The sequence below is a fragment of the Paenibacillus sp. J31P13 genome, assembly GCF_056269295.1.
The window spans coordinates 1-57,671 of the sequence record NZ_JBWDNR010000012.1; the positions used below are offsets into that span (position 1 = coordinate 1).

General features: G+C 44.0%; 38 protein-coding genes (1 of these 38 running past the window's edge). 4 read left to right on the top strand and 34 right to left on the bottom strand.

Translation table 11 applies throughout. The annotated features are described in order from the left end of the window. Positions 1-367: 367 nt before the first annotated feature. The 4 genes from AC0YOD_RS25410 to AC0YOD_RS25425 all read right to left on the bottom strand — a co-directional run bounded on the left by AC0YOD_RS25410 (position 368) and on the right by AC0YOD_RS25425 (position 10,353). A complete protein-coding gene (locus AC0YOD_RS25410) occupies positions 368-6,655 on the bottom strand; it encodes a DUF4073 domain-containing protein (protein ID WP_475802140.1) in 6,288 nt (2,095 codons plus the stop codon). Between the two features lie 101 nt (positions 6,656-6,756). Beyond that, complete coding sequence (locus tag AC0YOD_RS25415) at positions 6,757-8,439, bottom strand: type 2 periplasmic-binding domain-containing protein (RefSeq protein WP_475802141.1); 1,683 nt, start codon at positions 8,437-8,439, stop codon at positions 6,757-6,759. A 95-nt stretch (positions 8,440-8,534) separates the two neighbouring features. After that, the gene (locus AC0YOD_RS25420) at positions 8,535-9,431 is read right to left on the bottom strand and encodes a carbohydrate ABC transporter permease (protein WP_475802142.1); all 897 of its coding nucleotides are present in this window, start codon (positions 9,429-9,431) and stop codon (positions 8,535-8,537) included. A 16-nt stretch (positions 9,432-9,447) separates the two neighbouring features. Beyond that, positions 9,448-10,353, bottom strand: coding sequence for an ABC transporter permease (locus AC0YOD_RS25425; RefSeq protein WP_475802143.1), 906 nt, complete (start codon positions 10,351-10,353; stop codon positions 9,448-9,450). A gap of 290 nt (positions 10,354-10,643) precedes the next feature. On the opposite strand from AC0YOD_RS25425, the gene AC0YOD_RS25430 reads away from it, so the two are divergent. Continuing rightward, positions 10,644-12,899, top strand: coding sequence for a helix-turn-helix domain-containing protein (locus tag AC0YOD_RS25430; RefSeq protein WP_475802144.1), 2,256 nt, complete (start codon positions 10,644-10,646; stop codon positions 12,897-12,899). A gap of 100 nt (positions 12,900-12,999) precedes the next feature. On the opposite strand, the gene AC0YOD_RS25435 is transcribed toward AC0YOD_RS25430, so the two are convergent. Beyond that, positions 13,000-13,848 (bottom strand): AraC family transcriptional regulator, encoded by an 849-nt coding sequence (locus AC0YOD_RS25435; protein ID WP_475802145.1) that lies wholly within the window; start codon positions 13,846-13,848, stop codon positions 13,000-13,002. A gap of 145 nt (positions 13,849-13,993) precedes the next feature. On the opposite strand from AC0YOD_RS25435, the gene AC0YOD_RS25440 reads away from it, so the two are divergent. Beyond that, positions 13,994-15,994 carry a beta-galactosidase gene (locus AC0YOD_RS25440; protein WP_475802146.1) on the top strand — a complete coding sequence of 667 codons (2,001 nt, stop codon included), beginning with the start codon at positions 13,994-13,996 and terminating at the stop codon, positions 15,992-15,994. A 145-nt stretch (positions 15,995-16,139) separates the two neighbouring features. On the opposite strand, the gene AC0YOD_RS25445 is transcribed toward AC0YOD_RS25440, so the two are convergent. From AC0YOD_RS25445 to AC0YOD_RS25580, 28 genes are all read right to left on the bottom strand, one after another. Next, complete coding sequence (locus AC0YOD_RS25445) at positions 16,140-16,289, bottom strand: hypothetical protein (protein ID WP_475802147.1); 150 nt, start codon at positions 16,287-16,289, stop codon at positions 16,140-16,142. A gap of 129 nt (positions 16,290-16,418) precedes the next feature. After that, entirely contained in the window at positions 16,419-16,934 is a 516-nt protein-coding gene (locus AC0YOD_RS25450; RefSeq protein WP_475802148.1) for a GNAT family N-acetyltransferase, read from the bottom strand. A 140-nt stretch (positions 16,935-17,074) separates the two neighbouring features. After that, entirely contained in the window at positions 17,075-18,721 is a 1,647-nt protein-coding gene (locus AC0YOD_RS25455; RefSeq protein ID WP_475802149.1) for a sulfatase family protein, read from the bottom strand. 224 nt (positions 18,722-18,945) lie between these two features. Beyond that, a complete protein-coding gene (locus AC0YOD_RS25460; RefSeq protein ID WP_475802150.1) occupies positions 18,946-19,116 on the bottom strand; it encodes a hypothetical protein in 171 nt (56 codons plus the stop codon). 308 nt (positions 19,117-19,424) lie between these two features. After that, positions 19,425-20,840 carry a sulfatase family protein gene (locus tag AC0YOD_RS25465; RefSeq protein ID WP_475802151.1) on the bottom strand — a complete coding sequence of 472 codons (1,416 nt, stop codon included), beginning with the start codon at positions 20,838-20,840 and terminating at the stop codon, positions 19,425-19,427. Positions 20,841-22,740: 1,900 nt separating this feature from the next. Continuing rightward, positions 22,741-24,075, bottom strand: coding sequence for a GNAT family N-acetyltransferase (locus AC0YOD_RS25470; protein ID WP_475802152.1), 1,335 nt, complete (start codon positions 24,073-24,075; stop codon positions 22,741-22,743). Between the two features lie 76 nt (positions 24,076-24,151). Next, entirely contained in the window at positions 24,152-25,900 is a 1,749-nt protein-coding gene (locus AC0YOD_RS25475) for an IlvD/Edd family dehydratase (protein WP_475802153.1), read from the bottom strand. Between the two features lie 32 nt (positions 25,901-25,932). Continuing rightward, a complete protein-coding gene (locus AC0YOD_RS25480) occupies positions 25,933-26,772 on the bottom strand; it encodes an amidohydrolase family protein (protein WP_475802154.1) in 840 nt (279 codons plus the stop codon). Between the two features lie 11 nt (positions 26,773-26,783). Beyond that, a complete protein-coding gene (locus tag AC0YOD_RS25485) occupies positions 26,784-27,689 on the bottom strand; it encodes a fumarylacetoacetate hydrolase family protein (protein WP_475802155.1) in 906 nt (301 codons plus the stop codon). Positions 27,690-27,818: 129 nt separating this feature from the next. Next, entirely contained in the window at positions 27,819-28,589 is a 771-nt protein-coding gene (locus AC0YOD_RS25490; RefSeq protein WP_475802219.1) for an SDR family NAD(P)-dependent oxidoreductase, read from the bottom strand. A gap of 24 nt (positions 28,590-28,613) precedes the next feature. Then, on the bottom strand, positions 28,614-29,492 hold the full coding sequence (locus tag AC0YOD_RS25495) for an SMP-30/gluconolactonase/LRE family protein (RefSeq protein WP_475802156.1): 879 nt from the start codon (positions 29,490-29,492) through the stop codon (positions 28,614-28,616). A 39-nt stretch (positions 29,493-29,531) separates the two neighbouring features. Then, complete coding sequence (locus tag AC0YOD_RS25500) at positions 29,532-30,293, bottom strand: SDR family NAD(P)-dependent oxidoreductase (RefSeq protein WP_475802157.1); 762 nt, start codon at positions 30,291-30,293, stop codon at positions 29,532-29,534. A gap of 24 nt (positions 30,294-30,317) precedes the next feature. Then, positions 30,318-30,986: an RraA family protein gene (locus AC0YOD_RS25505; RefSeq protein WP_475802158.1), complete on the bottom strand. Its 669-nt coding sequence runs from the start codon at positions 30,984-30,986 to the stop codon at positions 30,318-30,320. Positions 30,987-31,117: 131 nt separating this feature from the next. Continuing rightward, positions 31,118-33,160: a hypothetical protein gene (locus AC0YOD_RS25510; protein WP_475802159.1), complete on the bottom strand. Its 2,043-nt coding sequence runs from the start codon at positions 33,158-33,160 to the stop codon at positions 31,118-31,120. A 53-nt stretch (positions 33,161-33,213) separates the two neighbouring features. After that, on the bottom strand, positions 33,214-34,206 hold the full coding sequence (locus tag AC0YOD_RS25515) for a zinc-dependent alcohol dehydrogenase (protein WP_475802160.1): 993 nt from the start codon (positions 34,204-34,206) through the stop codon (positions 33,214-33,216). A gap of 353 nt (positions 34,207-34,559) precedes the next feature. Then, complete coding sequence (locus AC0YOD_RS25520; RefSeq protein ID WP_475802161.1) at positions 34,560-35,921, bottom strand: ABC transporter substrate-binding protein; 1,362 nt, start codon at positions 35,919-35,921, stop codon at positions 34,560-34,562. Between the two features lie 130 nt (positions 35,922-36,051). Continuing rightward, positions 36,052-36,996: a carbohydrate ABC transporter permease gene (locus tag AC0YOD_RS25525; protein WP_475802162.1), complete on the bottom strand. Its 945-nt coding sequence runs from the start codon at positions 36,994-36,996 to the stop codon at positions 36,052-36,054. A 17-nt stretch (positions 36,997-37,013) separates the two neighbouring features. After that, positions 37,014-37,892, bottom strand: a complete 879-nt coding sequence (locus AC0YOD_RS25530; RefSeq protein ID WP_475802163.1) for a carbohydrate ABC transporter permease — start codon at positions 37,890-37,892, stop codon at positions 37,014-37,016. 3 nt (positions 37,893-37,895) lie between these two features. Further along, positions 37,896-40,151: a DUF5696 domain-containing protein gene (locus AC0YOD_RS25535; RefSeq protein WP_475802164.1), complete on the bottom strand. Its 2,256-nt coding sequence runs from the start codon at positions 40,149-40,151 to the stop codon at positions 37,896-37,898. Then, complete coding sequence (locus AC0YOD_RS25540; RefSeq protein ID WP_475802165.1) at positions 40,148-42,298, bottom strand: YIP1 family protein; 2,151 nt, start codon at positions 42,296-42,298, stop codon at positions 40,148-40,150. Before AC0YOD_RS25540 ends, AC0YOD_RS25535 begins: the two co-directional genes overlap by 4 nt. A 28-nt stretch (positions 42,299-42,326) precedes the next feature. Then, positions 42,327-43,190: a carbohydrate ABC transporter permease gene (locus tag AC0YOD_RS25545; RefSeq protein ID WP_475802166.1), complete on the bottom strand. Its 864-nt coding sequence runs from the start codon at positions 43,188-43,190 to the stop codon at positions 42,327-42,329. A gap of 1 nt (position 43,191) precedes the next feature. Continuing rightward, on the bottom strand, positions 43,192-44,088 hold the full coding sequence (locus tag AC0YOD_RS25550; RefSeq protein WP_475802220.1) for a carbohydrate ABC transporter permease: 897 nt from the start codon (positions 44,086-44,088) through the stop codon (positions 43,192-43,194). Between the two features lie 67 nt (positions 44,089-44,155). Then, positions 44,156-47,149, bottom strand: coding sequence for an extracellular solute-binding protein (locus tag AC0YOD_RS25555; RefSeq protein WP_475802167.1), 2,994 nt, complete (start codon positions 47,147-47,149; stop codon positions 44,156-44,158). Positions 47,150-47,165: 16 nt separating this feature from the next. Continuing rightward, positions 47,166-48,284 (bottom strand): ABC transporter ATP-binding protein, encoded by a 1,119-nt coding sequence (locus AC0YOD_RS25560; protein WP_475802168.1) that lies wholly within the window; start codon positions 48,282-48,284, stop codon positions 47,166-47,168. A gap of 453 nt (positions 48,285-48,737) precedes the next feature. Then, complete coding sequence (locus AC0YOD_RS25565) at positions 48,738-50,153, bottom strand: ABC transporter substrate-binding protein (RefSeq protein ID WP_475802169.1); 1,416 nt, start codon at positions 50,151-50,153, stop codon at positions 48,738-48,740. A 156-nt stretch (positions 50,154-50,309) separates the two neighbouring features. After that, positions 50,310-52,001, bottom strand: a complete 1,692-nt coding sequence (locus AC0YOD_RS25570; protein ID WP_475802170.1) for a type 2 periplasmic-binding domain-containing protein — start codon at positions 51,999-52,001, stop codon at positions 50,310-50,312. Positions 52,002-52,106: 105 nt separating this feature from the next. After that, positions 52,107-53,714 carry a response regulator transcription factor gene (locus AC0YOD_RS25575; protein ID WP_475802171.1) on the bottom strand — a complete coding sequence of 536 codons (1,608 nt, stop codon included), beginning with the start codon at positions 53,712-53,714 and terminating at the stop codon, positions 52,107-52,109. Continuing rightward, on the bottom strand, positions 53,695-55,530 hold the full coding sequence (locus AC0YOD_RS25580) for a sensor histidine kinase (protein ID WP_475802172.1): 1,836 nt from the start codon (positions 55,528-55,530) through the stop codon (positions 53,695-53,697). Before AC0YOD_RS25580 ends, AC0YOD_RS25575 begins: the two co-directional genes overlap by 20 nt. A gap of 226 nt (positions 55,531-55,756) precedes the next feature. Here AC0YOD_RS25580 and AC0YOD_RS25585 point away from each other — a divergent pair, with 226 nt between their 5' ends. Further along, positions 55,757-56,626: an ABC transporter permease gene (locus AC0YOD_RS25585; RefSeq protein WP_475802173.1), complete on the top strand. Its 870-nt coding sequence runs from the start codon at positions 55,757-55,759 to the stop codon at positions 56,624-56,626. A gap of 15 nt (positions 56,627-56,641) precedes the next feature. Beyond that, entirely contained in the window at positions 56,642-57,514 is an 873-nt protein-coding gene (locus tag AC0YOD_RS25590; RefSeq protein ID WP_475802174.1) for a carbohydrate ABC transporter permease, read from the top strand. Between the two features lie 112 nt (positions 57,515-57,626). On the opposite strand, the gene bglX is transcribed toward AC0YOD_RS25590, so the two are convergent. Then, a protein-coding gene (gene bglX, locus AC0YOD_RS25595) for a beta-glucosidase BglX (protein ID WP_475802175.1) crosses the window boundary here: on the bottom strand, positions 57,627-57,671 show its 3' end. Its footprint extends 2,160 nt past the window's final position; the window shows 45 of its 2,205 coding nt (coding positions 2,161-2,205); the start codon falls outside the window, past its right edge; the stop codon is at positions 57,627-57,629.

The window sequence follows — 57,671 nt, forward strand, 5'->3', positions numbered from 1 at the left end:
TTTCTCTGAAAACACACTAATTTTGTGGATTAGAGCTAATTTCTAGCTCTATTCTTCTCATTTATCGTCGTATGAGCTCATATCCGCTACTTTTCTTGAAATTAGAGCTAGCTTCTAGCTCTATTTCTCTGGATAAACGCTAATTTTGTGGAATAGAGCTAATTTCTAGCTCTATTCTTCCCATCTATCGTCGTATGAGCTCATATCCGCTACTTTTCTTGAAATTAGAGCTAGTTTCTAGCTCTAATTCTCCGAAAACATACTGATTCTGTGGAATAGGGCTAATTTCTAGCTCTATTCTATAATAGTGGTTTGGATATGTGAGATTGGAGCTATTGAATCCTTCATAAAATGCTTCATAAAACGCTTAATTCGCTAGTAAATTATAAATCACTTGTGCAGCTTCAGCTCTAGTTGTAATACCTTGAGGATCGAATGCACCGCTTGGACGTCCTTTAACTAAGCCCAATTCTGCAGCAGCTTTTACTGGTTGAATCGCCCAGCTCGCTACTCTATTCTCATCTGTAAATGAAACGTTAGCTGCCTCTGATGCTAAGTAATCTTCTTGCTTAATTTGATAGGCTCTCATCATCATTACGACCATTTCCTCACGCGTGATTTGTTCATTAGGAGCAAAACTTGAGGAGCTCTTGCCTTTCACAATGCCCGCTTTCACTCCGATAGAGACAGCTTCAGCATACCAATCGCTTGACTTCACATCCGTGAAAGAAAGCGATTCTTTATCAGTGAGCTTAAGCGATCTGACCAGCATCGCTGTAAACTCCGCACGCGTCAGCTTACCATCAGGTGCGAATGCTGTGGCGCTCGTTCCGTTGATGATAAGCTTTGAGGCGAGCTGTTGGATAACTTGAAAAGCCCAATGATTAGCTGGCACATCAGTGAACGTTTTCACCACATTAAGCACGGCATACTGACTAAAGTGGCTAATTTGTGCAACCCATTCTCCGTTTTTGAATTCGCCACCAATATAAGCCAGCTCTCCATTATCTGAGATATAGTAGATGGCGGAATTCTCTGCATCTCCAAGAGCGTTTACTTTCAATCTTATCGTAATCGGCTGATCGAATTTATCCAGAACCTCTAACATCTTGTTAGCGCCAGTAATCGAAAGGGTGAAATCGAATATGCTGCCTGCAAGTTTAATCGTTGCATGTGAGGTCGATTCTCCTCTTTCCAGCGCTTGCTTCTCTTGCGTCTCTGACAATGGTGTGATTCTCAATGAAATGACGCTATTCTTTAGATCCTCCGAGTTAAGCAATCCAGTCAACTGTTTAATGATTTCGGATGGCAATACAAGCGAAGCGCCTTCGGCATTGATCTCCAATACATTCTGACCAAGACGTTGTACGGTCTCATATGGCAGCAATACTTCCTTTGCTGCAGCTGGAATGGAAATCGCAGCTTTACCATTAACGATAACGATTTGTTGCGGAGTTACCGTTACCACTTCGGCTGGATTCGTATTACCGTTGGTGCCTTCACTAGGATTGGTTGGGTCAGTGCCAGGTCCCGGTTTTGGATCTGTTCCTCCTGGTCCCGGATCTGGGTCTGTTCCTGTTCCCGGATCTGGCGTGATCTTCTGATCCGGCATATTAGCTTGAGCATACTCTCTTGCTAGCTTACTAATATGAGCGAGCTGCTCTTCACTCCATGTGCCGTTTTGCAACGCAGGCATCAGCTCTGCTTTAATCACATGATCCCAAGCTCCTGTTCCACCAAAAGAATCCCAAACGCCTTCTTTCAGCCCAATCCGCTGCAAAGTGCTCATATCTGCTGATCTCTGATTCAAATACTTCTTCAAGAAGCGATTGTAATCCACACCGATAAACTCATTACTCAATTGATTCCATACATATGCCGCAGCCTCAGGATGTGCGGAGGAAGCCAACATGACTGGATAGGATGGATCTTCAATCATTGCTTTGTATCCCGCAGCCTTTGGACCTTTCGGGAACATCAAGAACACCCAATTGGCGCTTGGTATTGAGAATTGTCCTGCAGGAATGGGAACATCGTTGACATCCACGATTACAGGAATTTTCATCGCTTGTCCCAAGAAACTGCCATCTCGCATTTCAATCGTCGCATCCTGAAGCTTATCTGCTGCCTTCAGCTTTTCGGCTGTTTCATTATAAGGCATCGCCAAGAACAAAATGTTACCTAGACTGAATTGTTCGATGTACCAATCATCGCTTGCATCAGTCGGTTTCGTGACAATTAAGCCCGCCTCATACCATTCGCTGTATAATTGGCTTGCTTCTTGGAAGCTAGCAGAATCCAAAGAAAATTCAGCTTCAATAGAGCCATTTAATGTGCCTTTTGCAGCACTGTTGGCATATATCATTTGCTTGAACAACTCATCGGTATCCGCAAACAAATACTTGCTTCCCGCGAAGGGTGATCCTTTAAGCTTATTTGCAATTTCCTTCAGCTTGTCCCAGTCCCAGTTATTGCTTTGCTGCAACGCCATCAAATCATCCGATACACCAATTGATGTTTGCAATGCTTTATTAGCAAATAACCCTGTGCTGTTCATCGTCGGCCCCGCATACAGACCATAGATATTATTATCAAATGATGACATTGCCATATAAGTTTTATTCCATTTGCGATCATTGAAGTCAAACTCGCTAAATTGACTTGCAGGCAATATGTTCTTATCCTTGATTAATCCAGATTTCGTCCATTCATCTGGAACAATCAAAATATCTGGCATGTTAGATACGATTTCCCCGGATTTTACTTTATTAATATTGTCAGTCAATTGCTCCATCGACCAGTTGATGTCAGGCATGAATTGAATCGTGACATTACTTTCTGCTTGGATTCGTTCTACCCTTCGGTTCCATAACGTCTTCTCGTAAAAGCGCGAGAAATAGGCTCCGATATTACCGCCCAGCATCGTTTCTAATTTTCCATTAGCATCTTTTGAATAGGCGAAGCCAATGTTTTTTAGCGGCTCTGGGATCGGGTTGTACGTATCTTTGATCCAGCCGATAGAAACCGTTTCCCCGTTCAAATCTCTTATTTCACGATCATTCGCATACACAGGATCTCCTGTAAGTCTAACATCAGCAGATTCCGTGCCAGTTGGTTCAGAGTTGTTGTTATTGAGAGTACCCAGCTCCCAGAAATAAAGGTCAGCCATACCACCGCCAAGTACAACAGTCATTTCATATTTCCCATTGCCTTTGCTTACTAGCGGAACCTCTACAATCTCGCCCGTCATACGGCTTACCTTTTTCAATTTCTGTGGATCAATGCCGCTGCTTAAATCAAATGTAAGCTTAACTTCTTGACGCGTCTCATAGCTTGATCCCTTTTGTTCTTCTCCCGGCAGTCCGTTACCGCTTGTCAATCCGTTTAGCAGCATGAAATATTTAGGTGCAGTAGATGTGAAAAACTGCGTCGTATCCACACCAGGCAGTGGATTGAAATACGAGACAAATAGATCGCCATCTAATCCATCATTATTCGTTCCAATATTGTTAACCTCAATATTTTCAATATATGCTTCATCCAAAGTTGCCGTCCATTCCTTATTGTCTGCCGGTCTGCTGTTCTTCACAGTTGTACCGTTTGCCATATGCTGACCGGGAACGATAAGCACATCGCTATTATTGATATGCACTAAATGCTCGCCAAGATTTTTACTTTGTCTAATCATTTCTTTAAATTGATCATAAATATGATAAGGCAATGGATTTCCATCTTCATCAAGTCTATAGTCGCTAAATAAATATCCTGGCGTATCCTTGATCCAACGGAAAATACTCATCCATTTCGCTCCGAATGTCCAGTTCGCGAATGCGCTAAGATAGACTTGTGATTCCGTCATCTCATACCAACCGTCACCCCTTCTCTCGTAAGCAGCTGCACCAGGCCCTGTTCTCCAAGCTTGAATATAGTTGCCAAAAGGAATAGGAGATAGGCCTGTTCCATCATAGCCTTCTGATGCAACGATCCGATAACGGTTCAAGTCATCATAGAAAGGAATAACCGTTCCGCCAACTTCTTGAGATTGTCTATTTTCCCTGAAGTAATACATATCATAGGTGATAAAATCTGGCTTGGACGTGCGAACATACTTGCGAAGCATGTCTTTATTGAATGTTGAAATGAGACTCATCTCTGGCGTCGGGGTATTGCCAACTTCGTTGTGATGGACGAGCACATTCGGATATTTCTCCTTAGAAAGATCGAACCAATCCTTCAAAATTTGAGTCAGCGTATCAGAGTAATCCTCCTCATCACCGAATCCGATATTTAGGAAATTGTCTACATTAGCCAGTTGCTCTGGCTTCAAATATCCGTTAGCCTTCTGCTCCTCGGTAGGTGCGCCAGTCTTGCCGCGATCATGCCTATATATGGTATCGCTGTCGAAGTAAGACGATGATAAGTGATTGGCATTGGGACCGAAAGCGACTCCCCACTTCAAATCAGGATTCTGCTCATGCAGATCACTATTATAGTTAGGAGCGTCATTGTATTGAACAGCTGTTAAGCCCAAATCGTTAATATCATTAGCTGATGGGTACTTCATCCATTTCCTAAGCTCATACGCATCATCAGTAGGTACCCAAGATTGGAATTGCAAGCCATTCTTCATGAAGAGCTGACTTCCGCGCGAGAGGACTGGTTCAGTGAGAACAGGATCAGCCTCGCCCTTCTCTTCGAGGTTCACATCATCAATATAGGCACTGCTGCCCTTTGCCGTACTGAAGTCAATATAAGCCATGGATGCATCCGCAGATGTTTCGAAATCATAATAGAATACGGACCAATTCGTATTTCGTATTTGTGTATGTTCGATATAGTTCATAATATTTTTCTTATCGCCTGGAATGCCATTTTTATAGCCGGAGATTCGGAACGAGAGCGTTTGTTTGTCGCCCCCAACCTTGGCAGCGAATTGTACGCGATATTTGGTACTTGGCTTCAAATCTGTTTTCTCGTAACCCATTGTTTCTGGCAGCGTATTATTCTTCCCTACAAATAGAGAGTGAGCGCCTGTATACTTCTCTGTATTTACGACCTCAAAATTAGTATTTTTGCTGAAAAACTGATTTTTTACTGAAGCATCCACAGAAATTATATCTGCTCCGCCTTCAAAGTGCCCATTCACGATTAAAAAATCTGATGGTAATTCAGGGTCTTTGGGAGGCTCAGGCTTCGTATCCGAAATTTGCTCCAATCTTAATTCATCGACTAATACTTGCGGCAAAGCATTATTAGCCCAGAAGTTAATTTTGGCTTGAGGATACGTAGGAACGAATGTTAATTCGTATTCCTTCCACTCGCTTGTTAATTTTGAGAATGCAACCGAAACGGATTTGCCATTTGTCGTATAATTCGGCGTATCATAGCTTTTCACAGACAATGATCCCGCAGTGGCAGTTGCACCCGGAGCTGCTTTCATCTTGACTCTTAAGCGATAGGTTGCCTCTGTCTTAAGACCATCGACTTTATAATTCAGATTAATCGGAAAAGAAGCGCCATCTCCAAAATGTAGACTTCCGTTTCCTGAGAATACCTGATCAGGCGTTGTTGTAATGAACGCTGTCGTGTAGCCGCCATTTATTTCGGTTCCTTTATTCACAAAGAAGGAGTTCATTGGTGCTGCATCATCATTGCTTGTCCATGATAAAATATTGCTGTTTTCAGGATTGTCGAAGTCTGCACCAATAAGAGGTACTTTCACAATCCATTTTCCGATAGCTGCATCATAATAATAAGCATCCGTATTGGACGTAAAGACAAGTGATGTTTCATATCCCGCAGGCAGCTTATCCGTTGCCTTCACTCGCACTTGAACAACACAATCTCCGAGTAGGTCAGGCTTCGCATATGGATTGTAGTCATTCCATCCCGTATTATTGATGTTGTATTCCATCGTCTGATCGATGCCCAGAATATAATTATTGGCATCATCTGCTGTTACATTAGGAGCAGTCGGAACGGGCTCCGAATCCATTACTTTTTCAAGCCTCAACTGATCAATTAAGACCTGAGTTTTATTAGCAGAACCCCAGAAGTTAATCTTGGCATGAGGAAAAGTCGGTACAAATGTTAACTTATATTGCACCCAATCATTTGTAACGTTGTTGAAAGGAACCGAAACGGAAGCTCCTGCAGCAGTGAAGTTAGCTGTATCATAGTTTTTGACAGAAAGAGATCCTCCATTTACTGCTACTCCGGGAACCCGCTTCATCATAACGGTGAGTTGATAAGTAGCCCCTACCTCTAAATCATCAACCTTATAGTTTAGATTTAGCGGCCCTGTTACTCCATCTCCTAGATAAAGACTACCGTCACCCTCATATACATTTTCGGTAACGCTAGTGGTATAGGCTGTAGTAAAACCTGTGCTAACTGGTGTCCCTTTATCTACGAAAAAGGTATGCATAGGCTCTGTTTCATCACTAGTCCCCCTTAACTTCACATGGAAAGGATCGGAACTGTTAAAGTCAGCTCCCGTTAACGGAACGTTCACATAATATTTATCTGTTACCGAGTCATATCGATATGAGAACGCTTCCACTTTATTGGAGAAGAGAAAAAGACTCCCCATAGCCTGAATCATTAACATAAACGTCAAAAGAATAGAAATTCTTTTTTTAATCGATGTCTTCAAGTCTATTCACCTCTTAAATAATTTTTTAAAAAGATGATTTCATTAGAATTACAGCCGCATAACATGGGAAAACCTGCATACGGCTGTATTTTCACTATATCTTATTTACCTGCAACTCGATCGTAAGAAGCTTGCATCGAAGAAACAAATTGATCCAGCTTAAGCTGCTTAAGCTTGTTCACATAAGCATCCCATCCAGCCTCAATACCGCCGTTAAGCAGCCATTTGGTTTGGGAATCCTTCACAAAGTTTCCGATATCCAAGCCCTCAGTCGTATTCGTCTTGATTTCATCCGGTGTGAAGTTCATAACCGGCAATGTGTTGTTTTGCTTCGCATTTAGATAAAATTGATTAATATTATCTGCTTTCTCTTTATCTGCAGCCGTAATAGGGATGATGGTTCCGAATGAATCAGACGAAATAAATTTAGGCGATTGATCGAATGGTGCATTTTGGTGCCATACATCCATGAAGGAAACGCCATCTGGAACATCCTTTGTATTGTAGTCATAGGTTCCGTCGCCTTTATCAATTAGGCCAATTCCTACAGGACCGTATTGGGATTCCAAGCTAGTCAATTGATTGTAGAACTCATCAACCCATCTCATCGTAATTTCGGGGTTTTTGTTTTTATGTGTTATAGCAAATCCATTACCGCGAACGTTAATGTTGTTGTTTCTCTTCATAACGATAGGCTCTTCACCGCTCGGACCTTTGAATGGGGTGATAGCTACATATTGATCAGCTGTTTCAGGCGATACGGCTTGTGTAGACCAACCGTAGAACGCTCCTACTATACCTTTTGGATCTTTCATTTTTGCATCAAACTGCTTCGGATCTTGGGTAAAGCCCTCTTGGTCGAATAATCCTTCTTTAAAGAATTTATGCAAATACGAAATGGCTTCTTTATATTCAGGCTTGTCCGCTGTAAAGATTAGTTTGCCATCATCGCCAACGACGAAATGATCCAACGCCGTTCCGCCGCTGTTATGCACATCAACACGGCCGAATGCGCCGAAGAATTGACCATATCCCGTAATGTGATTGAAGTTAAGGAACGTGTACGGAATTTCATCATCTTTATTGCCGTCTCCGTTTGCATCCTGCTCTTTGAAAGCCTTCAGAACCGTATAGAATTCATCCATCGTTGTAGGCACTTCAAGACCCAAATTGCTCAACCATTTTTTATTGATATAAAGAAGTCCAGGGTAGTTACGTTGAATTTGCTCAATAACCGTTCCCATCGTATATTTGTTTCCGTCGAATGCCGTGCTCATGCCAGACAGCATCGGCTGCTTATTCATCGCCTCTTTATAATTAGGCGCATATTTCTCAATCAAATCATTAAGAGGAATAACTGTACCTTGCGGGCCAAATTTATTGGCATCCTCAACTGTGAACGCTTCCGGTCCAAAGAAAGCGTCTGGCACTTCATCCGAAGCTAGCAAAATGTTTTTCTTCTCGGCATAACTGGACTGTTGATATAGTTCCCATTCAATATGAACATTTGTTTTCTCTTCCAGCTCCTTGAAGAATGGCATATCTGCAAAATTTCCTGTTGTCGCGCCTTGAATGCCCACCATCTTCAAAGTCACTTTTTCCTTTACGATCGGCAAGCCCTTCACATACATATTGCCAACCATTTCACTGCCCTCTGTTCCTTTTCCCGCATTCGTGTTCCCCTCGTTCTGAGTCCCCGAATTGTTTTTAGCTGAACAGCCTGCAAGCAATGCTAGAGAAATTGCTCCAGCCATTACCGTCTTAAACACTTTTTTCCCCTTCATTAAAAACACTCCCCTTTTTTCATTTCAGTCCATTCAAATGAATGTAACACCTATATGCTGAACAGGCTCCCCTGTTTAACATTGAACTCAGCTTCTTACCCTTTGATCGAGCCTACTAAGACACCCTTTACAAAATATCTTTGCAAAAACGGATACAGAATGAGCAATGGGAAAGCCGCTACGATGATAACGCCATATTGGATCAAAGACGCTATCTCCAGCTGCTTGCTGGCTTGCTCCACATTTTCCATCATATCCGGAGAAATCGTGTTGGCGAGCAGGATGTTTCGCAGTACTAATTGCAACGGATATAAGGCTTCATCCTTCAAATAAATCAAAGCGCTGAAGTATGTATTCCAGTAGCCGACTGCGTAAAACAATACCATGATGGCTATCAGCGCTGATGATAGCGGAAGGGCAATTCGAAAGAAGAATCTAAACTCATTGCAGCCATCAATTTGTGCCGCTTCTCGCAGCTCATCCGGAATGGACGTTTGAAAGAAGGTTCGCGCTATAATGAGATTCCATGGAATGACAGCAACAGGCAAAATTAATGACCAGAATGAATTATACAGACCTAAATTTTTCACTAATATAAAGGTTGGAATGAGGCCACCGCTAAAAAACATCGTGAAGACAACCATATACATCACTAGGTTTCTGCCAAGCAGCTCTCTTCTGGATAAGGCATAAGCACCCGGAATGGTTATTGCCACACTAATTACAGTACCAAGCACGGTATACATCAACGAGTTTCCATATCCAGTCAAAATCATTTTGTCATTAAAAATTCGGACATAGCCTTCAAAATTAATTCCTTTCGGAATGAGTGTAATCTGTCCAGAATTGACTAGTGTCGGATTACTGAATGAGGCTATGACTACGAAATAAAGCGGATACAAAACGATTAGAAGAATAACGGTCAGCAACGCGTAATTGCAAATATCAAATAAAATATCAGATCTGCTTCTAGCTTTTACATTCATATACATTCACCACCTTTATGATTTACCATAACGAAGTATTGGTTGCTTTTTTGGCTATCAGATTTACAGACATAAGAACAACCAAGCAGATGACTGCTTCGAACAAGCCTATAGCTGTTGCATAACTGAAATCTGCTTGTTGAATGCCCACCTTATATACATAAGTCGAAATGACTTCGGATGCGCTGCGATTAAGATTATTCTGCATTAAGAATACTTTCTCAAAGCCGAGTGATAGCAATCTTCCGGATTCTAAAATAAGCAGGATGACCGCTGTCGCCAATATACCGGGAATATCGATATACCAGACGCGCTGCCATTTAGAAGCGCCATCCACAACAGCCGATTCATGTAATTCTGGACTGATAGAAGCAAGCGCTGCAAGGTAAATGATGGTACCCCATCCAGCATGCTGCCAAATTTCAGAAATAATATAAATAGCTTTGAAAAACTCCGGTCTTGCCATAAAAAATACAGGGTCCATCCCTAGTGACTTGATTATGGTGTTAACCACACCGCTTCTAGGTGAAAGGAACAACGAAACCATACCCACGATAACGACCGTTGAAATAAAATGCGGAGCATAAATAACGGTCTGAACGAGCTTTTTAAATTTCATACGCAGCACTTGATTGATCATTAAAGCTAGAATAATCGGAACTGGAAACCCGAATATCAAGCTGAACAAATTAAGCAGCAGCGTGTTTTTAATTATCATAAGAATTTCCGTCGATCGAAAGAACCTCTCAAAGTGCTCAAATCCTACCCATGCGCTATCCCAAATTCCCTTTAGTGGATAGAATTCTTTAAATGCAATTTGAACGCCATACATGGGGAAGTATCGAAAGATAATAAAGTATGCGACCATCGGGAAAAGAAAGATGTACAGCTGATAATTCCTTGCTAATTGTTTCATTGTTCTTTTCAAAACCAACCCTCACTCCTCTTAAATAAAATCGTCTGTCTCTATCACACTCTGAGCATAAATTTTATAGGAGGGGCTGTATATGAACATAATTTTTATACATGTGCTAGATTTGAGCAGCCGCACGGATAACCCTCATATGATAGCGTTTTCATGCTCTAATATGCAGATTTTGAGCCAATGTGCAGGATTTGATCTCACCAAAAAATATGCGTATTTAAATTGATCTTCCATAAAATTTGAGCTATAGTTAACCTGCTATTCGGACATTACATTAAAAGAGAGGGAGTTCTATGTTAAAATCAAAGCTGTTTACTCGATACGTTACTTCCTACACGGTGCTTTTTTTTATTCCACTGCTCATCTTGGCATTCTACGCTTTCCATAATTTCAAAGATGTATTGAACAAGGAAATCAATCTTCATAACTCGCGCCTCTTAGAGCAATCCAAAAACGCTATCGATACTAGAGTAGAAGAAATGATCAAGCTATCTATTCAAATATCAAACAACCCTTACTTTTCCAAATCACATCTAGAAGAAGACAGTTTCATTAATGTCGTACAAGCAACAAAGCTGCTTGAAAATTTCAGCATTCCAAATAACTTCTACAGCAATTTCTTTATTTATTACTTTGATCGGGATATGATTTATTCTCCACAGGGCACCTCAAATCCACGATACTTCTCTACATCCATTTATAAATACGAAAACTGGGACTTGGAGCAATTGAAGAGACAAGTACAAGCCGAACATAAACGATTTGTCAGACCCGCTGAGCAAATTCGTATTAACAATAGCTCAGAACGATATTTGACATATGTTGCGCCTCTTCCCTATGCCAGTGAACAACCTAGCGGAGCAGTCTTTTATCTCATTCGTGAAAGCGCTGTCTATAATATGGTGAAAGAAACGCTCATATCTAATAAGAGCAGTATTCTGATTGTTGATAATGAGTTCAATCCCGTCACCATGCTTGGAGACTTAGCTATTGAATCCGTTGATCTGCAGCCATTTCGTCAACACAACAATCATTTTGCTATGAAAACAATGATTCAAAACAAGCCCTACTTCATGTCGAGTACGACATCTGATAAAACAGGCTGGACCTACATCAGCTTCATGCCTACCGATATCGTGACAGGCAAGCTCGCACAGCTCAAATTAACAACCATTACCTTGTTCTTATTTTTGTTTTTAATTGGGATACTATTGATTTACTTCTTTATGCACCTGAACTATAAACCATTGAATGAGCTTACGAAATTTGCTGCGAGAATTGCAGGAAGTACACCATCTACCCCAATTGGCGGGCTGGAGACGGTTCATTCTGCAGTGGACCATATGAGCAGACAAATTAATGTATTGGAGCAAAAGGTAGAATCGGCAGCCGATACGATGCGGTTCCGACTTCTTCAGCAATTGCTCAAAGGTTATTATGCCGACCAAGAGGAATTCAACATGCGAGGCGCAGAGTATGGACTAACGATTTCTGGTAATAGTTATGCGGTTCTCATCATCATGTTCGATTCTATAAAAGAATTGGACGATGATCAGGTCGCTTCTGCCTTGAAAGAAACCTTCTCGAATTCGTATCATTACTTCGTGCTTGAAAATGTGCAGGACGACCAAATCATTCTTATTCTGAACGATGAATATAATCAAACGGCTGCTTGTGAGGAGCTGTGCAAAGGCTTGCTTCAACATTTCAAAAATCATTACGGCATCCACTGCACGATCGGAATTGGGAACTGGCATGCTTCTATTTCCGATATTTCAAAATCATATCTGCAAGCTTGCTCAGCCATTGACTATTGGCCAATTCGAGGCAAACATACCATAATTGCTTATCAACAAATGGAAGAAAGCAAAAACTATATTTCACATTATCCTCATCAGCAAGTTGCATTGTTGAAAGCATACATATCAGAAAGAGATGCAGCTAAATTCTCCTCATTGTTGGATACGATTATCAAAAGTCTACAGGAAAAGAATATACCGCTTATAACGGTACGTTTGATTTTTTATAACATGGTCCAAGCCATTATCCATGCCATTTATAAAAGCAATTACGAACTCAATGAAGAAATCACAAAAAATTTAGATATTATCTCTATAGCAAGACAAGATTCTGTGGAGGACTTATCTGTACGCATTAAGGCGATTTGCTCTGAGCTGTTTGTCAGTGTGGATGATAAAGGTCCATCCGAAAATAAACAAAATGAAAAAATGAAACAATATATTGAGGAGCATTATTGTGATAGTAACTTCTCACTGCAAAGCATGTCCGATTATTTGAACATATCCGTCTCTTATTTGAGTCATTACTTCAAAGCGCAGTTCAATCGCAATATCTCAGACTATGTCAATGATCTTAGAATGACTAAGGTGAAGATCGATCTAATGAATACGGATAAGAGCGTACAGGAAATTGCGCAAAGCGTTGGGTATTTGAATCAATCCAGCTTTATCCGTAAATTTAAGCAAACAACAGGCATTACACCGGGGGCTTACAGGGAGCTTAGCAGAAAGGGGACGAAACAAGCTTGAAGTTAGATAAACCATATTAGCGTTAGTTTGAAAAAAGCCGCGCGAGTGATCGATTTAGACTCCTCCGATCATTCACGCGGCTTTTTATTTGAAGATGAGCTTAACCTCCATTTTTCCGATATTGATCAGGTGTCATTCCTGTAACCTGGCGGAAATGGCGGATGAAATAGCTGGTTTCCATACCAACTAGGCTTGCAACTTCTTTAACGGTAATGTTATCAATCTCTTTCATAAACTTAATAGCTTTGTCCAATCTGACCCTTTGCACGTATTGATGCATGCTGACCCCATACGTTTTGCGAAACAAACGATTCAAATACTGATGCGTATATCCCAAGGTAGAAGCTACGTTTGAAAGTGTAATATTCTCATTGTAATGCTCATTCAAGTAATTGGCTGCTTGGTCCGCTACTTCTCTGCCTGCATCCCTATCTTTCGAGACACTGTGCTTTACAATCATCTCGGCTCCTATTGAACGCATGCGGTACAAATCCGAGAACAAGCTGTACAACAAACGGACAGCCTCCCATTCCGCCCCTGTCTCGTTGGCATCGCCAATCTTCCATATTTCATCCAGTACGCGCCATACACCTTCCATATCCGGAGCATTCTCCAGCTTACGCTCTTCCATTCCGAAATGGTTCAGAAGCTCATCAACCCTATTGCCAAGGAAGGATATATAGCCTACCTCCCATGGTTCACTTGAAGTTGGGAAATATTCATGAGGCAAATCAGGCGGCAATAGGATATACTGCATCGGCCCAAAATCAAATTCCTCCTGATCCGGCAGTCGAACACGCCCTTGTCCATGACGTGCAAACAACAGTTGATAGGCTGAAAACCCTTCCCGTCGAGCCATCTGCTTCTGAGCATTAAACCCGGCAGTATGCACATATATAGGCATGAGCACATCAGGTGGTCGAAAAAAACGAATTATACGAATATCCATTGCTCTTCACGCCTCACTTTTTTTTAAAAATCCATCTTTATATTCAATTTGTTATATCTAAATTCAAAAAATCCGGTTTCGTATTACCTTTTAATATTGTAACATTGTATTAAAATAAAGCATACCCCAAAGGAGAACATTCAAAATGTTATATGGAGCCTGCTATTATCCTGAACATAGAGAAGCACATCGCTGGGAGGAGGATTTACTCCTGATGCAGCAAGCTGGAATCAATGCTCTTCGTATCGGCGAATTTTCCTGGAAGCTGCTTGAGCCGCGAGAAGGAAAATATGATTTCAGTTGGTTGGATGAATTTCTGCTGCTGGCTGGACGCTATGCGATTCAACTTGTGCTATGTCCTCCTATGCGTACAATCCCAGCTTGGCTTATGGAGAAAAACTCATCCATGATGATTGTAACGCAAGAAGGGCTTCAACTGGAATATGCAAGCCGATATTCTTTCTGCATTAACCATCCTCTGCTCCGCTCGAAGGCGCAGCAGCTAGCAATTGCATTGGCAGACCATTACGGAAACCACAAAGGTGTGATTGGCTGGCATCTCGATAACGAGATCGGTGATGAACCAGACTGTCACTGTCCGTTATGCACCGAGAAGTGGCGGCAGTGGCTGATAGATAAATATGATGATATGGAGAAGCTCAATTCGGCTTGGGGAACTGTATTTTGGGGTCATCAATATGACCATTTCGGACAAATTCCTACTCCTCGTATAACCAAAGCCGATTTCAACCCTGCATTTATTCAAGCATGGCGTCAATTTCGCAGTGATTGCAATGTCGAAGCGGTTCAATTGCTTGCTGAAGGGGTACGTTCACAACTGCATGATGCTGCACAATACATTACCACCAACAATCAAATGCTGTGGAATAGCCGAACGGATTATTATGAGATGGCTAAGCATCTTGATATTACTGGCACAAACTACTACCCGCCCTACGGGGAGCGCTGTCGCACTTTAGAGCTGGGCCTCGCTGTAAATCGCAGCCTCAAGAACGCATCCTTTCATGTGTATGAGCTGCGAAATGAAAGTCATGCCATATTAGGAGCTGATAACAATTCACCTGGTCCCGGTGAGCTTGAGCGTCTAACCATGCATACCATCGCTAATGGAGCAGACGGCGTGTTCTATTTTCCGTGGAAAAGGTTTCTCTTCGGCTGCGAGCAAAATCACGGCGCTATAACGGATTATGACGGCAAGCCGACTCGCATGTACGAGGAATGCCGCACTATTGGTGAACAGCTGCAGCGTGTAGCACCAGCGCTAGAAGGATCACGAGTTGCAAGTGATATTGCCGTTCTCTATGATTTCCCAAGCCGCTGGCATGTTGAAATCCCTTCCGATTGGACTGGGAATAACAAGCTGTACATTCAGCACATCAATAAGCTGTACCACAGTGTCCGCAAGCTTGGCTTCAACTGCGATGCTGTCGGAAGAAGCGGTGACCTTATGCAGTACAAGCTGATTCTCGTCCCTATGCTTCCCATCGTCGATGATGAGCTGGTCATGAAATTGCAACAATATACCGCAGCAGGAGGCGTTATCGTCTTTCATCCCCTTAGCGGCATTAAAAATTCGGATGCATGTTTCTACAAGGAACGGCTTCATTCCGGAATGATTCAGCTGCTTGGTTCAAAAACGTTGGAGACAGCTACTTCCGAATTGCAAAGCCCTGTTCACTTTCGTTGGCAGGAGCGCGTCTATCAATGCAATATGCTGCATGAGCTGATCCAGACTGATAACGCCCGAATTGTAGGAACCTTTGCAGACCAATGGTTCGAAGGCTATCCCGCTGTAACGCAGCATCCTTTCGGTAACGGTCAATGCTGGTTCATTGCAACATTCGCAGAAGAGGACTTTTACAAGGATTTCCTCCATCATATTTGTGATGAAATGGAGCTAACACCTTTGCTGGGCATAGCTCCACCGGAGCATGTAGAAGTCACGATGAGAAAACGCGCTGATGGGACCGCATTTATTTTTGTCTTGAATAGCTCAAATCAAAGGGCTGAAATAAATATCAACCGGCAGATGATGGACATATGGAACATGGAGCCTGTACATGATCGCATATCATTAAAGCCTCATGGCGTAAAAATACTGGTTGAAACGGAAGACTATAAATGATAACGTACAAAACGGAGCTTCGGTGAGAGTCTATGCTCCGTTTTATTGTACTTAAAAATAAGGGGCAGCCGCTGTCGGATGACAAGAACTTGATGTCATAAATGACAAGAACTTTATCCCATTTCCCACTTACCCGCTCATTTTCCTACATGGGATGCCAAAACAAAATAACCATCGCATTACATGCGATGGTTATTTTGTTTTGGTCGTTTTTGTCTTTCGGATATTTATATTGTAAGTCCTTGTCGATGTAAACGATCGTTACTGTATTGCCTACGTATTTCTCGAGTGGCATTCAAACCCCTCCGATGCGAACGTATGCACTCATTATAACCCGAGCACCCGTTCGTTATGCAAGAGGTAAATATACGCTAATTGATGCTGCCTATTACATTATCAATTGTTTTTTTACTTTGTATTATGCTCATTTTGTTCGCTCTACGGAATACAGAAAAAATTCCATATCTATATTCCTAAAATTCTTAGTTTCTTTATCAATAATATTCATACCGTTTCGAACAGCAACTTTTTGAGAGGCTATATTTGTGTCCCTAATAATAGAATAAACCCTATTTGCATTAAGAACTGAGAAAGCGTATTCCTTGCAAGCAATTGCCGCTTCTGTTGCGTAACCTTTGTGCCAATACGCTTTTTGAAACAAAAATCCTATTTCCAAAATTTCTTTTTCTCTCCAGCCTTGCATTGTCAAGCCACATTGACCAATCATTTCGTTTGTTTCTTTTAATACAACAGCCCAAAGTCCAAAACCATACTCTTCATATCTTTTAAGATGTCTGTTAAGCCAATTTTGTGCTTCTTCTAAGTTGAATGCACTTTCATAAGCAGCACGCATTACTTCCTCATCACACAATATTCCGCACAATGCATCATAATCAGACTGCACCATTTCTCTAATTATAAGACGTTTTGTTTCTATCAAAAATCTCCCACCTTTTTATTATAAAAATAACCTTTCAAAAATTCCTTTCTTCTCGTTGTTCTATGAGTAAAAATGACTCGCCAGGAATAAGAGCATGGAATTGCACAGCGGGCCAGGTAACGGGACGACGATCGTCATCGTCATTCTATCGCCTCAAGCCAGGCTTGCCCCTCTGATATAAAGACGGCCGTGATTTCTTCGCTATGCGCATAACCGATGCGAGAAGCTCTAGCTCGCACGGTCGTCATCCCTGCCGACAGACGCAAAGGCCCGATATAAAGACGCCATCGAATGTTGCTGCCCGCATCAGTCGTATAAACGATGGATGCCCCCTGAGTGGCACAATACAGTTGCAGAAGCAAAGGCCCCCGGTACGAGCCGCCTTGAGGTGCGGCTTCAATCCCGGGGCTGGACGGGCATATCGGGATGAAAAGCGGAGCGGCCGTCCGCGGCTGGCTTCCTTCCGGCCGCATTCTGCGCACCATCTCCTCCTCCGACATCTCCCCCTTATCATCGTAAGTCTGTCGCCAATCGTCAAGCGCCAGCCTCATCCGAATCAGTGTATCCCGGCAAGCCGGATCTTCAGCCAGATTTTTCATTTCGAAAGGATCGGACGAGGTGTCGTATAATTCCTCCGCTGGGCGATTACCCATCAGCAGTCTCATCCGCCCCTCAAGCCGTTGTTCGGCATGCAGACGCCATATCTCTTGAACGACCGGATGCCGGTTGTGGTAAGGAATCCATAGCAAATAAGGAAGCCCGGGATAATAATTGCGGATATATTTATAGCGATTGTCCCTGACGGCCCGAACCATATCGTAAGATTCGTCATACCTGTCGCGCGCCGCAAAGACATACTCTCTAGGCTCGGAACGCTCTCCCATAAAAGGTCTTCCATGCATATGAAGTGGAATGTCCACACCGGCAAGCGAGAGGACGGTAGGAGCCAGATCCACTAAACTGACAAGCCGGTCGGACACCGTTCCCGGCTCGATATGTCCCGGCCATCTTATGAGCAACGGTACTCGGATGCCAGCATCGTACGGCCAGCGCTTTGCCCGGGGAAGCCCCTCTCCATGATCGCTCCATAGAAATACGATCGTATTGCTGGCGAGCCCGTCTGCGTCCAACTGGCGCAGCAGATCGCCGACGATTTTGTCGGAGTCCGCAATGTTGTCATAATGTTGAGCAATCGCTTCGCGGGTCTTCCGGGTATCGGGCAAGTAAGGCGGAACCTTGACCTGCTCCGGGTCCGTCTCCAGCGGATGCCGCCGGCTCTCCGGCCACATTCCACTTTCATGCGTAAGCGTCGGATTAAATACCGCAAAGAACGGCTGCCCCGGATCCCTGCCCTGCCAATGGGCATTCTCGCCGAGTTCGTCCCAACACGAGAGCGGCGGCTCGAATTGGTAATCGGTCTTCTTGTTGTTTGTGCAATAATAACCGGCCGCGCGCAAATATTCAGGAAACAGCTTTACATAATGCGGAATACAGGCGTCATAGGGTGTCGGCAACTCAGGCGCGGCATCGTTTGTGTGCGTCGTCCGCATGTGATGGGCGCCGATCGACGTCTGATACATTCCGGTAATGACGGATGCCCGGCTCGGTGCGCATACCCCCGCAGTGGAGAAAGCATTGGGAAACCGTATCCCTTGAGCAGCAAGAAAATCGATATGCGGCGTACGGGCGAGGAAATCGCCGTAACAGCCGAACCTCGGGCTCGTATCCTCAAGGGAAATCCATAATATATTCGGTCTCGAATTCCCGTAATCGTTCAAATTAATCACCTCTTCATTAGGTTAAGCAACAAGAATTCAACCGCAGCATCGTTGAGCTAACCTTTGACCGATCCTGCAATTCCCTCGACAAATTGGCCCTGGAAGACAATGAATACCACGATAATAGGCAATACCGATATCGACGCGGCTGCCGTCAGGCCGACATAATCAACCGAAAACTCGCCGGTAAACGAGTACAAGCCGACGGACAAAGGCCATATCCTTAAATTCCATCACATAATATAGTTATGGTTCATTTTAATAACCTCCTCCTTCGCATATTTATATAAATCATCATTCGTCATTGTGGATAATAACCCTTTTCTTGGCAATAAAAACATCCTGCCCGTTAACGTAATGAAGCCGCCGATCGGGATGGCAGCTTCACCATAAATTAGTCCCACATCTCTGGAGATGGGTTTTAAATCAAGTTATTATCTTGCTGGTTCGTTTAACGAAGTGCAATCGTTAATTCTGACCGACTGCCTTTATTACACACTTCCCTGCCTCACGTCGGGAATGAGATAATGTTCTTGTCAATTTCGGTAATGGGATCAAGTTCTTGTCATTTGGTTTTGACAAGAACTTGATCCCATAAATAAAAAAGCCGCGATTTTCGCGGCCTTTAATGAGATAATGTTCTTGTCACCCGACAGCCGCTTAATCGTCTTGATGACTAAGCGACTGCCTCTTTCTTAATTGTCTATATTAATCAGCCTTTGTAGATGAACCGCTCGTCTCCTAGCTCCTCTTGCAAACGATGCAGCTCTTTGTCCAGTACAGCAACCACACGTTCATAATCAGGATCATTATACACATTGATCATCTCGTAAGGATCCTTTTTCAGATCAAACAGCTCCCACTCCGGAATCTTTGGATCATCTTCTGATCCGAGCGTTCCTAGAGCATCTGCATAATAGTAAATCAGCTTATATTGCTCCGTTCGAATGCCGTAATGGGCATATACTTTATGCTCCGACAAATGTGTCCAATATCTATAGTACATCGCTGTGCGCCAGCTATCCGGCTCTTCCCCGTGCAAAATGGAATGGAAGCTTGCCCCTTGCATCGATTCAGGAATAGCAATGCCCGCATAGTGTAGAAAGAGCGGTGCGAAATCGACATTGAGAACCATATGCTTGCTAACGCTGCCTGCTGCAATTTTGCGAGGATAACGAATGACAAATGGCATGCGAAGCGATTCCTCATACATGAACCGCTTATCATACCAGCCGTGGTCGCCAAGGAAAAAACCTTGATCTGATGTGTAGATCACGATGGTATCCTCAGTTAGTCCCTCTTCGTCCAAGTAATCAAGCATTCTGCCTACGTTGTCGTCTACAGATGCGATGCAGCGCAAATAATCTTTAATGTAACGCTGATATTTCCAACTTTTGAGCGCTGCGCCTTCCAAATGTGCAGGAGGGTCCATTTTGAAATCATTTTTGGTCAAATCTCGATCAATCCGCATTTCTGCGGCTGCCGCAGCGCTAGCCCGGTTGGAATAATCATCATTAAACGTTTCCGGCTCCGGTATGTCAATATCCTCATAAAGATGCGCATGCTTTGTGTCAGGAATCCATGGCCGATGCGGCGCTTTGTGGTGACACATCAGTAGAAATGGCTTCTCTTTATCACGATTTGCCATCCAATCAATCGACTTGTCTGTAACAATATCAGTAGCATATCCTGGCACCGTAATGTTTTGACCCATTTCAATCATAGACGGGTTGTAGTAATCGCCTTGACCAGGAAAAACACTCCAGAAGTCGAAACCGGTCGGGTCGCTGTTTCCCCCATGCCCCAAATGCCATTTGCCAATCATCGCGGTTTGATATCCATCCTGCTGAAGAAGCTTGGATACCGTTTGCTGTCTGCCATCCAATCGATCAGATAAGGTTTTCACACCATTCACATGGTTATACGTGCCGGTTAAGATCGCTGCCCGACTCGGCGTACAAATGGAATTCGTACAAAAACAATTATCCATTCGCATGCCATCAATCGCAATTCTATCGATATTCGGCGTTACATTGATCTTGCTATCGTAACAGCTCATAGCGTGAGCGGCATGATCGTCACTCATAATAAAAATGATATTAGGGCGTTTTTCCTTTTTGTCGGTCATCACGATACCTCTTCTCATAGTTTCAATTTGTTATACTAATATTCAAAATGTTATTCCCTATATATTCAATATAATTATAATAAAATTTCATTATTTTGACAACCTTAAAACCATTTAGTTCAAAATGTTATATATTTCATTGTACGATCATTTGGAGGAAGGAAGAAGCAAATAACCTCCATATACAGAATGTAAGGAGGTTATTTATTATAGATTTAAGTTTATAGCGAGCCGCTGTGCCCAGTAATGTATAAGCGATAACATCACCCTATTAGTCTTGAACTTATTTGCCTAGCGGACACTTGATCCGTTATTCATGGAAATGCATACTACTCGAGAATCTTTACGGACCTGAAATCCGTTATTTCCGCTGGCAAGTGTCTATATAGTGCTTATTTGTTCAATTAACGGATCTAATGTCCGTAATTTCGCAAAATCACTGTAAAACAAGCATATAACAGCTCCTGAGTCCGTTACGATTCCATTAGTTTTCCATTAGGGCTTTAGGAAATGGAGGCATCGCTCGGAATAACCTATACAGAAACTTCCCATCATCCACCAGCAAGACGGTAGTCGTTTTGATATCACTTTAAGCGCCAGTACCGTATAAGCCATAACATCACCCTATTAGTCTTGAACAAGCTTGGCTAGCGGACACTCGATCCGTTATTCATGGAAATGCATACTACTCGAGGACATTTACGGACCTGAAATCCGCTATTTCCGCTGACAAGGTGTCTATAAGGTGTTTATTGTGCAATTAACGGATCTAATGTCCGCTATTTCGCAAAATGAGAGTAAAACAATCATATAACGGCTCCTGAGTCCGTTACGTTTCCGTTAGTTTTCCATTAGGACTTTAAGATATGGATGCAGCACTCGGAATAACCTATACAGAAACTTCCCATCATCCACCAGCAAGACGGTAGTCGTTTTGACCTCACTTTAAGCGCCAGTACCGTATAAGCCATAACATCACCCTATTAGTCTTGAACAAGTTTGGCTAGCGGACACTCGATACGTTATTCATGAAATGCATACTACTCGAGGATATTTACGGACCTGAAATCCGCTATTTCCGCTGGCAAGTGTCTATATGGTGCTTATTTGTTCAATTAATGGATCTAATGTCCGTAATTTCGCAAAATCACTGTAAAACAAGCATATAACGGCTCCTGAGTCCGTTACGATTCCTTTAGTATTCCATTAGGACTTTAGGAAATGGAGGCATCGCTCGGAATAACCTATACAGAAACAACCCACACAGAAACTTACCATAATCTTTCAACTAGACGGTTGTCGTTTTGACCACACTTTCAGCGCCAGTACCGTATAAGCCATAACATCACCCTATTAGTCTTGAACTTGTTTGGCCAGCGGACACTCGATACGTTATTCATGAAATGCATACTACCCGAGGATATTTACGGACCTGAAATCCGCTATTCCCGCTGATTGGGTGTCTATAAGGTGTTTATTATGCATTTAACGGATCTAATGTCCGCTATTTCGCAAAATGAGAGTAAAACAATCATATAACGGCTCCTGAGTCCTTTACGATTCCGATAGTATTCCTTTTCGTTATAGAAGTCCGTTAAGATTACTTTAGTATTCCGTTAGTATCCCTTTACGATATGGAAGCAGCACTCGGAATAATCCATACTATATTCAACCCAGATGAGTAAGAGAGTGAGCAAGCAAGTATTTAAAGAAGTAATTAAACAAGTAAATGAGTGTGTTTGTAAACGAGTAAGTAAGCAAGTAAATAAATGAGTTAGTAAATGAGTTAGTAAATGAGCGAGTTACAGTGAATCAACGGAGCATCATTTGCGAAATTTACGAATTCGAGCTCCGTTGAGTAATGGGGCGCCAGCACAGCGCATCACTTGGAACAAAGCAACTATACAAAGTTCAACCCAGAAGGGTTGGGGAGCGGTACTGGGAACAAGCTGCTCAGCAAAGCCGAATACGGCGCTGTAGCTACTGGCAGTTCTGGTTCCACGTCGAATAAGAGTGAAACGAGCTGCTGAGGATCAAGCATGATTTGTTTATCGTCCACCAACAATACAGCAGCCCCACCACCTACAGCTTCCGCATCAGTAACGTTTTGTAGACCCATCCGTACAAAAGCAATCTCATCCTTTTCAGACAAATAAGCTGATAGCTGCTTCCAAAGCAAGGCTGGATCTACAATTTTGACGGTTCCTGAATACTTCAAATCCTCGTGAGGCACATGCTGGAGCTCTTGCAGCAAACGAGCTTCATGCCGTGGAACAAAAATTTGCAGCTCCGGCAGCTCCAAATCGAGTACGATAGACATCAACAATGCCATCACCGCTGAAGCATCACCGCCCCATTCCACCACAAAAGGTACGGCATTCGTTTCGAATTCACCTTTCAGTGCCAGTACTGCATAAGCGATGACCTCACCATTTGATTCAGCTACATACATGCTATGCTTCAGCTTATAAATACCAGCTAACGCCCCTACTCGCAGCAGTTCTGCAGTCTCATACAAGCTGCGTTGATAGCGGACTTCAGCTTGCTCGGACAGTAATTGAATCATCAGGCGGTCCTTCTCTTTTGCTTCACGCATTAGCAAGTTTGATGAATTCAATGTTTTCAATGTTTTCAATGGATTCGCTACATTAGATGTATTCAATCCACTCGATGAATTCGATACATTCAATGGATTCGACGGATCCGATAAATTCGCTACATTCGATACATTCAATCCACTCGATGCATTCGCTACATTCGATGAATTCAATCCACTCGTTAAATCCGATAAATCCACCTTATTCTGTTGTGCTATCAATGGAGTCAACCGATAACTGCGACCGTTGCCGAACGGCTTGCAGCCATTTCGCGTGTACAGGCTTCCTGTTCCCGATACGAACAAAAGTGAGCCTCCAGAAGCTTTGATATGTTGAAAAGCCTTGTGGAGCAGCATGCCGGCATGGCCTTTCCCCCTGCTTTCAGCGTCTGTACAAACGGAGCCTAGTGAGTAAAGTGGAACGGATGCTTTACCAATTGCAATCATGCTTGGTACGAGTCCCATGAAGGACAAAAGCCTCTCATCCTCATATAACCCAATTGAGCTTTCGTAATTCCCTGAGAAAATCGATGGAAAGCTGTCCCCCATCGAAGGCTGCCCCTCCACACGGAAAATACGATCAGCAAGCACACACGCTTCCTTCAACTCTTCCCGCTTCATAGAACGGATATCGCTCATCCACTTTTACCTCCTTCATTATAAATAAGAAAAACCGAACGCCGAGGCGTCCGGCTTATGGTCATAAAGCTAAGCCTTACTGATTTAGAAGCTCTTTACGCAGGTCAGGAGGCAGCAGAAAATCAAAATCGCAGCCTAAGTTTGCTTGCAGAACATGCTCGTGGAACAATAGTCCATAGCCTCTGTCATAGTGAGGCTTTGGCGCTACCCATGATTTACGGCGCTCAGCGAGCTCCTCTTCCGAGACGATCAGCTCAAGGCGGCGAGAAGCAATGTCCAGCTCAATCTCATCACCACTGCGGACAAGCGCGAGATTGCCTCCCACTGCAGCCTCAGGAGCAGCATGAACGATCAAGGCTCCGTAAGAGGTTCCGCTTATTCTCGCATCAGAGATGCGAACCATATCGCGAATACCTTTCACGAGAAGCTTTTGCGGTATCGGAATTTGACCAATTTCCGGCATCGCCGGTGCACCCTTTGGACCCGCATTTTTGAGCACGAGCACACTGTTTTCATCCACATCAAGCTCGGGATCATCAATGCGAGCGGCGAGATCAGCCGGGCTTTCAAACACAACCGCGCGTCCTCTATGCTTCTTCAAATGGGCAGAAACCGCAGTTTGTTTGATAAGAGCCCCATTAGGTGCAAGATTGCCGCGCAGAACAGCGATGCCGCCTTGACTGTCGAGCGGCTCATCCATTGTGCGAATAACATCTCGAATCAGTGTCTTCGCATCAGCCAAGTTTTCCTTCACCGTACGTCCAGTCACTGTCAAGCAATCACCATGCAGCAGCGGCTCCAATTCCTTCATTAATGCAGGAACGCCGCCTGCCTCGAAGTACTCTTCCATTTGATATTTACCAGAAGGACGAAGATTCAATATAAATGGCGTCTCCGAACTAATAGAATCGAACTTCTCTAGCGGAAGCTTCATGCCTAGACGTCCAGCAATCGCAACCAAATGAATGATCGCATTCGTAGACCCTCCGCTTGCCATCGTTACGCGGATCGCATTCTCAATCGCTTCTACCGTCATAATATCACGCGGACGAATATCTCGGCGTACAAGCTCAACGATCTGTTTGCCTGTACGCTCACACATGTGGCGGCGGCGACTGTCTGGTGCCGGAATTGCTGCGCAGCCCGGGAGTGCCATGCCAATTGCTTCCGCTATCGAAGCCATCGTGCTCGCTGTTCCCATAACCATACAGTGTCCGTCACTGCGGCAAATCGCATCCTCGGCTACGGAAAGCTCTTCATCTGTAATGTTGCCCGCTTTATGCTCTAGTGTGAAGCCGTAGCAGTCTGTACACGCACCAAGGCTTCTGCCTCCAAGACGGCCATTCAGCATCGGACCGCCAGTCAGCACGATGGCTGGAATGTTGGCGCTCGCTGCTGCCATTAATTGAGCAGGTACCGTTTTATCACAGCCGCCGAGCAGTACTACACCATCTATAGGATGTGCCTTCATCATTTCCTCAGTATCCATCGCCATCAAATTGCGAAGCAGCATCGTCGTTGGCTTCACATAAGGCTCGCCGATAGAGATAGTCGGAAACTCCATAGGAACGCCGCCTGCTTGCCAGACGCCACGTTTGACATAATCGACCAGCTCATTAAAATGAGAGTGGCATTTATTCAGTTCACTAAAGGTGTTGCAGATTCCGATAACCGGCTTGCGCAGATCCTCTTCCGTATAGCCCATCGATTTCGTAAATGAACGATGAATAAATCCCCATAAATCCTTCTCCTGAAAATAAGCCTCGCTCTTTAGCTTGCCAGCAGCCGGAGCCTCAGATCCGTTATCCCTATTATCCTTACTCATCAGAAACACTCCCTCATAGATGTTCGTTTCTATTATTTAAAGCCTAATAAACTAGGGGTATCCCGATGAATGATAGCTTCTATTATTTCCTCAGATACTCGCGGCAGCTTCGTTCCCTCTGTCAAATCATTGATGCGACGGAAAGAATCCAGTGTTTGCTGGGTCGTGAAAAAGGGATAGTCGGAGCCAAATAATATTTTGTCTTGTACCCCATATTCGATTGCCGACACCATAGCATTATAAAATTGCCAAGGACGGCTTCCCAGTGCCGATAAATCCATATACATATTGGGATGCTTGCGAACGAGAGATATGCACTCATCAACCCATGGATGCCCCATATGCGCTACGATCATTTTCAAGTTCGGAAAAGCCCGCGCTATAGGATCTAATAGAGCGGGCCTCGAAGCATCTAGATAACCTTCAGGCACAAATGAGGTGCCCTGATGCCACAGAATCGGAACATCCTGCTCGTCTGCCTTCGCATAAAGTGCAAAATGTTCCTTCGCATCCGGGTAAAAGTTTTGATAGATAGGTCCAAGCTTAAGTCCTTTCAGCTTCCATTCTCGGATTGCCGTTTCGAATTCCGTAACGCAATTCAAATCATTAGGATCTACGCTCGCGAAGCCAAATAATCGATCAGGATCAGTTGCGCAATATTCCGCCACGTACTCATTCGGAACGACGAGACCCGTTGCATGCGCGGCCATAGCGAGTACAATCGAGCCGGAAAACTCCTTCAGATTTTCTCTATGCTGATCAGGTGTTGCTGAAATCTTCATATCAGGACCCCAAGCCCGAGTAATCGCAGCTTGCGTAGGACCCTTAACCATGCCAGGCCCGAATAAATGCGTATGGCTGTCAAAGATCATCGTCGTTCCTCCTATTCGCTTACCATCTGATTCGTTATAGAGCCGAGCTTCTCAATAGAAACGGTTACAATATCTCCTGCTTTCAAATAAATTTGCTTCTCAGGCGGATAACCTAGCACAACACCTTCAGGCGTTCCTGTCAAAATAATATCGCCAGGTGATAGTGTCATGCACTCTGATACATAGCTGACAATTTCCGCACAGTCAAAGATCATGTCCGAAGTATTCGAATTTTGACGTATCTCACCATTAACAGAACAGTTAATATTCAAATCATTGGGATTGCCTACTTCATCGCTGGAAACAAGATAAGGTCCGATTGGTGAAAACTTATCACAGGATTTGCCGGCAAGCCATTGACTGGTACGCATTTGCAAGTCTCGTGCCGACAAGTCATTTGCCGTACAATAGCCAAATACATAATCCAATGCATCTTCTTTGCTTACATATTTCGCCGTCTTGCCAATGACGATACCGAGCTCCGCTTCGTAATCGACCTTCTGCGAGCTGCGCGGCAGCGGCACGTCATGTCTGTGTCCATTCAACGTATTGTTGAACTTATTGAATAATATCGGGTAAGTAGGAATCGGCATATTTGTTTCTTCCGCATGTCTTCGATAATTCAGGCCAATGCAAATGATTTTACCAGGATCAATCACACAAGGGCCGTAAGACAGCTCTTCCTCGTTCTTGATGTAAGCACTTAAGCTCTCATCCTCCAGCATCAGAAGCTTCTCAATGAATGCCTGCAAAGCCGATAATGCCGGCTCTCCACCATCAAGCACAGTACGTACGGTAAGAGGGGTCTCAGCTCCCTCTGTGATTCCTTTCGCAGCCGCCTCAACGTCGATAATGCCGCGCGCTGTTGCTACACCCAATCGATAAGAACCCTTTTCCGAAAACGTAATCAGTTTCATTGCTTAATCCTCCTCAAGCTTATTTTTCTGCATAGATTCCGTCTCCACAAACGGGCTGTAAAGCTTTCTTGCTCGAATTCGATCCCGTCCATCTATTTCTTTAATCCTATCTATATAAACGCTAAGTCATTAAGCATTTTTGCCGAATACAAGTCCGCCGTCTACATAGAGCGGTGATCCCAGCACGAAGCTTGAATCGTCCGAAGCGAGAAACAGCGCAGCTTTGGCTACATCCTCTGGACGACCCAGCTCACCGCTGAGCTGACGTCTTTTGATGGAAGCGATTGCTTCCTCTGGGTTAGGCGACTGCTTCAGATAGCCCTCGACGAATGGTGTCATAATCGTACCGGGCAGCAAGGCATTGACTCGTATGTCATACGGCGCGTAGTCTACCTGCATAGCCTTCGTAAGTGCAAGCACCGCGCCCTTCGATGCGGTATAAGAAGCCCGCTGCTTAACGCCAATCTCCGCTATACTAGAGGACATATTAATGATCGATCCTGATTTTTGCTCCATCATATAAGGGAGAATCGCTTTGCAAGCCATATATACGCCGCCAACATTGACGCGCATCACACGGTCCCACGCATCGGCTTCTACCTCATGCAGCGCGCCTACTCCGCTAATTCCAGCATTGTTAAAAAGCACATCGATACGCCCATGCTTCTCTGCCGCTAGAGCTGCCATCTTCTCAGCTTCAGCCTGCACCGTAATATCGCATTGGACAAACACTCCGTCTCCGCCGGCTTCAACAATGAGATTAACAGTCTCCTGACCACTAGCCTCATCGCGATCTGCCACGACGACATAAGCACCTTCCGCAGCGAACAGCAGGGCTGAGCTTCTTCCGATACCTGAGCCTGCACCAGTAATAATGACAACCTTATTCTGAAGTCGCATCTTGCAATCACCTCTTCCCATCCTTTATTCCCTCCCAAAGGTATTGGCTGGAAGACCCCTCACACCTGGCTTTATCCTAAAAAGTCCGCCAGCAGATGGATATTGTTCTAGCGCATCCGCGCTCATCCCCACTCTAGCCGTCGTCACGTATAATTCATCTAAAGCAGGACCTCCGAACGTACAGGAAGTCACCAGTGAAGCCGGAATATCAATCTCATCCAATTGCAGACCCGTTGCAGGATTCCAGCGAGTGATGCATCCGCCGCCCCAATGGGCAATCCACAGCATTCCTTCCTGATCAATCGTCATCCCATCAGGATAGCCCGCGTCCTTCGTGAACGAAATAACCGTTCTTCTGTTACTAATTTGACCAGTCTTAGCCGAATAGTCGAAGCAATCTACTCTTCTTGTCGGCGTATCAATATAGTACATACAGCCCCGTTTCTCATCCCAAGCCAAGCCGTTCGAGCAGCCTATGCCGCCAAGCGCCTTTTGAATGACGTCACCCTCTGAAGAAAGCACGTACAGGCCGCCCGCTTCTGGCTGTCCGTCCATGCTCATCGTTCCTGCCCATAACCTGCCGTACGAATCGCATTTGGCGTCATTGAGCCGGTTGCGAGTCAGCTCAGGCTCAATGGAAGCAAGCTGCTGCAGCAAACCTTCACCCATCTCATAGCGATAAATCCCGTCCTCCATCGTCAGTATTAAGCTTCCGTCCTTGGCTGGTACGACCGCGCTGACCATTTGGTCGAACTCATATCTTTCATCCTTCGACAGCGAGCGATTATAACAATGAAGAGCACTGCCAGAAATATCAACCCAATAAAGCAGCCCCGATTGACCATCCCAATGCGGTCCTTCACCTAGCGCCGCCTTCGCATCCACTATCAATTCAACCTTCATTTGCAATGTTCACCTCCGAGGATATTAGCCTAAATCCGCCTAAAGCTCGCTTCCGTTAGCCAAATGTCCACCGTCTACCTTTAATGTGGTTCCCGTTATATAGGAAGCCTCATCCGATGCCAGAAATAGAAAAGCATTCGCCACTTCCTCGATCGTCGCCGCACGTTTCATAGGCGTATGCTCAGAAAACGCGGGCAAATTCGATTCCTCCCTAAGCTTTCGATCAAGCGGCGTATCGACGAAGCCGGGAGCTACCACATTAACACGAATACCGTGGGGGGCAAGCTCGACGGCTATCGATTCACTCAGCAGAATAACGGCTGCTTTCGAGGCATTGTAATGAGCAAGCTCACTACTTGCCGAGATGCCGTTCTTCGAGCTCATATTGACGATTACCCCGCCTGTTCCTTGCGCAATCATCTTTTTGGCCGCAAGCTGGCTAAGCTGAAATACGGCACGGACATTAATTTCTAGCACCGCATCCCAATGTTCAAGTGAAATATTCAGAAATGGCTCACGAAAAGCAATGCCCGCATTGTTAGCGACGATATCAATGCCGCCGAAGCAACTGAATGCACGGCCTGCCGCTTCTTCCAGCAATTTGGAATCGCGAAGATCACAAACTTCCATTGCCACTTGATTACCGTAAGTTCCAAGCGTTGAACAAGCAGCCTCCAGCTCCTCGCGGCTGCGGTCAAGCAGCACGACCTGACAGCCTTCTTCTAGAAAGCGTTTGGCAATACCTAGGCCGATGCCTCTAGCTGCGCCGGTAACAAGTGCTCTCTTGCCCTGCAATCTCATAACCATCGCCTCCGATTGGCGTGCCTAAAGCACGCCGTATTTATCGTAAACCTCGCGAAGCGTACGGCCCTGAAGCAGTTCATCACGCGTATGATTCTCACGAGTAGCCTTGTCTAGCGCACGCTTGATTACCTCATCCACAATTGCTTTCGGAATAATGACGACACCATCACGATCACCGAACACAACATCACCTGGGTAAACCATAACGCCGCCGCATAGAACCGGAATATCGTAATCGATTACTAGACCCCGCCCCTGTGAGTCTACTGGCTTCGTTCCTGTTGCAAAAACGGGGAAGCCAAGCTCTAATATTTTTGCAGTATCGCGAATTAGACCGTCAACAATAGCTCCGCGTGCTCCGCGCACTTTAGATGCTGTCGAGAGCAATTCGCCCCATAAACCGTTTTGCTTCGATTCATTCGTACAGCCGATCACGACTTCATTCTCTTGCACACTATCAACAGCTTCTATTTCCTTGGCATAAGGATCTTCTGGAACATAGTGAACATCTACAGATAACACTGTTTTCGCGCGGCCGGCTACGATCCAATTCGGGTCGATCGGATTAATATTTTCACGCATCACTTGATTGCGATAGCCAAGCTCATCCAACGTATCGGATATAACCGCTGCATAGAGTTTTTCACTCATTAGGTCAAACAGTTCCTTGTCCCTCTGTTGATCTGTCATTTTATATTCCTCCATCTTATTGTTTATGATTTAGTAAGAACTGACTATAATAGATTGATAGGTTTATAAGTCCATTTCAGTCGATCTGATTCCTTCCAGTACCGTATTGACTCAGTCTCCTGAATAGTCGCTTATCTTCCAATGATAATATTGCCTTGACGGCAGCTAATTGTCTCGCTTTCAATCGGCAGAGCACTGCGGTCTACCTTCACTTCCACGTTGGATGTATGCAGCATATAACCCCCTTGGAATGCACCTTCAGCAACCTCCAAACGACCGCCTTCAAAGGTCGCGATAGTCGCAATATAGGTATTTCCTGCACCCCCGATTGAATAATGAGACATATCTTCTCCCACTGCTCGACTCGTAAAATCGGAGAAGCGCCAGTCGGCAGCGCCTTCGTTCCCGCTTTCTCTTTTGAAAAAAGCCTTCTCCGCATTTGTGCCGGCAATAATTGCTCCGCTTCCAATGTCTATGCGCTTGTTACCTGTTCCTTCTAATACCATTCCGGTATTATCCATTGATCCGCCCCTAAAGGTAAAAGAGGACCCCGACGTACGCAGCGGCTTCGAATCGGCGCTAATGCCGACCAAAATGCAATTTTGAAAATGAATGCCGCCCCTGCCTGCGAAACGGTTGCCGTCCAGACCCTCGAAGCGGCAGTCTTTGAATGTCAGTTTCGAGCTAACCTTCTCATGCGACAGCTTGCGTTCCGGCATCACTTTAAAGGAGCAATTCTCGATTACATTAGGTCGCTTTGAACGTGAGGAGACTTGAACAAATTTGACCATGGCATCCGCCGTACAGTTTTTCATCTGCACACCATCAGCATTTAGCCAAATCGCACCTGTATTATACGAATTTTCAACACCAGGCCGATAGAACACATGCACATCCTCAAGCGTCAAATCCGTCACCTTCCGATGAGCAATAAACCACGAGCCTACATGCTTCTTCACCGTTATTCGCTTCGCGCTCTCACCCCAAGTGGGTCCGCTGTTAGCGAAGGACATGAGACCGGAATTACCTACATAAGTAAGATCATGCTCATATTGACCATGCGTAACGTAGGCGCCTAGATCGTCACCATCAGCGTGACAGTTCTCAACGAAGCTATAAGCCGAGCCCGTGAAATCATTTAGATGTCTGCCGTTGCTCGTCAAGCAATCTCTTACATGTCCATACAAACAGTAGATTTGCTGTGTCAAGTAACCCGTTCCGCCAATGAGAACCTCAACCGGATTCGTTAGTCTGCATTTTTCTGTGACATAAAAGGTACAGTACCTACGCATGATGACTGGCCAAAAAGTACCGTAAGCATCAATGCCAGAAGCATCGCACTCTACTCCAAACTCATAAGCGAGCGGTTGTGATCCAGTCTCTAGCGTCGTTCCTGCACCGTAAAACTTCATATTTCGCACGGAAGCGTTAACAACAGGATTTACCTTGCGGTACGTAACCTGTCTTCCCGGTTCCAATGACCAACCGTTTTTATAATTAAATCGGACATGCCTGTCATCGATAATTTCCGTCACTTGGATTAGCTTATCAAGTTCTCTTTCACAACTCCCTGCAAGATTATCAGATTGCGCAATCCACCACTCCCCAATTTGGAAGGCGGATGAATCAGCTACCTCGAATCTCTCATCCATCTCAAGGAGCTCCTCAGTCAAAAGGAGTGTTTGCTCATCACCAGCCATCATGCCCCTAAATAGAAATAAAGCATGAAATGGATCCTGTTCTTCCGAACGTTCTATACCATCGGTACAGACAGTGAAATGGTTGAAGTCGAGCTCAATGTGGCTTCTGTTGTATTGATGCCTGCGAATAAAGTGCAGGTTCGAGTCTGCTTCAATGCGGTAGAATGATTCATCGTTTACCATCGCATCAATAGCATCATCTGCCATGCGGTCACTGCCGAATATGCCAAAATAACGATAATGGCCAACCCCGTTATGAACGAGCAGCCACCTTCCCGCGCCGCCATCCTTCGGTCTATGGACCGTTCCTCCGTTATCCTCCGCTTGACAGCTCTCTTCCCAGCGAACAAGCTTGCCTCCTGGATCTCCGGTTTCATAATACCCCTCGACATACACATGCAGCCCTGGCAGCCTTTGCTCAGGAGGAATGGAACATAGCGCTTCTACATTAGGAACACTGTGGGTACTTCTCAATTCCTTAACCTCCTGTTTAGTCGCTTCTCGTATTTCTGCGTTATTTTGCTGTACTATTCAAAAGAAACAACAACGCCAAGCATCTTGCTCGGTTCACGCTCATAGCGACCGTATAGACTAGGCAAATCTTGAAAAGCAACCTCGTCCGTAATAAGTGATTTCAAATCTATTCGCTTCTCTTGAAGCATTCTCAAGAAGTCCTGTACATTGCGACCCTCTGTCCACCGAACATAGCCGATTGGATAATCGAAGCCTCGCTGTTCATAGTCCGCGTCATATCGGCCTGGGCCACCTGCGCGAGAGATCGTAATGCTGGCCTCTTTGCCAAATAGCAAGTCACGGTTGAATTCCCCGCCAGTATCTCCTACGATGACTACTTTGCCACGATCCCGCAGCCAAGGAAGCGCAGTATCGATTAGATTATCCTTGCGTGTACTCGCGCAAATCAGTACCGCGTCTGCACCCTTACCATCTGTTGTTACATTCGTAATCGCATTCTTCAACTCTTCTTCATTCGCGCAAGCGTAGCTTATTCCAGCTGCAAGCAGCTTAGTTCTTCTCGACTCCATCGGCTCAAATCCAATTACCCGGAAATTGGATGCATGCGCGATGTCGGCAATAATCTGTCCTAGAATACCAACTCCTACTATAATGACGGATTCGCCAAAAGTAAGCTCAGCTTGACGCAGGGCATGAATAGCAATTGCTCCTATACCTGAGAAAGCAGCCTCCTGACTAGAGACACCGTCTGGAATAGGTGCGGTTAAATACTTAGGCGAAATCATAATATCTCTATGAGCTGGCGTTCCGTAACAAGCGACTCGGTCTCCCGGCTTCACATGAGTGACGCCTTCTCCTACCTCTAGCACGATACCTGCTGCACTATAACCAAGCGAAGCTTTTGGATTCGTTCTTATCATTAATAGCTCTGTACCAATACTAACTGCAGAATGGGTAACCTTGACTTTGACATAGTGATCTTTCACTTCAGGCTCCGGCATATCAACAATGACTGCGGAACCATTACTGCTCATCAAGACTCGCATAGGAACCTCCTGATTTATCTCTAATTTATATTGGCGTTTCAAACCCACTATAATCTTTTGCTGATGTATCATTGATGTATAAATTATATACTTCCTTTAATTCGAACGTCAACCTTAAAATGAGAAAATCCTCGTCCCATCCATGTAAAATACCACTTCACGTTGCAATTTTAACTAGAAATAGCGGAATAGATAGTCGTAACCATTTAGAAAAAGAGCCGATCAGCATATGCTGATCGGCATGCTTCTCTCGACTGTACGCTATACTTCATTCATTATTGTTAATGTACGATTGAAACCTTTTCGGAAAATGATACATCAACCTTGCCTATCAATAGGCAGAAGAAAGCGGCTTATTTTGCCGTTCCTGCTGCTTCAATCGCTTTAATCGACTGCTCTTCAATGGAAGCAAAAGCCGTATTCATGTCTACAAGTTTTTTCGCCAGATCAATACCTAGTCCGCCATAGATTGGTCTTACGATACCGTTAAATGGTGATTGGTAAGCTGGAGGTGCAATTTGGTTGAAGGTAAACGCGCTGAAGTTTTTGTCCTTCAGGTAGAAATCTTGACCAATTTGACTCTTAATGTCCGCATTATCTAGTACAGGGATTCGTCCAAGCTCACGAGCTTGCTGCAGTTGGTAATCATCAGATGTCAAAAACTTAATCGCACGCATAGCCGCTTCTTTATCTGTTGAAGTGTTTGCAATGCTTACATAGTAAGGGGTCGGCTGGGAACCAATATTCGGCATATCTTCAAAGGTAGGCAGAGATACCATATCCCAGTCAATTGCACTTAGACGCTCTTCTGGATAAATGTATGAAATATTAGAATTACCAACCAACATTGCAATTCCACCATCTAAGAATACCGGTGTATACGGCAAAGCTCCTGTAGCTGTCAGTACATCTTGGAAGACTTGATTGTCTGTTGCATCTTGGAACAATTGGTAGACATTTTTCCAACGCGGATCTGTGTTGATTGTCGGTTTGCCTGTATCAGCGTCTAGAACAGGAATAGAGTATTGATTGTACATAGCCAAATGAGTCGGTATAAATGACAAGCCTACAATTTTCTTCTCTCCGTCAACACGGTTAAGCTTTTTCGATTTTTCAATAATTTCTGTCCAAGTCATACCGTTCTCTGGGTAAGCTTCTCCGAATTTATCAAAAATTTCTTTGTTGTAATAAAGGATTAATGAATCCGTCCACAGCGGCAAGGAGTGAATAGCTCCTGAAGCATTGGAAGACTTGATGCCTGTAATCAAGCTGCTTTCAAAACGGTTCAAATCGATATTTTCTTCTTCGATCATCGGACCCATATCATATTCAAGTCCGTATTGTTCAAGCACATTGCTCTTTGAGCTGAAGAAAACATCGAATTTCTCACCGCTGGCAATAAGTGTTTCAAGCGTTGTTTCCGGACTCATCGGAATATATTTAAATTCTGAGTTCGGATATTTGGCTTTCAACGAATTACCGATCCACGCATCAAAGTTCTCTTGGGTAATACCCGCTTCATCTGTATAGAACGTGAGCTTCAAAGGATCCGTGTTCTCCGGTTCTTCTGTTGCTGGAGCATCAGTCTGCTCCGTAGTTGGAGGCGTACTTGGGCTGTTGCTCGGCTTTGAATTCCCCCCATTGTTGCTGCAAGCAGCAAGAAGTACGATTACCATTGTAAAAACGATGAGTTTGCTAAGCATTTTTTTAGACATTGAAAATACCCTCCCATAATACGAATGGCCTTGCAGAATCCCCGCCTAAAGTTTCTTAATCGTATGTGCATCCTGGTGTATTCAAAGCGACGAACGAACGCACCACCTCCTAAAATAAGTAAACGCCAGATTACTCAACCAGACCTGTACGCTCAACACTCTCAATGAACCAACGTTGTGCGAATAAATAGAGCAGGAGAGGCGGTAATATAATAAGAAAGGAAGTCGCCATCTTCATCGGCTCATCGAATATAGACGGCCCTGAAAGCTTCGCCTGTGCATCAAGTGCAGCCGCTAGCTGCCCCATACCCATTGATAAAGGTACATGCTCTGAACCGAATAGATACATGGAAGGTAAATAGTAGTCATTCCAAGTCCAAACAAAAGAGAACAAGAATACGACAAGGATTGCTGGCTTAGCCAGCGGCAGCATGACGCGAAGGAAGATACGGAATACGCCAGCACCGTCCATTCTTGCCGCTTCTTCAAGCTCCTTCGGCTGCGTGGAGAAGAACTGTCTGTAGATGATGACAAACAGAGCACCCTTCAAGCCATGACCAAATATCGCCGGTAAAATAATAGGGATGTACGTTTTCATCAGGCCCAGCTGGCTCGCTGCAATCAGATTCGGAAGAATCGTGACCTGAGGTGGAACGACAAAAGAAAGCAGCAAGCAAACGAATAATGTTCTCTTAAAAGGAAATTCAAGCTTAGCGAACGCATAGCCCGCAATGGCGCAAAAGAAGGTTTGCAGCAAAGCGACCGTCAAGGATAAACCAATGGAAATGGTCAATGCGCTAGGGTAGTTCAGAATATCCCATGCCTTCTGCAATACGCCTGTATAAATTTGCTGCGGAATCCAGACAACTGCCGGATCGAGCAAATCGCCTACATCCTTGACCATCGTCGAAATCATATACAGGATTGGCTTCAAGTAGATGTACGCCGTATCGATGAGAATTAAGTAAATGAATAGCTTGAATATCAAGCCCTTATCCATTTCTTTGCCTAATACAATGTTTTTCACTTTCCTCGGTGTAATCTTACTGCGAAAGGCAAACAGCCGTTTGTACATTCCCTCACCTTCCTTTCCTAGTATTTTTCAATCTTCGATGTCCGGCTAACCCAAGCAAATAAAGCAAATATGATGCCTAAGAACAAGAAGATGATCCCGAAATAAATCCAGGCAAGTGCGCTTGATTGCCCATAATTGGTCGTATTGACCTGACTTAAAATCGGATTCGTCGGGAACGTGAACAGATCCACGGTCGTGTAGATTACATTCAGCAAAATAAATGGCAGCATGGCAGGCAATGTGATTTTCCAAAAGGTTTCCCAAGGTGTAGCGCCGTCAATCCGTGCAGCCTCATAGACGGATGCGGATATCGTCTGCCTTCCGGCAAGAAAGAGTAAGATCTGAACACCTGAGTACCAGAGTATAAGAACAAAGGAACCCAAAACACTCTCTAACGGCCCTCCCCATGATTTCGGCAAATATTGTCCGATCAGGCTGCCGATATCATATTGCTCCAGAAAGTCAAGATTTCCTTTACCGCCAGTTATAAATTCGTTAATGACCTTTCCTGTAGAGAAGATTACAGGCAAGAAGAAGATCGCTCTAAAAAGCGTACGTCCGAAAAATTTCTGGTTCAGAATAATAGCAATAAGCAATGAAAAGACAATGATGATTGGAATCATCAGCAGCGCCTGCCGCAGAAATGGAATGAGCTGATTGTAGAGCAGGTCTGCATTTTCAAATAAAATAAACTTGTAATATTGAAGACCCACGAAGGTTGCCTCGACGCCCGTCGCCTTTATCTTCACATTGTGAAAGCTCATATATAAGGAATAAGCCAGCGGCAGCATGATAAATATCAGAAGACCAAGAGCCCAAGGGGCAATAAACAATGAGCCTTCCAGCTTACGGATCGTCGCAGCCTTCATTCTTCGCTTTGCTTTGAAAGCACTCATCGTCTACACCCCTCCTTCAATGACCAGATAGCTCAGCGAATCAACTGTTATTCCATTGTAGGAATAAGGCTCACTGCTGTAATTCACAATAATTTTTTTATTGTTCTCATACACCGTCATACGAACTTCATCGTTCAATATTTGGTGATCAACAATAAACTGCCCCTGCACATCGCCAAGCACTTTATTGAACTCCTTGTATTCCGCGATCGCTTTATCTTTCCATTCTGAGAAGTCCGTACTGTAATAATTGTAAAGTCCGTCTGAATATTTGTTTTTATCGGATGACTCCGCCGAGAAGATATAGGACGGAAACGCCCCTGACTCAATCGCCTTCAGCCATTCCCGAACAGGCTCATCACGATTATTGGAATAGTTAGTCGTATAGGGAATCAGCCCATGCAATGCAATAGCAGTGAACGGAACCGATTGGCTGGAGAACAAATCATAAGAGTAATCATCACTGATTTGAGCTGCACGATCTACATGAGCAATGCCGTAGAAATTGGAGCTGACACTTGCAACAGAGCCAAGAGACTCCTTGATCTCATTGAAAATGTTATTCTGAAGTGTGATGCTCTCTTCTCTACTCGCCTCATAGCGGCTATTGTAATCACTTAAGAGCATAGCCCCTAATCCTTCAACCTCTAGCCCATCGACACCAAGCTTCTTATATGCCTTCAGTGATTTTCCCATCGTTTTCTCCAAATACTTCAGACTCACATACGGCAGCCCCTCATTCACGATCGTTCCACCTAAATTACGAATGCCGTCTCGGCGGCTGCTGAATCCTCCATCCCCATTTGAGTTATAGGCGAGATTCGTACGAAGATAGACAGGAATATCAAGCGAATGAGCAAATTCAACAAAAGATTTCATGCCTTTATTTCCGCCGATTCTTTTATCAACAGGGGGCCAAGCGCCTAATGTGCTGTAGCCGTCCTTTTGCCAGCCTAAGTAGCTGACACTCATATTGTTGATTCCTTGATCATGAAGCTGCTGAATGATATCCTTCGCATCTGTTGTAGTCGTCTGCTTGATGTACTTATCCAGTACAAAGCCCTTATCAATGTCAGCGCCGATTAGAGCAACATTCATTGGCAGCTCATCCGAATCTATCTTCAGCTTGGACATACCCTCTTCGTCAATAAGATGCTGGCGGTAACGTTTCGCCATGCCTGTGTAGGTAGCCGCATCACCTTCCAGCAAATAATAGTCCGTAGACCTGTTGCCATGGAAGCGCTCCGTATCGCTGTAAGTAACGAAATAGCTGTCCGTATCTTTATTCGTCACCAGCTTGTAGGAGGATCGGAAATGCGTTTGAGAGGTAATCCAGTTATAGCTGCTGAATACACCAGAGGGCGATGCGAGAATCTCGCCAAAAGCAGCGCCTTCCGAGACAACCGCAAGAAGCCCTTTACTGCCCGTCTTAATGCCATAAACCGGCATAACAACCTGTTCCCTTGAATAATCCGGATCAATCGCAAACGAGAGATCATTCCCATAGATCCGCTCCTGAAACAAGTAGACACCATTGGATTGACTAGGCTTAAAATCAATCAAAGCGCCTGATCCGTCAGGAATGAACAGGTATCCATCCTTATCCGAGGACGTTTTGGCTCCAAAAAACGGATACAATCGGAGCGATAGTATACTGAATGCTCCCTCCTTCATCTCCGCTTCATCAATTGTCGTAGTCACTTTATCCCCATTGATTAGGACGTTCACAGGAATAGAAAATTGCAGCGCAGGGAAATTGAATACGAGCTTGAAACCGTTAGGCAGAATCTCAATATCCGATATTTGCCCGCCATCCTTTAGAAAGTTCGTTTCCTTTGGCTTCGGATTGTTGACGCTAAGGTCGATATATTGAATCATAATGGGTGAACGAAGATTTAATCGCCAGTTGCCGCTAATCGTTTCCTCTTTCCACACGGTTGGATCGGGATATGAATACCAGATTGCATCGCTCACCTTGCTCTTTACGATGAAATGACCAGACTTCTCGTCTAGCAATAACCGATAGGAATCGCTCTCTGCAGCCTCTTTAAACTGCTCCGCATCTGGTAATTCACTACCCCCTTTAGCCGGGGTCTTGGCTGTGCTTTGCGGCGCAGCTGGTTTCTCCGAATCTACTTGCAGTGTATTTACCTTCAAATGGGTTGCGACGTAAGATCCAAGTAAAATAATAATGATAGCTGCGGCCGCATGCGACCAGCGAAACCGATAGCGGATTCGAATTTTGAACCCCTTCGTCATCGCAGCCTCGCCTCCTGATAGATTTCTATGATGAACGATCTTAAATCACTTGAAAGACCAAACACGATCAAGACGAGAATGATGAGAATCGCGAACGCGAATAAGCTCCAAAATATGTTTCCGATCGTTTCCCATACCGAATAGTTTTGAAGAGCTTGAATACTCCAGAAGAACAACAGTACAATCCATACAACCATGCCATTCTGAAGGAAGGAGTAGATTGAAATCTCTGAAAAAGTTAGAATATTAGATAGCTGTGCCAGCGGCAAGCCTACCAAAATAATCGGCAGCAACGCATAGCTGCTTGCAATAAATACATCCTTGAACCGTCCCTCACCCCGATAAATCGAGCTGACCAAGTAGTTGCAAATAACCCATCCAAGCCATAATGCCATAAATTGAATAAAGAGAATGATGGGATTGAAGCGGTAAATATCTACCGTGTTAAAGGTAAAGCTGGTATAGCGATTAGAAATAGCCAATGCGCCAAAAACAAGACCAAGGATAATCACACCGCTGATATAGCTTCCTTTGTTCTCATAACGAATAGCTGTAAATCCGTCTAGCGGATGACGAATAATATAAAATAAATGCTTGAACTGTACGATAAAAGGGTTTTCACTCTGCTTGCGATTTCTCCTGTTCTTCCGCCATGAGAAACGTTTGGAGAGCTTGTTCGCAAGCCATAATCCAACTAAGATAATGATTCCTGCTGTCGCAAAATCAGAGAAGCGCGATTGGAACCATTGCAATCTGAGCTGCCAGAACGCTTGAGAATAGCCAGACTTGTAGCCGCCTTGCTCAAAATACGCCATAGCCAGCTTATAATCACCTTTCTTATAAGCCGCTTTCCCCAAACCTAGATAGGCTGGTGTGAAAGCATTATTCAGATGCAGCACCTTCGACCAAAGCTCTTCACTATCCTCATAACGTCCTTGCTGGGTTAAGTAATTTGCCTCATTCACGTATGTGCCAAATTCCGTCGGTACTAGCTTCTGAATTAGACCCTCCTGACCATCAAGAACATAAAGATTATTCTTGGAGTCAGAATCAATTGCAACCGCACTTTTCAACAACCCAAGTTGAGAAGCCGTGCTTTTAGAAGGTCCTCCCCAAAAGAACAATAGATTTCCATTCGCATCATATTGACTAATATATTGATAGACAGAATCAATCCCTGTCATATTGCCGCGTGAATCAATCGTCACGTCGGTAAGCTGCGATAATACGGGTTTACCCGCATCTTTTTTTTGCGCTGAAGGAAGCACCTCTCCATAATTATTCGATCGAGAAGAATAGCTGTCACTCCCGCTGAGCATGTTCATGCCCCGTATATTCAGCTTCTTAATTTGATTGGAAGTAACATCCTTGCCTGCTGTTGTCGTATAAATAAAACCATCTTTATCGACCGCGACGCTGCTGATAGTTCCTGGCACCTTCCTCAGCTCACGCTCATACATCTTTTTCGTGAAAAAAGTTTTCTTAAATGCATCAAGCGCTGAGAACGAAGCTCTATTTGCCCCATAGAAGCTTTGGAACTCTCCTTCTGGATCAAGCTGCAGCAGACCTTGATAACCGCCAACCGTCACAATGTACAAATAACCGCGTTTATCAACAATCAGTCTTACGGGATCAAACTTATACGTTTCTGGAATCATTCTGGACCCAGGACGCTTGAATTCTTTCACGAATTCGCCATCCTTATCCAGCTTCACAATTCGTTGATTGCCTGTATCCGCGATGTAGATTTCACCTGCATCGGTTACGAATAGCCCGCGAGGTCCCTTAAGCGGACTTTCCTTACTATTTAAATAACGAACGAATTTCCCGTCCCCCCGCAGCTCCACAATTCGATTATTGCCTGTATCTGCAATATACAAATGATCATTGCTGTCAATAAAGATATCCTGCGGTCCTTTTAGCGGCGACGGCTGATTAGCCCCAGCACCCTCTCCGCCCTCAATCGTCAAATTATTGCCAAGCACTGTCGAAGAATAATAAGCCGGTTGTGTCCAAATGAATTGCCCTCCGGCATCCTTGGAATTCGTACCATAGGGTACCCCTGCTGCTGCATTCTGCGGCATGATAAGCATAATCGACAGGAACATGAGCAGACCGGACAATAGGCGCAAATGCTTTCCCTTCAAAGTCTGTCCCCCCCTTCTGCGATCCATGTTATTTGATTCCCGAATGCGCCATTGTATCGATGACCTTGCGCTGGAACAGCATAAAAATAATAAGATTCGGCAGGAAAAGTACAACAGCAGCAGCAGCTGCGGCACCTTGCCTCGACACACTGTTTGCCAAGCCATTTGTCAACGTTGTTAGGAAAAACGGGAACGTCTTCATCGCCTCATCCTGCATGTACAGCGTGGACGTTTCTACATTGCCCCATGCCGCCTGAAATGCCAGTATGGCAACAGTCGCAACTGCCGGAACACAGATTGGCATAACGATTCGAGCAAAAATAGTTATTTCTCTAGCACCGTCTATTTTCGCCGCCTCAAGCAGCTCATCTGGGACCTGATCAATAAATTGCTTCATTAGAAAGACACTTACAGGTGCAGCCATGAGCGGCAGGATATGCCCCCAATACGTATTCATAATACCCAGCTCAACGGCGACCAAATAGCGCGGAATAGCAACTGTCTCCGGTGCAAACATAAGCGAAATGAGAATAATAGCAAAGAAAGCTTGATGTCCCGGAAATTTATGCTTGGAAATCGGATAAGCACAAAGCGCACTCATCAGCGTTATACCAATTACAGCAGCGATAGACATCATGATACTGTTAAACAAATAACGGGTAACCGGTATAATGGATGAGCTCGTTACGGTGAACAATTCGATAAAATTCTGCAGCGTTGGTTGATTCACAAGAACACGCGGCGGATAAACGAACAGCTCGTTAAACGGCTTCAAGGAATGATTGAAAATATAGACTAGCGGCAGCAGCATGAAAATGGCGAGCGCTGTGAGCAGCACAAACAGCAGCTTCTGAAAATGGTCTGTCCGATTTAGTCTTAGACGTCTGAACAATTTATTCACCCTCCTTCGGACCGAACAACCGCCAACCTAGTCTATTGGACAAGTACATGACGATAAGTAGAAATACCGATAAGGAAGCGGCATAGCCCATCTCAAATCGAACCTCTCCATAATCCTGAATGTGGGTAACAAGGAGAGTTCCCGCATATTGCGGCGTAGGATTTTGACCAGAAAGTTCAATTCCGATTTGTCCTGCTTTAAAGGTACCTACTATAGCCATAACAGCGCCGAATAGCATTTGCGGTTTCATTGAAGGAATCGTTACATACCATATTTCTTGCAGACGGCTCTTCATGCCATCAATACGTGCCGCTTCATATAGCTCCGGGTTAACGTTTTGAATACCTGCCAGCATCGCCAGGAATCCAACACCCATACTCGACCACATGGTTACAACGATCATGGAATTCATCAAGTAAGCTTTATCCGTCACCCACAGATGCGGTTCTTCAATAAAGCCGAGATTAAGTAGAATGCTGTTCAGATAACCGACGCGGTCACCTGTCAATAACGGCAGCCATACGATACTCATTGCAATACCAACGGTTAAAGAAGGTGTATAAATAGCTAGTGCATACCATGTTCTCATCATCTTCGGCAGCTGGGAGATCAGCCACGCTAGAACAAATGATGCGATGTAGCCGCCTGGTCCTACGATTAATGCAAATTTGATCGTATTGGGCAGCGCATACTGCAGGAAGATCAAATCTTGCGACAGCATATATTGAAAGTTCTGCCAGCCTATGAATCGCGGCGGCTCGATTGCGTTGTAATAGGTGAAGCTAAGAACAATAGCCAGCACGACAGGAATAAATATGAAGGCTGTGAAACATAGGAAGAAAGGTGCGATAAATAAATAGGACAATCTAAACTTCCACACACGATTCATAACATTTTTGATTTTCGAAGGAGGGCGTCCGACAGGCTCGAACATGCTGTCTTTCTCATTAACGGCTTCAATCTGTGACATACCTGTCGACTCCCTTCCACGGCTCATTTATTTGCGGTAAATCCAGCGAGCGAATGACCTTATTCTGATCATCAACAAATCCAAACTCGCGTGTCTTGCGTAGCATTTCCCGATCAACGTTAAGCATGCCCTGCTCCAATGATTCTCGGAAGTTCATCCCATCCACTACCGTACGATTCCAAGCATTGTTCAATTCTCTGACCAAGTAATAGGAACCAGGTAAATAAGGAAGCTCACGATACCATCTCCACTGCTCCAAAATGACCTTTAAATCCTCTTTCACCCATGGAAGACGGCTAAATGCATCAATATTGGCTGTATTCCAGCGGAACTGCGCCCCGTTAAAGGATTCCAAGTTGGAGCCATACTGCTCCTGTATATCCGAGGACAACCACCATTTCATAAACGCCCAAGATTCTTCCTTCTTATCAGACTTTTTGAAAATAACGCCTGCTGTCTGTCCGCCGGAAGCCCAGCGTTCTACTGTTCCATCGCTTTTCTCAATGCCAGGAAGCGGAGCAATCCCCCACCAGCCTGCAAGCTCTGGTGCTGCAACGACCAGCTGAATATAGTTGTTGAAGTCCGCTATTCCTATTGGCATATCGCCTTGACGGAAATGCTGGTAGAAGCTCGGAACCTCGCGCTCAAGACCATAAATATTGAATAAATCCGTCCATTGCTTGAATGCGTTGAATGACTCTGGCGAATTCAGATCGGAGGACAAGCCGTTTTCCTTGAAGAAGCTGCTGCCATTTTGATAGAAAAAGGTTGGAAAATCATTCGTCGGAACATAAAAGTTATAACCGCCCTGCTGCAGCGTAGGCAGCAGCTCATAAACCTGATTCCACGTATTAGGCACTTCAATGCCCAGCTTCTTCAGAATATCCTTGCGATAAAATAAAACCTTAAAGGACTGTGTTTCCGGGAGCCCGTAATAGCCTCCATTATAATAGTAAGGAATCGTTGAACCTGGCGCGTAAGTGCTTGCCAGCTGGTCAAAATCCGCAAACTGAGAGAGATCCACTAGTGCATTTCGCATCGCAAAATCTACCGGTTTATCTTGCGTCAGTCCAAGCGCTAGATCTGGCGACAAGCCTGCTGCATTACTTAAAATAAGCATCTGCTCATTGGGCAGCAGGTTCACATTTACCTTAATGCCATATTGCGGAGTAAACTGCTGATCCGCTAATTGCTGCAGCTCATTTACATAATCCCGTCCACGGTTGACCCATATTTGAAGCACATTATCATCAACTGCGCTTATTGCATTCTTCCTTTGGAAGGAATAGAAAAAGTTTTTGACGCTGCCTGTAATCGATTGAAAGAATTTCGCTTTCATTCTCGGGAATTTAGTCTGTATAGGTGCTACATAAATCTGATCCAGCTTCAAGGACGATATTGCAAGTGAAGTCCGAATACTTCCTATATTTTCATAAAGAGAGGATACACGGTCGATATGATACGGGATTTCATTCGGGTATTTTACAATGCGTGCAATATCGTCTGCCGCACTCTCAATCGTTTGCAGCACATTATCTCTGCGTCCATTTGCTTCTTTCATTTGTTCTGCCATCAACTGAAGCTCATCACGAATCACCTCAAGCTTCTTCGGAAGCTCTGCATAGTCTTGAACGATATTCCATGTACGGTTATTGTCGACAACCCCACCAGTCATGGAGCGAAGCTCCTCAGAAACCGACTTAAGTTCTGATAGAACTTTATCGCTGCTTACGATAACGGGCTGGAAGGGAGCTATCGTAGAGGTCATCGACAATACATGCTCACCCGCAGTCAGATAAATCTCATAAGGGTCGCCGTCCTGTTCACCCAAAACAACGCCCTGCCAGCTCGGTGAATATCGGAACGGATAGGCAAGAAGTTGTTGAAAAGGCACTTTGCCGTCAATGGCAATCATGCGGAATACCGTCATATTAGAGCTGTAGCCCTGATAGGCGCGCATACCGATTTTGTAATGACCATCCGCAGGCGCGGTAAACGTCCAGTTTATCGTTTGACCGCCGTCTTTCCAGCGCTCCCCGCCTACTGTATTAAAAGTATCTTTGCCGTCTGCATGAGGGACGGTTAATGGATCGCTATCGGAAGCAATTTGAATGCTAACATCATTCTTGCTTGTCATTTGCTCAGCTTGAATAATTTGAACTTCATCCGATTGCGGTTCATTCTTCTCTCCCGTGCTATATTGCTCATATGTAGGAAGCAGCTCCGGCGAGGAAAGAACGATAGCATCAATCGCTATAGAATCCGAACTGCTCAGGCGAAGCTTGTGCGTACCCGCTGTTAAATACCATTGAAGCGGCTCCGAGTACGCTCCTTGCGAATCTTGGAAAGGTACGGATAACCAATCCGTAAGCAATTTCGTTTGCGGGCGAATATCGTCGCCATTCTCATCTTGCTTAATTGGCATTTCATCAGCGAATAGTCGGCGAAAGGATACCGATCTTGCTTCGCGATAAGGATGATTTCCGTCCACCTCAACAGACAATACGGCAGAACGGCGTGTCGGAACAGCCGCATCCGGGGCATCATACGGATAATAATTCAAATTCATACTATAAAGTCCTGAGGCCGGCACTTGTAGCTCGTATTCGACCCAGTTTTCTTTCTCGCTTCTCCATACAAGCACACCACTTTTGCCAGCGTAGCTGTCAACGATTGCTTGTGAGTTTTCGGATAGAGCGGAGAAGGAATCGCCTTTAATCGTGATTTCCTCCGTTTTGGCTGCCTGAAATCCCTGACTACGCCATTCAGCCAAAACATCCCTATAGTAAGGCTCAAATCCGTCAGCATCATTTGGCTTCTTAGCGCTGTCGGTTGCGCTCAGGCTTGTAGTGCTAGAGCTGTCGTTCGCCGCCTTCGCTTCTTCGTTCCCTGCAGCGGTAACAAGACCGCTGACCATCACAAGCGACAGCATAACGCATATCATTTGCAGCCATTTCCTTGATTTACGGTAAATCTTCAAGTCCGACATCTCCTTCCTAATCAAGCCTTTGTCCGGTATCCACATCAAAGAAAAGAGAGCTGCTCATATCGAAGGCGAGTTGTATACGTTCATCATCCTCATAAAAATTTCGCGGTGCTGTACGTACAATCAAATTTGTCGGCTCACCTATATCCAAATAGAGAAAGCGATCTGCACCCATCAGTTCGCTTAGCTTGTATTTTCCTGTAGGGGCGTCCCCTAAGCGAGTTTCCGTAACGGTGCCTGTGACACTAATATTTTCAGGACGAATGCCAAGAACGATTTTTCGCCCCAGTTTCACTTCATTTCTCTTCAACCGATTTCCAATCTCTTCTGTCAACGTCAAGCTGATTCTCTTAGAATGAAATGCCAGCTGCCCTGCTGTTTCTTCTAATTTCCCTTCGATAAAATTGATCGGAGGAGAACCGATAAAGCTAGCCACGAACATATTCGCCGGATTATTGTAGATTTGCTCCGGAGTATCAACCTGCTGGATAAAGCCATCCTTCATGACAACGATCCGAGTCCCCATTGTCATAGCTTCGGTCTGATCATGCGTGACATATATCATCGTTACCCCAAGCTGCTTATGCAGCTTAATAATTTCTGTCCTCATTTGCACACGAAGCTTAGCATCAAGATTAGAGAGCGGCTCATCCATTAGAAACACTTGCGGATTGCGAACGATTGCGCGTCCAAGCGCTACACGCTGACGTTGGCCACCCGATAGATTTCTAGGCTTTCTTCCAAGAAATCGTTCAATTTCTAGAAGACGGGACACTTTCCTAACTCCGATATCAATTTCATGCTTCGGCGTTTTTCTAAGTCGGAGACCGAAAGCTATATTTTCAAATACAGACATATTCGGGTATAACGCATAGTTTTGAAAGACCATAGCGATATCACGTTCTTTCGGCGGAAGATCATTCACGAGTACGTCATCGATAAAGATGTCGCCCTTCGAAATATCCTCAAGCCCTGCAATCATCCTGAGTGTCGTTGACTTCCCGCAGCCTGACGGTCCGACAAATACCATAAACTCTTTATCCTCTATTTCTAGATTGAAGTCCGTTACAACAGGCTGGACGTCCTTCCCATACTGCTTATAAACATTCTGAAACGAAATTCGCGCCATGTGGAGCCTCCTATTTCGAATGAAATATGACATAAATGCTAAACGCATTCTGATTCCCCTCTGATTCCCTAAACCCTAAAAACAGGAAGTAAAAGCTGAAATCTGATTTACTTTTGATGTACTTTGAAATCATTATATATGCCTTTTTTATTTCATGTCAACAAATCTAACATAAAAATAATGATTTTTTTCCCATTTTCATTTCTGTAAGGGCTTACATTGATTTACATCTGATTCATTCTAATTAATTATTTACATAATTAATTAGTTCGTGATGCACAACTGATGTATTTATTATATACAGCTATTAAAAAGAACGTCAACCCTAAATCTGCTAAAATCTAAAATTATGAAGGTGATCTAACTTTCCTGACCTTAATTAACTAAAACATTTCACACACAAAAGGCCGGACAGCACACACTGTCCAGCCTTTTGCATTTATTTTTATTCGTTTAGTCTTTTCGCGCTAGCTGACTATGCGCCTCTTCATTTGAGATCAAGCCTGCTATCTTCTCATTTAATGTCTTCTCATCGATCATATCTGACCAATATTCCTTCAGCCATTTCGTCAGCATTCTAAGATCCTTCATTTTCAGTTCCAAATCCCGATGATGTGCGAAGGAAGGCAGCATTTCTCGGAACATGGCATACCTAGACGGCTGTTTAACACTCGCCGTTGATGAACGGGCTGCAGATTCCTTACGAGCAGGTATACTGACCGTTTTGTCACGAATCAAGTTTTGCGCCGTCTCTGAAGAGAGGAAATCTACAAATCGCTTTGCTGCTTCCTTATGTTTGGAATGCTTCACCAAAGATACCCCAATGGATAGCAGCAGTGTCTTTTGGGGATCACCTCTTCGCAAGCTTGGAAGCGGACAAATGTCATACTCCAGCGGTAAATGTGCAAGCTCATTCAGGTTAAAGTAGGTACACAGGATGACAGATACCTGTCCATCCGCAAACAGCTGAATCGTCTCATCATTTCCATGAGCCCAATAGTTAGGGAATATATCTCGTTTACTAATTAACTCGTTTAACTTCGCCAACCCGTCCTTCATTTGTGCTTCCCGATTCCATTTACCATTTCTGTCGTTAGCACGGCTTCCCATTCCTTGTAGAAGAAATACGGAATAACGATTCTCCGATGTTGGCAAGAAGTACATGCCGTGTCTGCCGCTGGATTTCGAGAGCTGCTCTGAAGCAGACATCAAGTCATTCCATGTCCATGAGCTGTCCGGCTCTGATATACGCGCCTCTGCAAAATGATGCTTATTGTAGCAAAGAACGACAGGCGAGAATGAAACTGGCCTAGCATACTGAAGAGACTCAAATTCAAAGGCTTCCTCTGCAATGGGATAAAGCTGACCATCCGAATCCAGAGGCTCCAAAATAGGCGCCAAGCCCATTTCTGTCCACTCCTGGAATTGCGGACTGTTAAACGCGACGACATCCAGCAAGCCGTTGGATACGAGCTCCTCAGCGGATTGTACATAGCTGCTGTAGTTTAAGGAAATACGTCGAATATGGATGCCGGGATTGCGTTTGCTGAACTCCGCTATGAGCTCATCGATAAGAAAATCGGTTGTCAACGTCATGGAACAACCAAAATTAAGGGTTATCGATTCCTTCGCCCGCGGGGTTACCATACTGCCGACACGGTCAATCTTCACAATCAGCTGCTCTTCAACCAACTGATCTAGACCTTTACGAATGGATTTATTACTAAGCTCAAACTGCTTAGCTAGAGCACTCTCAGAAGGCAGATAAGTGCCTTCCTGCTTTATGCCGGTAATAATATCTGTACGAAGCACATTCACGAAATGGTCAAGACGATCTTGAAACGACGGTCGATCTGATTTATAACTCATGTATAACTCTCCTATATTTTCAAACATAGACATCAGCTATATTTTCGAACATTTTAGTATAGATGTCAACTATCAAAAAAAACAACGCTAACGATGCCATTGGCATGTTTAGCGTTGCTCTTTCATTTCTATTGAAGATTCAATCCACAAAATGTTTTATTTCGAAACGGATTGGAACCACTCATTAACTTCTTTTGTTACTTGCTCTCCACCGTTTTTCTTCCAGTTTGCAGCGAAAGTATCAAAAGCATCAACTGGCAATTGACCGTAAATAATTTTATTGAAAGTTTCCATTTCAGATTGACGCAGAAGATTCCATTTCGAAATCATTGTTTCTGTCGCAGCACCTGTGAAGTAGTTTTGTTTGCGAATGTCTAGTTGTGACATTACAACTTTCGCAGCATACCAGTTTTCCGGTTTACGGAACTCAGCTTGTTGCTTCTCGTAAGGTGTTTCTGGAGTAGCGCCATCAGCAAGTTTCACCAACGTACTCATGAACAGATCTGGAATACGAGCGGGACCTGTAATGAATGGGAAGGCATTGAAGTAATCTTTAATTTTGTCTTTATTGCTTGTTGGTTGACCGTCAATAACGTCCCAGTCAAAGCCTTTAGCAAAGCCATATTCAAACTCGCTGCCTGCTGCAGGATCAGCTAGGTTGTCTAGCAGGTAGTTATAGTAAAGGAAAATAGCTTCTGGATGCTTAGCATCTTTGTTAATCATAATACTAGAGTTAACGCCTGAGTTTTGCCATTTTGTTCCAATGTGGCCATCAGGACCAGCAGGAATTGCATAAGCTTTATATTTTGCAGTAGGTACGTTTTTCAGTAGATCTGGAGCTGGCCAATCCGGTACCCAGTTAGCGCCTGGCAATACGCCTGCTTCACCGCGTGTCCAGATTTCAGCTGATTTACCTTCATCCCAAAGTGCGGAATCCGCATGAATATAACCTTTATCCATCCATTCATTCAGTTTCGCAAGTGCTTGTTTAGCTCCTGGATTAACGGAACCATATTCAAGGTTGCCATCAGCATCCTTATTCCATTGCTCTTGAACGGCACCGTATGCACCGAATAACCAGTCCAATCCGCCCATCCAAGTGTTAGTTGCTGATTTCAAAGAAATCGCAAGCGGGAATACCTTCTCAGGCTTCAAGCCATCTGGATTCTGATTTTTAAATTTATCCATAATATTTTCTAGATCAGCGATTGTTTTAGGAGCTTCCAGGTTCAGCTTCTCCATCCAATCTTCACGCAGCCATAGAAGCGTATCATCATTGTCCGTGTACTCAAGAATTGGCATATTGTATTTCTTGCCGTCTCTTGTGAACGGATACCATAATTCCGGATGAGCAGCAGAGTGGTCTTTCAAGATTTTGTTAGCATACTTATCAAACAACTCATCGATAGCAATAAATTGGCCTGAATCGATCAATTGATTCGTCAATACACGGTCATTTGGCACTTGTACGAAATCCGGCAGCTTCTCGCCTGAAGTGATAGCAAGCTGTAGATTTTGTAGTTTTTGAGCGTCATTAGCCGGGTACCAGTTGTCTTTATACTTAATACCGAGAGTTTCTAGCATCCAACGGTCATGAACGTTATTTTCTTTCGTTTCGCCTTGAAGATAATCTCTTGGCATAAGGATTGTACTAATTTCAATTGGCGGATCATATTTGCCTTTTTCAAAAGCGATATCTGCTTCGCTTTTTTCAGTCGCGCCGTTCGTTGGAGCATCTGTCGCTTTTGAAGCATTTTTGTTCCCAGCTCCATTATTACCGTTGCAAGCTGTGATCACCATGAGTGCTACGATCGCGAGCAGCAACCATGTTTTTTTGAAGTTACCCATCTTTGATCTCCCCTTAAAGTTGAATCTTACAGGTGTAACTTTACCAATTAATCAGGGAAGGTATCTATATGACTTTTTTAGTTTCGATAGGACTCTGTTATGTTGTTAATTACTATCCCTATATTCCTGCGGTGTTACACCAAACTGGCGTTTAAACACTTTTATAAAGTACGCAGGGTCCAAATAGCCTATTTCCATGCTAACTTCATATACCCTTTTACTGGATGTTTTCAGCACATGACATGCCCGCTCCATACGCAAACGGAACACGTAATCACTAATTCCTTCACCTGTTTCAATCTTATATATTTTAGATAAATGCGTTGGATGCAAGTTCACATGATCAGCCAGTACGCGCAGCGAAACATCGTGATGCAAATTTTTCTCCGCATACTCCTGCGTCTTCTTCACATACAGGGAACGTATATCTTTGATTTCATTGGATGTTCCTTCTTTCAGTTTGCTGAGCACACCGAGTGACCATTTGCGAAGCTTGCTGATGGAGGAGAACGCTTCTCCGCTTTGCAGCTGTTCCATATCCGTTCCCAGCAGCTTAGTGAGCGAATGACCATTACGATGCGAGAGATGCGTAAAGGAAGATGCGATTACAAACCCCGCCTCCATACAATGTTCCCATGATTCATTCCATTTATCTTCAAGCTCGGCGCATATGCTCATGAGCTTATCTTCCGCCGCGTCCCAGCGTCCTGCCTCGAGCAGGCTGCCTAATGCCGGCGGCATATAGAGCGTATCCAATGGTCCTTGGGAGCCGTTCTCATCTAAGTTGCCTACTCGCATAACAAATTCACGTTCGTCTCCAACGATTTGACGGAAATAATTGAACGCTTGTCTATATTGATCCAGAAGCGTTTGGGGGAACTGGAACCATTCCGTTATAACAATAGACAGAGATCCCCTAAGAAACTGCTTCACTTTATGCTGCAGCTGCAAAGCAAGCTTCTCCAAAACCACTTCCTTACCAATATGAGCTTTATCTGACTTTAACTGGAGAAGGAAAACAAGATATCCATACTCATCTTTGACACCCCAAACCTCCATAAACTCGCCGATAATCTCTTCAGCCATATTAATAATCGCATACTCCATAAGCTGCTGACCGTTATACTTATACTCTCCGAAATCATCCTCCATTCGGACAAGCAGCAGCGCACAATCCCCTTTTACGAATGGCAATCCGTAGTTTTCGAGCTTCCGACTCCATTCGTCATCTGACATTTGATGACCACGCAATGCGTCCTGAAGCAGTTGACCTCGCAGAAGCGGAAGGTTCTCCCGAAGGGTGTATTGGGTACGTTCCAATGAGCTAATGCTTTCATATTCAGCATTCAATTGTTCAATTGCAGCTTCGACCGCACCGTATAATTCTTGATCAGTCGGCGGCTTAAGCAAATAGCTTACTGCTTGATGCTGAACTGCTTTTTGAGCATACTCAAAATCTGAATGACCCGATAATATAATGAATTTTATTCTTTTATCATGGGAACGAACCCGTTCCAAAAGCTCCATTCCTGTCATTTCAGGCATCAAAATATCCGTTATAACAATATCTATTGGATTCATTGCTATGATTTGTAGTGCTTCATTTGCCGAATATGCTTTATGAACCTGCTCTATGCCGAGCTTCTCCCAAGATTTGTGCATGGCTAAGTTCTCTACCCAGTGTACCTCATCGTCAACTATGATCATTTGCATCGTGTGCATCTCCTTGTTTGGCGGGATATTTATAATGTGCTTCTATGGCTGCGATCTCCCAAACAATTTCAGTTCGAAAGCCTCCTAGAGGTGATTTCATAAAATTTATATAGGAATGGTTTCCAAACTGATGAATGATTCGCTGATTCGTATTCCAAAGGCCGCAGCCCATCTCCTCTTGCAGAGGCTCCTTCATTTTTGCATTTAATGCATCAAACACATCTGAATTCGTCTCCGGACCGTCATCATCAATATAAATTTTGCAAAATCCTTCTGACATTTCGCTGCTAATACGAATTTCACCTGACGAATATGATTTTGCTACCCCATGAATGACGGCATTCTCAACGATGGGCTGCAGCATCAAACGCGGAACACTCTGCTTCAACATTTCCTCGGAAATATCAATATGATAATCAATTCTGCCATTGCGAAGCTTTTGGATATCTAGGTAATTAACCAGTAAACGAACTTCTTCACCCAAAGTCGCGGTGTCCTTTTCCATTCGTGTCGTATAACGGTAGTAAGCGCTTAAATTATAAGCCATTGATACGACTGCTTGCTCGTCTTTCATTTGTGCCATATTAATAATATAACCAAGACAGTTATACAAAAAATGCGGATTAATTTGTGCTTGCAGCTGCTTTAACGTAGCTTCCCGCGAACGGAGACTTTCTTTGAGCACATTTTCAATTAAATCTTCAATTTGATGCGACATATCATTAAACCGGTAAAACAAAAATGCAAACTCATTATTATCATTGGAATGAAGCCTTACCGAATAGTCTCCGCGTTGCACACGCCGCAAGCCATCAATTAGTTTACGTATCGGACGTTGAACATTACGGTACAGCAAAATGGATGATGAAATACCAACAACAAATAACAGAAGCATCGACAGATAGAATAAATTGCGGCTGAATGATATCGGTCCCATCAAATGATCAAGCGGAACAGCATCAACCAAATGCCAATTCAAGTGAGGAGATCTAATTGAGCTTACTAAATAATTTTTGCCTGCCAATTTCACAACCTGCTGCGTTGTATCTTCTAAATTCTGTTTGTCTAAATAATGAATTAACTCATCTGCTAATACCTTATCCGCACTCCGATTCAGAATGGTCTCATCACCCTTATGATAGAAAATAGGCTCGCCTCTCCCACCCGCTTTATAGGAATCTAGCATATTTTGAATATTTTCATTGCCAAAGCTGGCTTCAATGACTAGATTGCTTCCTGTCAATGTTCCCTGCTGGGTTAATGCATCCGTATAAAACCAATAAAAAGCTTTTTGTCCTTGAGAGGATACGGGATCTCCATCACCATAAGTCCATTTCCCGCTCATATTCCTCTTTAGATACTCCTCGCTATATCCATTCGTATTATTGTAATTAGAAAGGACGTCCTTATTATGCTGTGAATGAACCGTATATCTAGCTGGCCATATATCCATGACACCTGATTGAAGCGCCATCTTCTCCTGCATAACAAATCTTGTCTGCATGCGGTCATATCGATCTTCCCAAATATTAAGTCCGTTGAATTTCTGTACATTAGGGTCTTTCGAGAAAGTCATCGTAAAATCCATCATCTGGTTAATACGAGAATCAATTTGAATGGACAAAAAACCCAACTGCTTCGTACTGGATGCCTGAAGCTCATTACTTACAACATCGAAAGCGATGTTATTGGAATAAGTGAAAATGAAGATAATGGGTATGAATAATATGACGATCAATCCATTTATCTTGGCAAATAAACTAAATCTGGAATTGATCCTTTTTTTCACAAAAGAAATGCCGCTATTCCGCTCCATTATGAATTCCTCCGTATGATGATTCCTAATAAAAACATATCAATCCCTAACATTGTCATATAGTCCAGTGGCAGAAGCGCCTGTTACTATATATATCAGAGATTCTCATTATACACTAAACAATTTTTGACGGGAGAGAGCTATGGACGAAAATACTGTACGGCAGGTGAGCCTTAAGAAACCGAACCACCGCAAAGGGAGTAAAAGCGGATATAAGCAACCCTGGATGTTGCATTTAATGGTGTTGCCCGCTGTCATTTTAGTAATTATTTTTTCTTATATACCAATGACTGGTATCATTATGGCATTTCAAGATTATAAATCCTCACTGGGGATAACGGGTTCCCCATTTGTAGGCTTAAAGCATTTTACGTATATGCTTAAAAATGACTATTTCCTGCAAATTACAATGAATACCCTGTTTTTTGCTTGTGGGAAAATTATTATGAACTTAACTATTCCAGTTATCTTCGCCATACTATTGAACGAAATTAGACAAATGGGCTTCAAACGATCCATTCAAACGCTCGTCTACCTTCCTCACTTCCTTTCTTGGGTGACGCTGTCAGGCATATTGATTGATTTACTCGCCCAAACTGGTTTCGTAAATCAAATTCTTACTTTCCTATTTGGAATTAAACCAATCTTCTTCCTAGGAGACGGCAGCTGGTTCCGATTTACGATTATCGCCAGTGATGTATGGAAAGAGTTTGGATTTAATACAATCGTTTTCCTTGCCGCACTATCCAGCATCAGCCCAGCTCTATATGAAGCTGCTGAAGTGGATGGCGCTGGACGATGGAAGCAAACGATGAATATTACTTTGCCTTCCATTATTCCGATGATCATTGTTGTAGGAACATTAGCACTCGGAAACGTCATGAGCGGAAGCTTTGACCAAGTGTTTAACTTATATAATCCATTGATCTATCAACAGGGTGATATCATTGATACCTTCGTATATCGTGAAGGTCTGCTTAGCGGGCAGTTCAGCTTTGCTACAGCAGTTGGTCTGTTCAAATCTGTAATCAGTATCACTTTGATTATCATTTCATATCGATTCGCTTATAAATTCGCAGGGTACCGAATCTTCTAGAAAGGGTGACCACTCATGTACCATAAAACGCTGCCTTATCGTATTTTCAATGTGTTTAACTATATCTTATTGGCCACTGTCGCACTTCTTTGTATGCTTCCCTTGTATCACTTGCTCATGGTATCCTTGAGCTCAGCCGCTCCGGCAAATGCGGGGTTGGTTACGTTATGGCCGATTGGCTTTACAGTTGAAGCCTATGCCAAAACGTTCGGCAATGCCAACTTCCTTTCGGCTCTAGAAGTATCTCTCATAAGGACTATTTTGGGAACAGCGCTTGCCATGTTGGTTAACACGGTTGCTGCTTATGCATTATCCAAAGAAACACGAATCTTCCGTCTTCGTAACGCCTACATTTGGTTTTTCGTTGTGACGATGCTCTTCAACGGCGGGTTAATTCCAAGCTATATTTTGATTCTGAAACTCGGACTGATGAATTCAATATGGGCACTTATCCTTCCAGGAATGGTTTCTGTCTATAACCTCATTCTTCTGCTTAACTTCTTCAGAAGCGTTCCGAAGGAGCTTGAGGAAGCTGCCTTTATTGATGGCGCAGGTCAATTACGAACATTCTTCAGCATTTATTTACCGGTTTCTATGCCTGCCATTGCGACGATTTCACTGTTTATTATGGTTGGACATTGGAACTCCTACTTTGACGGACTCATCTACATCAGAAATGCTGAGCGATTACCACTTGCAAGCTTCATGCAAACCATCATCATTCAGGCAGATATGACGAAGTTTGATCCAGCTATGGTAGCTAATCTATCTAAACGAACTATAATAGCTTCACAGATCTTTATCGGCGCATTGCCTATATTGATGGTCTATCCCTTCCTGCAAAAATTCTTTGTTAAAGGTATTGTTGTTGGAGCGGTTAAGGAATAGCAAATATGTTCGTAAAATAAGTTTCGCAAAAGAGAAACGCCTCAGAAGGCGTTTCTCTTTTGCGTTTATTTTGTTATGAGGTCAGAAGTTTCACCTTCTGACCTCATTGCTATTATTTTACTAACTTGAATGTGTGTGCTGTGTTTTGCTTGCTGTT

Excerpts from the sequence above, each read along its gene's own strand:
- AC0YOD_RS25440 (WP_475802146.1), top strand. The coding sequence starts at position 13,994 with ATGTTATATGGAGCCTGCTATTATCCTGAACATAGAGAAGCACATCGC.
- AC0YOD_RS25565 (WP_475802169.1), bottom strand. The coding sequence starts at position 50,153 with ATGAGTTATAAATCAGATCGACCGTCGTTTCAAGATCGTCTTGACCAT.
- AC0YOD_RS25580 (WP_475802172.1), bottom strand. The coding sequence starts at position 55,530 with ATGGAGCGGAATAGCGGCATTTCTTTTGTGAAAAAAAGGATCAATTCC.
- AC0YOD_RS25535 (WP_475802164.1), bottom strand. The coding sequence starts at position 40,151 with ATGACGAAGGGGTTCAAAATTCGAATCCGCTATCGGTTTCGCTGGTCG.
- AC0YOD_RS25560 (WP_475802168.1), bottom strand. The coding sequence starts at position 48,284 with ATGGCGCGAATTTCGTTTCAGAATGTTTATAAGCAGTATGGGAAGGAC.
- AC0YOD_RS25550 (WP_475802220.1), bottom strand. The coding sequence starts at position 44,088 with ATGAATCGTGTGTGGAAGTTTAGATTGTCCTATTTATTTATCGCACCT.
- AC0YOD_RS25590 (WP_475802174.1), top strand. The coding sequence starts at position 56,642 with ATGTACCATAAAACGCTGCCTTATCGTATTTTCAATGTGTTTAACTAT.
- AC0YOD_RS25530 (WP_475802163.1), bottom strand. The coding sequence starts at position 37,892 with ATGAGTGCTTTCAAAGCAAAGCGAAGAATGAAGGCTGCGACGATCCGT.
- AC0YOD_RS25505 (WP_475802158.1), bottom strand. The coding sequence starts at position 30,986 with ATGACAGATCAACAGAGGGACAAGGAACTGTTTGACCTAATGAGTGAA.
- AC0YOD_RS25420 (WP_475802142.1), bottom strand. The coding sequence starts at position 9,431 with ATGTATATGAATGTAAAAGCTAGAAGCAGATCTGATATTTTATTTGAT.
- AC0YOD_RS25495 (WP_475802156.1), bottom strand. The coding sequence starts at position 29,492 with ATGAAGGTTGAATTGATAGTGGATGCGAAGGCGGCGCTAGGTGAAGGA.
- AC0YOD_RS25520 (WP_475802161.1), bottom strand. The coding sequence starts at position 35,921 with ATGTCTAAAAAAATGCTTAGCAAACTCATCGTTTTTACAATGGTAATC.
- AC0YOD_RS25570 (WP_475802170.1), bottom strand. The coding sequence starts at position 52,001 with ATGGGTAACTTCAAAAAAACATGGTTGCTGCTCGCGATCGTAGCACTC.
- AC0YOD_RS25445 (WP_475802147.1), bottom strand. The coding sequence starts at position 16,289 with ATGCCACTCGAGAAATACGTAGGCAATACAGTAACGATCGTTTACATC.
- AC0YOD_RS25470 (WP_475802152.1), bottom strand. The coding sequence starts at position 24,075 with ATGAGCGATATCCGTTCTATGAAGCGGGAAGAGTTGAAGGAAGCGTGT.
- AC0YOD_RS25430 (WP_475802144.1), top strand. The coding sequence starts at position 10,644 with ATGTTAAAATCAAAGCTGTTTACTCGATACGTTACTTCCTACACGGTG.
- AC0YOD_RS25485 (WP_475802155.1), bottom strand. The coding sequence starts at position 27,689 with ATGAAACTGATTACGTTTTCGGAAAAGGGTTCTTATCGATTGGGTGTA.
- AC0YOD_RS25525 (WP_475802162.1), bottom strand. The coding sequence starts at position 36,996 with ATGTACAAACGGCTGTTTGCCTTTCGCAGTAAGATTACACCGAGGAAA.
- AC0YOD_RS25585 (WP_475802173.1), top strand. The coding sequence starts at position 55,757 with ATGTTGCATTTAATGGTGTTGCCCGCTGTCATTTTAGTAATTATTTTT.
- AC0YOD_RS25575 (WP_475802171.1), bottom strand. The coding sequence starts at position 53,714 with ATGCAAATGATCATAGTTGACGATGAGGTACACTGGGTAGAGAACTTA.
- AC0YOD_RS25500 (WP_475802157.1), bottom strand. The coding sequence starts at position 30,293 with ATGAGATTGCAGGGCAAGAGAGCACTTGTTACCGGCGCAGCTAGAGGC.
- AC0YOD_RS25435 (WP_475802145.1), bottom strand. The coding sequence starts at position 13,848 with ATGGATATTCGTATAATTCGTTTTTTTCGACCACCTGATGTGCTCATG.
- AC0YOD_RS25415 (WP_475802141.1), bottom strand. The coding sequence starts at position 8,439 with ATGAAGGGGAAAAAAGTGTTTAAGACGGTAATGGCTGGAGCAATTTCT.
- AC0YOD_RS25490 (WP_475802219.1), bottom strand. The coding sequence starts at position 28,589 with ATGCGACTTCAGAATAAGGTTGTCATTATTACTGGTGCAGGCTCAGGT.
- AC0YOD_RS25515 (WP_475802160.1), bottom strand. The coding sequence starts at position 34,206 with ATGCGAGTCTTGATGAGCAGTAATGGTTCCGCAGTCATTGTTGATATG.
- AC0YOD_RS25475 (WP_475802153.1), bottom strand. The coding sequence starts at position 25,900 with ATGAGTAAGGATAATAGGGATAACGGATCTGAGGCTCCGGCTGCTGGC.
- AC0YOD_RS25480 (WP_475802154.1), bottom strand. The coding sequence starts at position 26,772 with ATGATCTTTGACAGCCATACGCATTTATTCGGGCCTGGCATGGTTAAG.
- AC0YOD_RS25465 (WP_475802151.1), bottom strand. The coding sequence starts at position 20,840 with ATGACCGACAAAAAGGAAAAACGCCCTAATATCATTTTTATTATGAGT.